The sequence below is a fragment of the Aeromonas sp. JL9 genome (assembly GCF_024436075.1).
GTDB classification, from domain to species: domain Bacteria; phylum Pseudomonadota; class Gammaproteobacteria; order Enterobacterales; family Aeromonadaceae; genus Aeromonas; species Aeromonas veronii.
In genome coordinates, this window is record NZ_JANFNV010000005.1 from 15,957 (window position 1) to 73,627 (window position 57,671).

51 protein-coding genes (1 of these 51 only partly in view) are annotated in these 57,671 nt (G+C 59.1%); 32 read left to right on the forward strand and 19 right to left on the reverse strand.

Annotation, left to right across the window (positions count from 1 at the left end; all coding sequences use genetic code 11):
* From NOM06_RS20880 to NOM06_RS05605, 3 genes are all read left to right on the forward strand, one after another.
* A partial coding sequence (locus NOM06_RS20880) for a type I secretion C-terminal target domain-containing protein (RefSeq protein WP_305120739.1) occupies nt 1-2,616 on the forward strand: 2,616 nt, incomplete at its 5' end.
* Between the two features lie 86 nt (nt 2,617-2,702).
* On the forward strand, nt 2,703-3,263 hold the full coding sequence (locus tag NOM06_RS05600) for a hypothetical protein (protein WP_255910363.1): 561 nt from the start codon (nt 2,703-2,705) through the stop codon (nt 3,261-3,263).
* Nucleotides 3,264-3,319: 56 nt separating this feature from the next.
* On the forward strand, nt 3,320-4,036 hold the full coding sequence (locus NOM06_RS05605) for an SIMPL domain-containing protein (RefSeq protein ID WP_255910365.1): 717 nt from the start codon (nt 3,320-3,322) through the stop codon (nt 4,034-4,036).
* Nucleotides 4,037-4,172: 136 nt separating this feature from the next.
* On the opposite strand, the gene ahpF is transcribed toward NOM06_RS05605, so the two are convergent.
* The 3 genes from ahpF to NOM06_RS05620 all read right to left on the reverse strand — a co-directional run bounded on the left by ahpF (nt 4,173) and on the right by NOM06_RS05620 (nt 7,580).
* On the reverse strand, nt 4,173-5,753 hold the full coding sequence (ahpF, locus tag NOM06_RS05610) for an alkyl hydroperoxide reductase subunit F (RefSeq protein ID WP_255910367.1): 1,581 nt from the start codon (nt 5,751-5,753) through the stop codon (nt 4,173-4,175).
* A 123-nt stretch (nt 5,754-5,876) separates the two neighbouring features.
* Nucleotides 5,877-6,443: an alkyl hydroperoxide reductase subunit C gene (gene ahpC, locus NOM06_RS05615; RefSeq protein WP_005337335.1), complete on the reverse strand. Its 567-nt coding sequence runs from the start codon at nt 6,441-6,443 to the stop codon at nt 5,877-5,879.
* 690 nt (nt 6,444-7,133) lie between these two features.
* Nucleotides 7,134-7,580: a CBS domain-containing protein gene (locus NOM06_RS05620; protein WP_005337333.1), complete on the reverse strand. Its 447-nt coding sequence runs from the start codon at nt 7,578-7,580 to the stop codon at nt 7,134-7,136.
* A 212-nt stretch (nt 7,581-7,792) separates the two neighbouring features.
* Between NOM06_RS05620 and queA the strand changes: the two genes are divergently transcribed.
* The 7 genes from queA (at nt 7,793) to nlpI (ending at nt 14,762) form a co-directional block, all read left to right on the forward strand.
* Complete coding sequence (queA, locus tag NOM06_RS05625) at nt 7,793-8,845, forward strand: tRNA preQ1(34) S-adenosylmethionine ribosyltransferase-isomerase QueA (protein ID WP_005344678.1); 1,053 nt, start codon at nt 7,793-7,795, stop codon at nt 8,843-8,845.
* A gap of 74 nt (nt 8,846-8,919) precedes the next feature.
* The gene (tgt, locus tag NOM06_RS05630) at nt 8,920-10,056 is read left to right on the forward strand and encodes a tRNA guanosine(34) transglycosylase Tgt (RefSeq protein WP_005337329.1); all 1,137 of its coding nucleotides are present in this window, start codon (nt 8,920-8,922) and stop codon (nt 10,054-10,056) included.
* Nucleotides 10,057-10,108: 52 nt separating this feature from the next.
* Nucleotides 10,109-10,444 carry a preprotein translocase subunit YajC gene (gene yajC / locus NOM06_RS05635; protein ID WP_005337327.1) on the forward strand — a complete coding sequence of 112 codons (336 nt, stop codon included), beginning with the start codon at nt 10,109-10,111 and terminating at the stop codon, nt 10,442-10,444.
* A gap of 18 nt (nt 10,445-10,462) precedes the next feature.
* A complete protein-coding gene (secD, locus tag NOM06_RS05640) occupies nt 10,463-12,316 on the forward strand; it encodes a protein translocase subunit SecD (RefSeq protein ID WP_255910369.1) in 1,854 nt (617 codons plus the stop codon).
* Between the two features lie 10 nt (nt 12,317-12,326).
* Nucleotides 12,327-13,274: a protein translocase subunit SecF gene (secF, locus tag NOM06_RS05645; RefSeq protein WP_005337322.1), complete on the forward strand. Its 948-nt coding sequence runs from the start codon at nt 12,327-12,329 to the stop codon at nt 13,272-13,274.
* An 84-nt stretch (nt 13,275-13,358) separates the two neighbouring features.
* Nucleotides 13,359-13,727, forward strand: coding sequence for a rhodanese-like domain-containing protein (locus NOM06_RS05650; protein WP_019446086.1), 369 nt, complete (start codon nt 13,359-13,361; stop codon nt 13,725-13,727).
* A gap of 90 nt (nt 13,728-13,817) precedes the next feature.
* Nucleotides 13,818-14,762 (forward strand): lipoprotein NlpI, encoded by a 945-nt coding sequence (gene nlpI / locus NOM06_RS05655; RefSeq protein ID WP_005351017.1) that lies wholly within the window; start codon nt 13,818-13,820, stop codon nt 14,760-14,762.
* A gap of 64 nt (nt 14,763-14,826) precedes the next feature.
* Here nlpI and NOM06_RS05660 read toward each other — a convergent pair whose 3' ends face one another.
* Together NOM06_RS05660 and NOM06_RS05665 are read right to left on the reverse strand one after the other, a co-directional pair.
* Nucleotides 14,827-15,699 carry a U32 family peptidase gene (locus NOM06_RS05660; RefSeq protein WP_149153155.1) on the reverse strand — a complete coding sequence of 291 codons (873 nt, stop codon included), beginning with the start codon at nt 15,697-15,699 and terminating at the stop codon, nt 14,827-14,829.
* A gap of 11 nt (nt 15,700-15,710) precedes the next feature.
* Entirely contained in the window at nt 15,711-16,706 is a 996-nt protein-coding gene (locus NOM06_RS05665) for a peptidase U32 family protein (RefSeq protein ID WP_042080116.1), read from the reverse strand.
* 189 nt (nt 16,707-16,895) lie between these two features.
* Between NOM06_RS05665 and NOM06_RS05670 the strand changes: the two genes are divergently transcribed.
* On the forward strand, nt 16,896-17,429 hold the full coding sequence (locus tag NOM06_RS05670; protein WP_005344837.1) for an SCP2 domain-containing protein: 534 nt from the start codon (nt 16,896-16,898) through the stop codon (nt 17,427-17,429).
* On the opposite strand, the gene NOM06_RS05675 is transcribed toward NOM06_RS05670, so the two are convergent.
* A complete protein-coding gene (locus NOM06_RS05675) occupies nt 17,382-17,798 on the reverse strand; it encodes a hypothetical protein (protein WP_005359788.1) in 417 nt (138 codons plus the stop codon). The genes NOM06_RS05670 and NOM06_RS05675 overlap by 48 nt on opposite strands.
* A gap of 187 nt (nt 17,799-17,985) precedes the next feature.
* Here NOM06_RS05675 and trmJ point away from each other — a divergent pair, with 187 nt between their 5' ends.
* The 20 genes from trmJ to NOM06_RS05775 all read left to right on the forward strand — a co-directional run bounded on the left by trmJ (nt 17,986) and on the right by NOM06_RS05775 (nt 36,967).
* Nucleotides 17,986-18,708, forward strand: a complete 723-nt coding sequence (gene trmJ, locus NOM06_RS05680; protein ID WP_255910371.1) for a tRNA (cytosine(32)/uridine(32)-2'-O)-methyltransferase TrmJ — start codon at nt 17,986-17,988, stop codon at nt 18,706-18,708.
* A 92-nt stretch (nt 18,709-18,800) separates the two neighbouring features.
* On the forward strand, nt 18,801-19,304 hold the full coding sequence (gene iscR / locus NOM06_RS05685) for a Fe-S cluster assembly transcriptional regulator IscR (protein WP_026035025.1): 504 nt from the start codon (nt 18,801-18,803) through the stop codon (nt 19,302-19,304).
* Between the two features lie 53 nt (nt 19,305-19,357).
* The gene (locus tag NOM06_RS05690) at nt 19,358-20,572 is read left to right on the forward strand and encodes an IscS subfamily cysteine desulfurase (RefSeq protein WP_255910373.1); all 1,215 of its coding nucleotides are present in this window, start codon (nt 19,358-19,360) and stop codon (nt 20,570-20,572) included.
* A 41-nt stretch (nt 20,573-20,613) separates the two neighbouring features.
* Nucleotides 20,614-20,997, forward strand: a complete 384-nt coding sequence (iscU, locus tag NOM06_RS05695) for a Fe-S cluster assembly scaffold IscU (protein WP_005333813.1) — start codon at nt 20,614-20,616, stop codon at nt 20,995-20,997.
* Nucleotides 20,998-21,012: 15 nt separating this feature from the next.
* A complete protein-coding gene (gene iscA, locus NOM06_RS05700; protein WP_043823953.1) occupies nt 21,013-21,336 on the forward strand; it encodes an iron-sulfur cluster assembly protein IscA in 324 nt (107 codons plus the stop codon).
* A 118-nt stretch (nt 21,337-21,454) separates the two neighbouring features.
* Complete coding sequence (gene hscB, locus NOM06_RS05705; RefSeq protein ID WP_042013204.1) at nt 21,455-21,973, forward strand: co-chaperone HscB; 519 nt, start codon at nt 21,455-21,457, stop codon at nt 21,971-21,973.
* Nucleotides 21,974-22,001: 28 nt separating this feature from the next.
* Entirely contained in the window at nt 22,002-23,849 is a 1,848-nt protein-coding gene (hscA, locus tag NOM06_RS05710; protein ID WP_005351033.1) for a Fe-S protein assembly chaperone HscA, read from the forward strand.
* A 1-nt stretch (nt 23,850) separates the two neighbouring features.
* Complete coding sequence (gene fdx, locus NOM06_RS05715; protein WP_005333808.1) at nt 23,851-24,189, forward strand: ISC system 2Fe-2S type ferredoxin; 339 nt, start codon at nt 23,851-23,853, stop codon at nt 24,187-24,189.
* 173 nt (nt 24,190-24,362) lie between these two features.
* Nucleotides 24,363-25,667: an aminopeptidase PepB gene (pepB, locus tag NOM06_RS05720; RefSeq protein WP_255910375.1), complete on the forward strand. Its 1,305-nt coding sequence runs from the start codon at nt 24,363-24,365 to the stop codon at nt 25,665-25,667.
* Nucleotides 25,664-26,947 carry an aminopeptidase PepB gene (pepB, locus tag NOM06_RS05725; RefSeq protein WP_005359802.1) on the forward strand — a complete coding sequence of 428 codons (1,284 nt, stop codon included), beginning with the start codon at nt 25,664-25,666 and terminating at the stop codon, nt 26,945-26,947. Before pepB (NOM06_RS05720) ends, pepB (NOM06_RS05725) begins: the two co-directional genes overlap by 4 nt.
* A 267-nt stretch (nt 26,948-27,214) precedes the next feature.
* Nucleotides 27,215-27,643, forward strand: a complete 429-nt coding sequence (ndk, locus tag NOM06_RS05730) for a nucleoside-diphosphate kinase (protein WP_005333805.1) — start codon at nt 27,215-27,217, stop codon at nt 27,641-27,643.
* Nucleotides 27,644-27,810: 167 nt separating this feature from the next.
* Entirely contained in the window at nt 27,811-28,914 is a 1,104-nt protein-coding gene (locus tag NOM06_RS05735; protein ID WP_005344856.1) for a bifunctional tRNA (adenosine(37)-C2)-methyltransferase TrmG/ribosomal RNA large subunit methyltransferase RlmN, read from the forward strand.
* An 11-nt stretch (nt 28,915-28,925) separates the two neighbouring features.
* On the forward strand, nt 28,926-29,717 hold the full coding sequence (gene tapF, locus NOM06_RS05740; RefSeq protein WP_085943024.1) for a PilW family type IVa pilus biogenesis/stability lipoprotein TapF: 792 nt from the start codon (nt 28,926-28,928) through the stop codon (nt 29,715-29,717).
* Nucleotides 29,707-30,675 (forward strand): cytoskeleton protein RodZ, encoded by a 969-nt coding sequence (rodZ, locus tag NOM06_RS05745; RefSeq protein WP_128815429.1) that lies wholly within the window; start codon nt 29,707-29,709, stop codon nt 30,673-30,675. The genes tapF and rodZ overlap by 11 nt, the downstream gene beginning before the upstream one ends.
* Before the next feature lie 10 nt (nt 30,676-30,685).
* Nucleotides 30,686-31,801 (forward strand): flavodoxin-dependent (E)-4-hydroxy-3-methylbut-2-enyl-diphosphate synthase, encoded by a 1,116-nt coding sequence (gene ispG, locus NOM06_RS05750; RefSeq protein WP_005333801.1) that lies wholly within the window; start codon nt 30,686-30,688, stop codon nt 31,799-31,801.
* Nucleotides 31,802-31,939: 138 nt separating this feature from the next.
* Nucleotides 31,940-33,217: a histidine--tRNA ligase gene (gene hisS, locus NOM06_RS05755; RefSeq protein ID WP_005351051.1), complete on the forward strand. Its 1,278-nt coding sequence runs from the start codon at nt 31,940-31,942 to the stop codon at nt 33,215-33,217.
* A gap of 3 nt (nt 33,218-33,220) precedes the next feature.
* Nucleotides 33,221-33,871: a tetratricopeptide repeat protein gene (locus NOM06_RS05760; RefSeq protein WP_021229680.1), complete on the forward strand. Its 651-nt coding sequence runs from the start codon at nt 33,221-33,223 to the stop codon at nt 33,869-33,871.
* Nucleotides 33,864-35,048 carry an outer membrane protein assembly factor BamB gene (gene bamB, locus NOM06_RS05765; RefSeq protein WP_005333796.1) on the forward strand — a complete coding sequence of 395 codons (1,185 nt, stop codon included), beginning with the start codon at nt 33,864-33,866 and terminating at the stop codon, nt 35,046-35,048. Before NOM06_RS05760 ends, bamB begins: the two co-directional genes overlap by 8 nt.
* Nucleotides 35,049-35,122: 74 nt before the next feature.
* Nucleotides 35,123-36,619: a ribosome biogenesis GTPase Der gene (gene der / locus NOM06_RS05770; RefSeq protein ID WP_005333794.1), complete on the forward strand. Its 1,497-nt coding sequence runs from the start codon at nt 35,123-35,125 to the stop codon at nt 36,617-36,619.
* A gap of 123 nt (nt 36,620-36,742) precedes the next feature.
* Nucleotides 36,743-36,967, forward strand: coding sequence for a zinc ribbon domain-containing protein (locus tag NOM06_RS05775; RefSeq protein WP_181497237.1), 225 nt, complete (start codon nt 36,743-36,745; stop codon nt 36,965-36,967).
* Nucleotides 36,968-37,340: 373 nt separating this feature from the next.
* Here NOM06_RS05775 and mltF read toward each other — a convergent pair whose 3' ends face one another.
* Nucleotides 37,341-38,825, reverse strand: coding sequence for a membrane-bound lytic murein transglycosylase MltF (mltF, locus tag NOM06_RS05780; protein ID WP_255910377.1), 1,485 nt, complete (start codon nt 38,823-38,825; stop codon nt 37,341-37,343).
* Between the two features lie 149 nt (nt 38,826-38,974).
* On the opposite strand from mltF, the gene purL reads away from it, so the two are divergent.
* Nucleotides 38,975-42,898: a phosphoribosylformylglycinamidine synthase gene (gene purL, locus NOM06_RS05785; protein ID WP_236316792.1), complete on the forward strand. Its 3,924-nt coding sequence runs from the start codon at nt 38,975-38,977 to the stop codon at nt 42,896-42,898.
* 64 nt (nt 42,899-42,962) lie between these two features.
* On the opposite strand, the gene NOM06_RS05790 is transcribed toward purL, so the two are convergent.
* The 12 genes from NOM06_RS05790 to nuoF all read right to left on the reverse strand — a co-directional run.
* Entirely contained in the window at nt 42,963-44,507 is a 1,545-nt protein-coding gene (locus tag NOM06_RS05790) for an HD domain-containing phosphohydrolase (protein WP_127006460.1), read from the reverse strand.
* Between the two features lies 1 nt (nt 44,508).
* Nucleotides 44,509-45,966 carry an HD-GYP domain-containing protein gene (locus NOM06_RS05795; RefSeq protein ID WP_127006461.1) on the reverse strand — a complete coding sequence of 486 codons (1,458 nt, stop codon included), beginning with the start codon at nt 45,964-45,966 and terminating at the stop codon, nt 44,509-44,511.
* Complete coding sequence (locus NOM06_RS05800; protein WP_110303233.1) at nt 45,963-47,099, reverse strand: FIST signal transduction protein; 1,137 nt, start codon at nt 47,097-47,099, stop codon at nt 45,963-45,965. Before NOM06_RS05800 ends, NOM06_RS05795 begins: the two co-directional genes overlap by 4 nt.
* Before the next feature lie 232 nt (nt 47,100-47,331).
* On the reverse strand, nt 47,332-48,795 hold the full coding sequence (gene nuoN, locus NOM06_RS05805) for an NADH-quinone oxidoreductase subunit NuoN (RefSeq protein ID WP_005351071.1): 1,464 nt from the start codon (nt 48,793-48,795) through the stop codon (nt 47,332-47,334).
* Nucleotides 48,792-50,336 (reverse strand): NADH-quinone oxidoreductase subunit M, encoded by a 1,545-nt coding sequence (gene nuoM, locus NOM06_RS05810; protein ID WP_005337249.1) that lies wholly within the window; start codon nt 50,334-50,336, stop codon nt 48,792-48,794. Before nuoM ends, nuoN begins: the two co-directional genes overlap by 4 nt.
* Nucleotides 50,337-50,434: 98 nt before the next feature.
* Nucleotides 50,435-52,282 carry an NADH-quinone oxidoreductase subunit L gene (gene nuoL / locus NOM06_RS05815; protein WP_139430140.1) on the reverse strand — a complete coding sequence of 616 codons (1,848 nt, stop codon included), beginning with the start codon at nt 52,280-52,282 and terminating at the stop codon, nt 50,435-50,437.
* Entirely contained in the window at nt 52,279-52,587 is a 309-nt protein-coding gene (gene nuoK, locus NOM06_RS05820; RefSeq protein WP_005337247.1) for an NADH-quinone oxidoreductase subunit NuoK, read from the reverse strand. The genes nuoL and nuoK overlap by 4 nt, the downstream gene beginning before the upstream one ends.
* Nucleotides 52,584-53,135 carry an NADH-quinone oxidoreductase subunit J gene (gene nuoJ / locus NOM06_RS05825; RefSeq protein WP_005359828.1) on the reverse strand — a complete coding sequence of 184 codons (552 nt, stop codon included), beginning with the start codon at nt 53,133-53,135 and terminating at the stop codon, nt 52,584-52,586. The genes nuoK and nuoJ overlap by 4 nt, the downstream gene beginning before the upstream one ends.
* 10 nt (nt 53,136-53,145) lie before the next feature.
* On the reverse strand, nt 53,146-53,688 hold the full coding sequence (gene nuoI, locus NOM06_RS05830) for an NADH-quinone oxidoreductase subunit NuoI (RefSeq protein WP_005337245.1): 543 nt from the start codon (nt 53,686-53,688) through the stop codon (nt 53,146-53,148).
* Nucleotides 53,689-53,698: 10 nt separating this feature from the next.
* Nucleotides 53,699-54,667: an NADH-quinone oxidoreductase subunit NuoH gene (gene nuoH / locus NOM06_RS05835; RefSeq protein ID WP_005337244.1), complete on the reverse strand. Its 969-nt coding sequence runs from the start codon at nt 54,665-54,667 to the stop codon at nt 53,699-53,701.
* Nucleotides 54,664-57,402, reverse strand: coding sequence for an NADH-quinone oxidoreductase subunit NuoG (nuoG, locus tag NOM06_RS05840; RefSeq protein ID WP_255910379.1), 2,739 nt, complete (start codon nt 57,400-57,402; stop codon nt 54,664-54,666). Before nuoG ends, nuoH begins: the two co-directional genes overlap by 4 nt.
* A 41-nt stretch (nt 57,403-57,443) precedes the next feature.
* On the reverse strand, nt 57,444-57,671 hold the 3' end of the coding sequence (gene nuoF / locus NOM06_RS05845; protein WP_255910381.1) for an NADH-quinone oxidoreductase subunit NuoF. 1,158 nt of this gene lie beyond the right edge of the window; 228 of the gene's 1,386 nt are visible here — the last part of the coding sequence; its start codon lies beyond the right edge, outside the window; the stop codon is at nt 57,444-57,446.

The window sequence follows — 57,671 nt, forward strand, 5'->3', positions numbered from 1 at the left end:
GACTTCGCGGTGAGCCTGGTGGACAGCGATGGGGACTCAGCGACGAACACCCTGAGCGTGCAGATAGTGGATGATGTGCCGGCACAGCCTGTTGACCTTAATACCCGTGTCGAGGAGTTTTCGAATCCAGGCACCAATCTTATGATCATCCTGGATACATCAGGCAGCATGGATTACGCCTCGGGAGTGGCTGGATTTGCTACCCGCATGGCGATTGCCAAAGCATCCATTTTGCAGCTCATTCGTGATTACGATGATGTAGGGGACGTAATGGTGCGTCTGGTTGGTTTTGCCAGCTCGGCAACCACTAACTTCTTGGGATCTGGCGATGTCTGGCTGACAGCCACTCAGGCTTTGAATGTCATTAATGGTGTTACCGACTATTTGGGTAATGGCGGGACTGATTATGACGATGCTCTGATCAAGGCTATGTCAGCTTACGACTCGGCAGGAAAAATCATCGGTGGTCAGAGTGTGCTGTATTTCCTCTCTGATGGGGAACCCACCGAAAGTACCAATTGGCCAGGTGTTAGCGGTACCGGAAGTACGGGCATTAACACAGCGGAACAAACCGCTTGGGAAGCTTTCCTTAACAGTAATGATATCAATGCTTATGCCCTGGGCATGGGTACCGGCGCAACCGCTGGCGCGCTGACGCCGATAGCTTACAACGGAAGCTCTGGTCAACAGCAACCTGCTATCATTGTCACGGATCTGAGTCAGCTGGCTTCGACCCTGTCCGGGACAGTACAGGTCCCAACCACAGGGAATTTGCTGACTGATGCTGGGGTTGTATTCGGTGCTGATGGTCCGGCGGACTTGCCCATCACCAGTATCTCTCATGATGCAGATGGCAACCCGGAAACCCCGGATGTGGTGTATACCACGACGTATTCCGGCTACAACGCAATAACGCATGTGCTAACTATTCCCACTCATGGTGGGGGAACTTTCTCGGTCAATTTGTTGACAGGGGCATATAGCTATAGCTTGTCGCTGGACGTGGCAAATGACTATACAGAGACCTTCCGCTACACCATCAGCGATGCGGATGGGGACGTGAAGACCGGCGTACTCAACATGATCACGACAGATTCCAGTGATGTTATCGCCTATGACAACGGTGATGAAGCGCTGGTAACCCAGATCATGATCCCGGGGGCCACGACCAGCACCACACTGGCAGACTTTGGGGATACGACCAATTCTGCGAACAGTGGTGCCGGGTACAATCCCTGGATCTATGACACTTCTGGCACTGGTCGGAGTGTGATGTACTTGAGCTCCAGTTCCATTGGCGATGCCGTGGCGAGCAATGGCAACAAGTGGATTGTCAGTACGCTAGATACTTCAACCCTGGACGGCCGTGTTAGTGGAGGCATATTACAACTCGTTGATAGAAATGATGATGGCGCAGGTGCTGCACAGCTTTTGACCCCAGAGTTCGTCACTGGGCTGGCAGATACAACCACACTTAGCTTCCAATACGATAGAGCTAACGTACATGCCAGCGATACAGTGACTTGGAATCTGTACAAATTCGATGGTTCAAGCTGGGTTCAACTCTCTGGCGTTGGCTTTAGCGGTAATCTATCCGGTGATCCGGGTTCGTTGTCGACTATCACAACGTCTACCCTGGATGCAGGGACACGCTACCGGGTTTATTTCTCGGTGAATGATGGTTCTGGTAACTCTGACTCCACTTTGCAGCTGGATAATATCAAACTCAACGTGACGGCTGCGATTGCCTTGACGGCTGCACATGGCAATCTGTTAACCGAGCCCAACCACGACATGATGAGTGGCGATCCTTGGGGAAGTGTTGATGCCATCGGAGCGGAGAGCACTGTGCTCAAGATCTGGAATGGCAGCAGCTATACCGCAGTTACCACGAGCCAAACAGTAGTTGGGCTTTATGGCTCACTCGAAGTCTACAGTGATGGTACCTACACCTATACACCGAACCCGGATCTCAACAATGTGGGCAAGGCGGATGTGTTCAACTATCAACTGGCACAAAGTGATGGAGATCAGGATACAGCTCAGCTGACCATCAATATTGCTTCCAGTGCCACGGTGGCACCGATAGTAATGGAAGGTACCAATGCCAATGATGCCCTCGTAGGCACCAGCGGAGATGACGTATTACTCGGCCATGCAGGTGCTGATGTGCTTAATGGCAATGATGGCAATGACCGTCTGGAAGGAGGGGCGGGCAATGACACTTTGATTGGTGGTCTGGGTGATGACATTTTGATCGGCGGTCTTGGTAGTGACACCTTCAAGTGGTTGGCGGGGGATGCTGATGGCAGTACCGACAGCATAACTGACTTCACTCTGGGTAAAACGGCCAGCGGTGGCGATGTGCTGGATCTGTCTGATCTGCTGGTTGGCGTACCAGCGCTGGGGGACAACGAAGACTTGGCAGCCGTGCTGATCAACTATCTGCAGTTCAACACGACCACCAAGACGTTGACTATCGATCCTGCAGGGGCTGGTGGGGAGGCGGAACTGACAATTCAGTTCCAGAATACACTCGATCTGGCTTCTCTGGGTTCTAACCAGGATATCATCAAGCAACTACTGGATGACGGTAACCTTAAGGTTGATATTTAACCCTTGAACGGGGCCAGGCTTGCCTGGCCCCTGTTTTTTCCTCAAGGGGATGGATAAGATAGCGGCAGTAGAAGAGAGGGGTAATCATGCAGTCATTCAACTGGGTCGACATTGATGGCGTCCGTTATAGCTGGGATGGGCAAGGGAACATTACCTGCGCAGGCCAGTTTGGCTATCAGGCCTCGATCGCGGGGGATCGGCTGGATGGGATGGAGATTGAGAATGAGGCCGGTGATGTAGCGGGCTCGCTCTATGTTGACTTCGCTACGGCCTCTATCACTTATGTGCCGGTCATGGATACCGAGTCTGCCCATAACATGATTCTGGTTGGCCATCTTCAGGGTCAGCAGGAGTATCCGCTGGCCAGTTTTCACTCTCCGTTGTTGCAAGATTTGCTAGGGCCATCTGATACCATCCCTTGGTCTGCGATGGAGGAGGATAGTGGTAGCACCAATATCGGACAGGCGGTGCAAGGACACGTTCTGTCGTGGGACTCGTTCCATTTCGATGATGAGGTGTTGGTCTGTGGAGCCGCTCCTGCGCTGGATATGGCAAACCAGAGCCAGGATCCCGGCAGCATGGTCACTATCAGTCTCGATCTGACCAATCAGATACTGGATCAGATCCCCCCCTTGCACGATATATGAATCCCTTAGCTGCACGGGCATAATGACCTCAATCTTTCCGATTGAGGTTTTTTTCTATGTGGCGTCCCCTTCTTACTCTTTCCGCTCTGGTTGTCAGTGCTCCGCTGCTGGCGATTGAAGTGCCGCAAGCGCCCCATCTGGTGGTGAGTGGTTATGCCGAGCAGAAGACCGAACCCGATATGCTCACCCTCAATGTGGCGGTGAGTGCATTGGATAAGCAGGGTCTCAAGGCCAAGCAGCAGGTCGATACCAAGGTCGCAGCCTTTTTCAGCCAACTGGAAGGGTTGGGGATCAAGCACAGCGATGTTGAGGCTGGCAACCTGATGGTCTCTCCGGAATATCAGTATGGCGAGAACAAGAAGCCGGTATTGCTGGGATACCGTGCCCAACGGCAATTGGCGGTCAAACTCTATCAGCTGGATAAATTGAGCCCCCTGATGGATACCGCCCTCAAAGCCGGGCTGGAGTCCGTATCCCAGATTGAGTACGGGTTGAAGTCGCCGCAGGTTATCAAGGAACAGGCCCGTCTGAATGCCGTTGAGGATGCCAAAACCAAGGCTGAATCTCTGGCCAAGGCGTTCGGGATGAAGCTTGGCAAGGTCTACAGTGTGGAGTACCGCAATGCTTCGCCCATTACCGCCTACAGCCGCAACCTGAAGGTAGTGCAGGCCATGGCGATGGCTGCTCCTGCGGCGGATATGGCGGACAACAGCTATCAACAACAGCAGATCACGGTAAGTGATAATATCGAGGCTGTTTTCTTGCTGGAGTGATGCCTGTCGTTTAAGTCCAGTCATGAACAACCCCGCCATTTGCTGCGGGGTTTTTATTGCGCATCGATGCAGATATAAAAAAGCCGACGCTCGTGTTTACTTTATCGGGCGTCGGCTTTTTGTTGCGCTGGGTTTATCAGGCGGTCACAGCATCAGCCTTGGTCGCTTCAGGAGCAGGGTTGCGGATGAGGTAATCAAACGCACCCAGTGCAGCGGTGGCGCCAGCACCCATGGAGATGATGATCTGCTTGAACGGTACCGTGGTGGCATCCCCTGCGGCGTAGACGCCGGGCAGGGAGGTCGCCCCTTTGGTATCGATCTCGATCTCGCCAAAGCGGGTCAGGGCTATCTCGCTCCCTTTCAGAAACTCGGTGTTCGGTACCAGACCGATCTGGACGAAGATACCCGCCACGCCTAAGTGTTTGATCTCACCTGTGGTGCGATCTTCGTAATCCATGCCCACCACCTTGCTGCCATCACCGATCACTTCGGTGGTGCGGGCGCTCATGATGATGTCGATGTTGCCCATGGAGCGGGCCTTCTTCTGCAGCACCTCGTCGGCACGCAGGGTGTCGGCAAACTCCACCACGGTGACGTGCTCGACGATGCCTGCCAAGTCGATGGCCGCCTCGATGCCGGAGTTGCCGCCCCCGATCACCGCAACCCGCTTGCCCTTGAAGAAGGGGCCGTCACAGTGCGGGCAGTAGGCCACGCCCTTGGTGCGGTACTCAAGCTCGCCCGGCACGTTCAGGTCGCGCCAGCGAGCACCGGTCGCCAGGATCACGGCGCGGCTCTTCAAGGTGGCGCCAGAGGCGAGATCCACGTTGACGTAGCCATCCTTGCTGATGGCGGCAGCGCGCTGCTCGGTGATCACTTCCACGCCGTACTCTTTGACGTGTTGCTCCAGGCTGGCGGCCAGCTTGGGGCCTTCGGTGTAGGGCACGGAGATGAAGTTCTCGATGCCGACGGTATCCATCACCTGGCCACCGAAACGCTCGGCGACGATGGCGGTGCGAATGCCTTTACGAGCGGCATAGATGGCGGCGGCGGCGCCAGCCGGGCCACCACCGACGACCAGCACGTCGTAGGGATCTTTCTCATTCAGCTCGGCAGCTTTGCGCTCTGCGGCGCCGGTGTCGAGTTTGGCGACAATCTCTTCCAGCGAGATCCGGCCCTGGCTGAACGGTTGGCCGTTCAGGTAAACATTCGGTACCGCCATGATTTGACGCTCGGCGACCTCTTCCTGGAACAGGGCGCCGTCGATCATGGTGTGGGTGATGCCGGGGTTCAGGGTCGCCATCAGGTTGAGGGCCTGTACTACGTCCGGGCAGTTGTGGCAGGAGAGGGAGATATAGGTCTCGAAGTGGAACTCACCCTTGAGATTGCGGATCTGCTCCTGCACCGCCGCATCGGCCTTGGAGGGGTGGCCGCCGCTTTGCAGCAGGGCGAGCACCAGAGAGGTAAATTCATGACCCATGGGGATGCCGGCAAAGTGAACGCGCGGGGCTTGGCCCTGCGGCGCGACACTCATGGAAGGCTTGCGAGCGGCAGTGCCAGAGGTCTGGGTGATCTTGGGGGACATCTCGGCGATCTCGCTGGCCAGTGCCAGCAGTTCTGCAGATTTGTCGCTGTCGTTGCCGGACACGCTGATCTCGATGGGATTGACGATGTACTGCAGATAGGTGTTCAGCTGTTGTTTGAGGTTGGTATCCAACATGGTCGAATTCCTTCTTGTAATGGCGAGTTGGCATTAAATGTGAGTCGGTCTGCTTTCAGGCCTATTTGGCAATGCCGGAAAGCAGACCGGCCCTTATGCGGGCCGGTCTTGGAAGCGGGAGGCTTAGATCTTGCCTACCAAGTCCAGGGACGGGGCCAAAGTGGCTTCGCCTTCTTTCCATTTAGCCGGGCACACTTCACCCGGGTGGGAGGCAACGTACTGGGCCGCTTTAACTTTGCGCAGCAGTTCCAGTGCGTCACGGCCGATGCCGCCAGCGTTGATCTCGACGATCTGGATGATGCCCTGCGGGTCAATTACGAAGGTACCGCGGTCAGCCAGACCAGCTTCTTCGATCATCACGCCGAAGTTGCGGGTGATGGTACCAGTCGGGTCACCAATCATCGGGTACTGGATCTTCTGAATGGTGTCAGAGGTGTCGTGCCATGCTTTGTGAGTGAAGTGGGTATCGGTAGAGACAGAGTAGATCTCGACGCCCAGTTTCTGGAATTCAGCGTAGTTGTCAGCCAGGTCGCCCAGCTCGGTCGGGCAAACGAAGGTGAAGTCAGCCGGGTAGAAGAAGACCACGGACCACTTGCCTTTCAGGTCAGCGTCAGACACCTGAACGAATTTGCCATTGTGGTAGGCGGTAGCATTGAACGGCTTGATTTCAGTGTTGATGTAGGTAGACATGTAATTGCTCCTTGGTGATGTACATATGCCGGTCTGGTGTTGAAGAGTCTTGCCAGACGAGGCGCTTAACTTTCGATGGATTCATCATAGGGGCTTCCGCTAATCGATAAAAGCCGCAATTTTGAATCGCTTAAATCTACTTATTAGATAGCCCACTATGGCTGTACCTAACATGAATATCTCTGGCCTACTGAGATAACTCCTTGTCGTGGTTCAATATCTGTGCGCTACATCGCCTTTTCAAGGCATAAGAAGGGGTGTGCAGAGCCACGATGACGCGATGAGATAAACGGTGGTGCAAACAGGTGGCGCAGGAGGTTGAGGCAGCTGCTCGCAGCGATGGGGATGTGCTGGCAAGGGGAGGGAGAAAGGCGCAGATAAAAAAATCCCGGCGCTATCGCAACGACAGGGCCGGGTCATCAAACAAGGAATGGCTATATAAACAAATGCTTTACAGCAAAGACTAACTACGGGGTGTGCAAACTTGCAGACATATGAGAGGAAGATAATGGGTGCACAATCCCTCGTCTCCCCCTCGGCAACTATTGCATGAGAGGGATGATAGTGTGACGCAGATCACAAGGCAAGTATTTGGTGTAATTTTTCAATCAAAATGAAAGTGTTTCATCATTTCAGCTTATTTAGACAACTGAAAACGCTTTTATTGTAATTTAATTACAGGATGGTCTATCAAAAGTCGGTAGGTGGTTCCTGCTCTTCCATCAATTCCAGCAGGTTGATGGCCACGGAAATAAAGTCTGACTCGGTGACAATGCCGATCAGCTTGCGTCCTTTGAGGACCGGCAGGCAGCCATATCTGTGGCGCTGTAGATAGAGCGCTGCCTCCTTGATGCCAGCGTGAGGATCTACGCTCGCCACTTGCCGTGTCATGATCTCGTCGAGTTGCACGCTGTCGGTAAATTCTGCTTCCCGCTCCGGGCTGATGAGCAGCAGTTTGGATTCCCGGGTAGCCAGGATATCGGTGAGGGTCACCAGCCCCAGCAGGTGGTGCTGCTCGTCGACGATGGGAATGTGGCGGATCCGCTCCTGCTGCATCAGATCCATCGCCTGTTTGACACTGTTTGACGGACCCAGAGTGAAGGGATGTTCGGTCATGATTTCGGATAGGGTCATCATGGTGGGCCTCCTTGTGTATCTGCTTTCACCCTAGCCCAGTGCCCATTGGCAAAACATGATCAGGGTCAATACAGAACATTAAAGAATCATTAACCGGAGGTGTGTCTCAATATTGCTCGCTACCCCTTGTCTCTCTTGGGTTTTTGGTCTTTTGGGTTGCCTTGGAACATGGGGATAATTAGACTAGCCGCCGATTCCCCCCGAGGTGAAAGATGCAAGTATCCGATTTTCATTTTGATCTGCCAGACGAACTGATTGCCCGTTATCCGATGGCTGAGCGTACTGCCAGCCGCCTGTTGCAGCTCGATGGCCAAACTGGCGCCCTGCGCCACGGTCAATTTGTGGATGTGCTGGATCAGCTCAATCCGGGTGACCTGCTGGTATTCAATAACACCCGTGTCATTCCGGCACGCATGTTTGGCCAGAAGGCCAGCGGCGGCAAGCTGGAGGTACTGGTCGAGCGCATTCTGGACGAGCACAGCGTGCTGGCCCATGTCCGGGCCTCCAAGGCGCCCAAGCCCGGCACCCGGATGATCATGGATGGTGGTGTGGAGGCAGAGATGCGTGCCCGCCACGACGCCCTGTTCGAGATCCACTTCCTCGACCCGCGTCCGGTGCTGGAGATTTTGGAGGCCATCGGCCACATGCCGCTGCCCCCCTATATCGATCGTCCCGACGAGGATGCCGACAAGGAGCGCTACCAGACCGTTTACAATCAAAAACCGGGGGCTGTCGCTGCGCCGACCGCCGGCCTGCACTTTGATGAGCCGCTGCTTGAGAAAATTCGGGCCAAAGGGGTTGAAACGGCCTTCGTCACCCTGCATGTAGGGGCGGGGACCTTCCAGCCGGTGCGGGTTGAGAAGATTGAAGATCACCACATGCACTCCGAGTATGCGGAAGTGCCGCAAGAGGTGGTAGATGCCATCGCGGCCACCCGTGCTCGTGGTGGTCGGGTGATTGCCGTTGGCACCACCTCGGTCCGTTCGCTGGAGAGCGCGGCCAAGGTCACCCTGGCGCAGGGCAAACCGCTGGCGCCCTTCTTTAGTGACACCGATATCTTCATCTTCCCTGGCTATCAGTTCCAGATTGTCGATGCCATGGTCACCAACTTCCATCTGCCGGAGTCGACCCTGATCATGCTGGTCAGCGCCTTCGCCGGTTATGACAACGTGATGGCGGCCTATCAGGCAGCCGTGGCCGGACAGTACCGTTTCTTCAGCTACGGGGACGCCATGTTCGTCACCCGTCGCCAGGTTGAAGCATAAGCTTCAGCTTATTTACCGGGCCGTGAGCGGCCCTCCTATTGTCAGACTGTTTATCTGACGCAGCCGAGGTAGCAATGAAATTTGAACTGAAAACCACCGACGGCCGTGCCCGTCGCGGTCAACTGGTCTTCGAACGTGGTGTGGTACAAACGCCGGCCTTTATGCCGGTCGGGACGTATGGCACCGTCAAGGGGATGACCCCGGAAGAAGTGCGTGAAACCGGCGCCCAGATCCTGCTGGGTAACACCTTCCACCTCTGGTTGCGTCCGGGACAGGAAGTGATGCGTGCCCACGGCGATCTGCATGACTTCATGAACTGGCAGGGCCCGATCCTGACCGACTCCGGTGGTTTCCAGGTGTTCAGCCTGGGCCATATTCGCAAGATCACCGAAGCGGGCGTCCACTTCCGTCACCCCATCAATGGCGAGAAGATCTTCCTCGACCCCGAGAAGTCCATGGAGATCCAGTACGATCTGGGCTCCGACATCGTGATGATCTTCGACGAGTGCACCCCGTACCCGGCCACTTATGAAGAAGCGCGCAAGTCCATGGAGATGTCCCTGCGCTGGGGCAAGCGTTCCCGCGACAAGTTTGATGCGCTGGGTAACAAGAACGCCCTGTTCGGCATCATTCAGGGCTCGGTGTACGAAGATCTGCGGGATGTCTCCCTCAAGGGGCTGCTGGAGATCGGTTTCGACGGTTATGCAGTCGGTGGTCTGGCCGTGGGTGAACCCAAAGAGGACATGCACCGTATCCTCGAGCACGTCTGCCCGAAAATTCCGGCTGACAAGCCGCGCTACCTGATGGGTGTCGGCAAGCCGGAAGATCTGGTGGAAGGGGTGCGCCGTGGTATCGACATGTTCGACTGCGTCATGCCGACTCGCAACGCCCGCAACGGCCACCTGTTCACCACCGATGGCGTAGTGAAAATCCGCAACGCCCAGCACCGCAACGACACCAGCACCCTGGATGCCGAATGCGATTGCTACACCTGCAAGAACTACAGCCGTAGCTACCTGCACCATCTGGACAAGTGCAACGAGATCCTCGGTGCCCGTCTGAATACGATTCATAACCTGCGTTATTACCAACGCGTGATGCAGGGTTTGCGGGACGCGATCGAGCAGGGTAAATTAGACGACTTTGTAACAGAGTTTTACCGTCGGCAAGGGAAGCCTGTGCCTCCGTTAGCTGAAAATGACGTTAAATAACAACAACATATAATTTTGTTTTTTTAAATCTACATCAATAAGAGGTTGTTAAATGAGCATTATCTCCAAGGCGTATGCAGAAGGCGCAGCACCGGGTGCACAGGGTGGTGGTATGGAAATGATCATCATGCTGGCCGTATTCGGCCTGATCTTCTACTTCATGATCTATCGTCCCCAGGCCAAGCGTGCCAAGGATCACCGCAATCTGATGAGCTCCTTGTCCAAGGGTGATGAAGTGCTCACTTCCGGTGGCCTGGTTGGCAAAATTGCCAAAGTGGCTGCAGACAGCGATTACCTGGTGATCGCCCTGAACGACCAGACTCAAGTCACCATCAAAAAGGACTTCGTCTCTGCCGTTCTGCCCAAGGGTTCTATCCAGTCCCTTTAATCTCCCAAGGAGCACAGCGTGTTGAATCGCTATCCGCTGTGGAAATACCTGATGGTGATCCTGGTGATCGCCATCGGTTTTCTATATGCAGCCCCCAATCTTTACGGCGAAGATCCGGCTTTGCAGGTTTCTGCCAGCCGTGGTGCCGAAGTCAAGCTAGATACTCTTGATCTGGTGAAAGAGACCCTTGAAGCGGCCAAGATCCCGGTCAAACATGCTGCATTCGAGCACGGTTTTATCCTGATCCGTTTCAAGAACACTGAAGACCAGCTGAAGGCGCGCGATATCGTTGCCAACAAGCTGGGCGACAACTTCATTACCGCACTCAACCTGGCACCTTCCACTCCCGCCTGGCTCGAAGCCATCGGTGCGGCGCCTCTGAAGCTGGGTCTTGATCTGCGCGGTGGTGTGCATTTCCTGATGGAAGTGGACATGGCCGAAGCACTAACCAAGCAGCAAGAGCAGATGGTGCAGGATTTCCGCTCCGAGCTGCGCACCCAGAAGATCCGTTACTCCGGCGTGCGCCGGGTCGGTGATCAGGTGCAGGTGATCTTCCGTGACGAAGCCGATCAGGAACGCGCCGTTTCTCATCTGCGTCGTCAGAACCCTGATTTGACCTTCACTACCGAGCAGAAAGGGGATGAGTTTATCCTGCTGGCTGGTCTGAGCGAAGCCAAGATCAAGGAAGTGAAGAAGTACGCCCTCGAGCAGAACATCACCATCATCCGTAACCGGGTCAACGAACTGGGCGTGGCCGAGCCGCTGGTACAACAGCAAGGCGCCGAGCGCATTGTCGTTGAACTGCCCGGTATTCAGGATACCGCTCGTGCCAAGGAGATCCTCGGTGCGACCGCGACCCTGGAGTTCCACATGGTCGATGAGGCGGCTGATATTCAGGCGGCTGCTGAAGGGCGAGTTCCCCCCAGCTCCAAGGTCTACAACGATCGCAACGGTCGTCCCGTGGTGCTGCAAAAGCGGGTGATCCTGACCGGTGACCACATCGTGGGTGCCCAGTCCGGTTTCGACGAGTACAGCCGTCCCCAGGTCAACATCAAGCTGGATGGCCAGGGTGGCAACAAGATGGCCAACTTTACCAAGGACAACGTCGGTAAAGGGATGGCGACCGTCTTCATCGAGTACAAGCCGGTCGGTCAACCGGGTCCGGATGGCAAGCGCAAGTTCCGCAAGCAGGAGGAGGTGATCAACGTCGCCACTATCCAGTCGCGTCTTGGCAGCCAGTTCCGTATCACTGGTATCGACAACGCCAACGAAGCCCACAACCTGGCGCTGCTGCTGCGTGCCGGTGCCCTGATCGCCCCGATCCAGATCGTGGAAGAGCGCACCATTGGCCCGAGCCTGGGTCAACAGAACATCGACAGCGGTATGGAAGCCATCGGCTGGGCCATGCTGGTGATCGTGCTGTTCATGGGGATCTACTACCGTGCGTTCGGCTGGGTTGCCAACCTGGCGCTCTGTATGAACCTGGTGTTGATTGTCGGCATCATGTCGATGATCCCGGGGGCCACCATGACACTGCCGGGGATCGCCGGTATCGTCCTGACGCTGGGTATGGCGGTGGATGCCAACGTGCTGATCTACGAGCGTATTCGTGAAGAGATCCGCAACGGTCGCGGTGTTCAGCAAGCCATCCATCTGGGCTTTGATCGGGCATTCTCCACCATCGCCGACTCCAACGTGACCTCGCTGATCACCTGCGTGATCCTGTTCGGAATCGGTACTGGCGCCATCAAGGGCTTTGCCCTGACGCTGGGCATTGGTCTGACCGCCTCCATGTTTACTGCCATCACAGTTTCCCGTGCCATTATCAACCTGGCTTGGGGTGGACGGCGTATCGACAAGCTGCCCATCTGAGGATAGAGAGATGTTTCAGATTCTACATTTTGAAAAACCGATCCCGTTTATGCGCTATGCCAAGCCGGGTGTGGTTTTCTCTTCCGTGCTGATGGTGGTAGCCCTGTTCTTCCTGTTTGATCGGGGTCTGAACTGGGGTCTGGACTTTACCGGTGGTACCACCATCGAGGTGGGGTTCCAGCAGTCGGTGAGCCTGGACAAGATCCACGACGCTCTGGAAGAGCAGAAGATTGAAGGGGCAACCCTGCAACACTTTGGCTCCAGCCGTGACGTGCTGTTCCGCCTGACCCCGAAAGAGGGGGTCAAGGTAGAACAACAGGGTAACGAAGTGCTGGCGGCGGCCAAGCAGCTCGACGAGGGCGCAGTGCTCAAACGCGTCGAGTTCGTCGGCCCTTCCGTGGGTGATGAGCTGGCGACAGACGGTGCGCTGGCCATGCTGGCCTCCATCCTCTGTATCCTGGCCTACGTGGCAGTGCGTTTCGAATGGCGTCTGGCGCTGGGGGGCATTCTCTCCCTGGTGCACGACGTGGTGATCACGCTGGGTGTCTTTGCCTACTTCCAGTATGAGTTCGACCTGACTGTACTGGCGGCACTGATGACCCTGGTGGGTTACTCCCTGAACGATACTATCGTGGTGTTCGACCGCTTGCGGGAGAACTTCCGCAAGGTGCGTAAAGGGGATACCGAGTACATTCTGGATCTCTCCATGACCGAGACCCTGAGTCGTACCATCATCACCTCCGGCCTTACCTTTATCGTGGTGCTGGCGCTGCTGCTCAAGGGCGGTGCACTGATCCACGGTTTTGCCGTGGCCATGGTGATCGGTGTGGCGTTCGGTACCTACTCCTCCATCTATGTGGCGAGTGCGTTTGCCATGTTCCTCGGCGTCAAGCGCGAGCACATGCTGCCCACCCAGGTAGAGAAAGAGGGGGCGGACCAACAGGAAATCCTGCCGTAACAGTGAAGAGCGCCTCATGGCGCTCTTTTCTTATCTCTGCGTGTCGTTTGCTGACGCACATGATTTAAACAACAGGAGTTTGTCATGCATCACAATCCCCGTTTTTTGGCGCTGGTTGACGGGATCCGCTCCCGCATCACCGAAACCGATGTTCACCAGATCAAGCGCTGGCAGGACGAAGGGCGCACGTTTCACCTGATCGACGTGCGGGAAGAGAGCGAGTGGGCCAAAGGCCATCTGCCCGGTGCCCGATATCTGGGTCGTGGCGTGATTGAGCGGGATATCGAGACCCAGTTCCCGGATCTCGAGACCGAGCTCTACCTCTATTGTGGTGGTGGTTTTCGCTCAATTCTGGCGGCGGACAACCTGCAACAGATGGGTTATCGCAAGGTGATCAGCGTCGACGGCGGGTTTCGCGGTTGGTGCGATGCCGGATACCCTGTCGAATCCTGATTTATTTGAGGTAGAGGGGCACAGCTACATGACAAAGAGGCAGTTGACCTTTACCATATGCGGGGTCAAGCGTAAGCGTCGGAGTGTTCATTGAACGTCAGGAAAGGGATTGGATACCTCCTCGGTATCCTGTTGTTGCTTCCCATGTGGGGTTGCAGCAGTAGCAGTCAGGTTAACACCCCCAAGGTTCCCAAGCCGCAGCCTGCTTCACTGGTGTTGGCGACCCCCCTGCAGGTCTCCTACCAGAGTGAGCTGGCGCTCGCCCGACTCGGGCAGATGCTCAGTGAAATGGAACTGACCACCGAGCAACGGGCAGAGTTGTTCTATGAGCGTGCCGTGGTGTTTGATCGGGTTGGTCTGCGTTCCCTCGCGCGGCTCGATTTCAACCGTGCCCTGCGGGAGAAACCGGATTTCGCCGAAGCCTACAACTTCATCGGCGTCTATCTGGTACAGCAGCAGAATTACGACGAAGCCTATGATGCCTTCGATTCCGCCCTCGAACTGGCGCCGGACTATGACTATGCCTATCTCAACCGTGGCATCGCCCTCTATTACGGTAACCGTCCCGAGCTGGCCGCGGCCGATATGAAGCGTTTCTACGAGGCGCAGCCGGAAGACCCCTATCGGGTGATCTGGCTCTATCTGGCCGAGCAGAAACTCGACCCGTCGGCCGCCATGAGCCGGATGCGCGAGCGTCTCAACAAGTACGATGACGATGCCTGGAACTGGGATCTGGTTCGCCTCTATACCGGCGAGATCAACGCTTCCCAGCTGATGGGCAACGTGGTGAAAGGGGTGAAGGATAACCGGGAGCTTGCCGAGCGCCTGTGTGAAACCTACTTCTATCTGGGCAAGTTCGAGTTGGGCAAAGGCAACCGCAAGGAAGCCATCAGCTACTTCAAGCTGGCCTTATCTAACAACGTCTATGACTTCATCGAGCACCGCTATGCGCTGCTGGAGCTGGAGTTGATGGCGCGCAAGCCCTTGCCGCCAGGTGCCCAGAGCGCTCGTAACAAGGGTGATCAGCCCTCCTGAACCACTGCCAGATAGTGGTAAAAAGGCCTCGCGATGAGGCCTTTTTGTTGGGCGAATGGCGGGTTTACTCCACCAGGCTCATGCCGGGGATCTGACGCCAGTAGCCGTTGCAATCGCTTCCTTGCTGCAAGGAGAGGGGAGCCTGGCCCTGCCGGTTGGCTTTGAAGCGGGCCAGCATCTCCAGCGTCTCCATCCCTTGCGGCGAAAGCCTGACCACATCTACCAGACCTTCCATACCAGCCAGCTCGTTACCCAGGTTGTAGCAGTAACCGGACTGGGTCTGGATCCCGTTGAGATTGAACACCCGTTGCCCTTCGCGGCTGTTGGCCAGTCGTCCGGTGGGGTAGTTGATGCAGGCGAGCTCGCAGTTGTCTTTCGGTTTGTCGAGGGAGCGGGCGGTGAAGCAGCGCGCCGAATAGGCGAGCGGCAGATGGCCGTAGGCAAACACCTCCACCTCAAATTGGTCGCGCAGGGTGCCCAGATCCTGATTGAGCTGGATCAGCCAGTCACGGGACAGTTCAACCGGCATGACCCAGCGTTTCATCCCCTGTTTGAGCAGCATGCGCAGCACATCGGCATTATAGGCGTTGATGGCGGGACCACAGACGAAGGGGATCCCTGCCTCCCAGGCGAGTTGCACCGTACCGAGATCGTTGGCTTCGACCATAAGATCGCCATTGTCGACCAGCCGCTTCACCTCCTTGAGCTCGGAAGGGGCGGAGATAAGGGCGAGGGTCGAGAGCACTACCTGCTTGCCGGAGTTAGCGACCTGACGGGCCAGCGCAATCCAGTCATCGACTTTGAGTTCGCGCCGCTTGCTGCAGACGGTCTCCCCCAGATAGATGATGTCGGCCTGACTGTCGGCAGCGGCATGGTAAAAGGATTCGGTATCGGCTTTGGGCCAGTAGAAGAGCAGAGGCCCGAGAGAAAATTGCATGGGTGGACTCCTTATTGCCACTGACGATGGTAGGCGCCGAGGGTAGTCTGGCTACCTTCGGAGACGCGGGCGAGCTGGGCATCCCACTCAGCTTTGACCTGATAGGCCTCGGGATTGGCCTGATAGGCATCGATGGCTGCACGCCACACCCGGGTCACCTGCTCCACATAGGCGGGGCTGCGCTGGCGCCCTTCAATCTTGACCGACTGGATCCCGGTCTTGAACAGCTCGGGCAGGAGACCCAGAGTGTTGAGACTGGTCGGCTCTTCCAGTGCGTGGTAGGTCTGGCCATCCACGTCGAAACGCCCTTTGCACAGGGTCGGATAGCCAGCATTTTCGCCCGGGCCATAGCGGTCGATCAGCACCTCGTTGAGCCGCGACTCAAGGCCGTTCGGGGTCTCTTCCCAACGGACGAACTTGGCCGGTGAGCAGGCGCCGACGGTGTTGGGACTCTCGCCAGTCATGTAGGAGGAGAGATAGCAGCGCCCCTCGGCCATAATGCAGAGGCTGCCAAAGGCGAATACCTCAAGGCCAACATCGGTCTCGCGGGCCAGCTGCTTGACTTGATGCATGGAGAGCACCCGGGGCAGCACCACCCGTGTGACATTGAATTGCTGCTGATAGAAGCGAATGGCGGCGGCATTGGTGGCGCTGGCCTGCACCGAGACATGGAGTTCCATCTCGGGGTAGTGGCGGCTGGCATATTCCAGCACTGCGAGATCGGCGATGATTAACGCATCGGCGCCGAGGGCCACCCCGCGATCAACCGCCTGTTTCCATCGAGTATCGGCCCCGGGATGGGCAAAGGTATTGATGGCAATATGCAGCTTGCGACCATGTTGATGCACATAATCCACCGCCTTCTCCAGTTTGCTGTCGGTAAAGTTGAGACCGGCAAAGTGGCGGGCATTGGTGTCATCCTTGAAACCGATATAAACGGCATCGGCCCCGTTATCCACGGCGGTTTTCAGTGCCGGCAAACTGCCTGCCGGACAGAGTAATTCCATTGGTACGCTCCGAGAGTGCATATGAAGGGCAAACGAGCCCTGATTGTATGCAGCCATGCACTCCCGCTTTTTGACCTGAGGCAGCTTTGTGTGGCTTTACCCTTCTTGAGGTAACCCTGCACAAGTTTGATTTCCAACAGGATCTTGCCACTCTCCCTGTGTTTGAATGCGCAAAAAAGGGAGTCTATCGTGTTTCAACAACTGCAACGCCGCCTGGTCGAACAGGCTCCGCGCTTCTTGCGCCACCCCCTCAAGCTGGTTCCGTTCAATCTGCAAAAGCAGCTGATGGAGAGTTTGCTGGCCCGGGTTTTCAAAGAGGCTATCGAAGATGGCGATTTCGAGTTTCTGGCAGACAAGTGGCTGAAAGTCGAAGTCTCTGATCTGGAGCTGTGCTGGTTTATCAGTGAGCAGAATGGCCAGCTGGTGGTAGCTCGCGAGTGTGACAAGGCCGATGTCTGCTTCAGCGGTACGGCCAACGACCTGATCCTCATCGCTGGTCGCAAAGAGGATCCAGACTCGCTCTTTTTCCAGCGCAAGCTGAAGATAGAAGGGGATACCGAACTGGGCCTTGAGGTGAAAAACCTGATGGACAGTCTGGATCTCGATGGCTTGCCAAGCCTGATGAAGTATCCCCTGATGGATCTGGCAACGTTTATCGAACGCGCCCGCACAGAGTCAGCGCAGGCTCCGGTGCAGACGGCGCCGGGCGGGATCCCGTCTTAAGTGGACAATCACCCCATGGGCATGGCGACGATAATGGTGCCGTGCCCAGAGGCAACGACAGGCCCACAGACAGGGCACCAAGGCGATGAGTGCCGCAGGGGCGGGCAGCTGTGACATGGCCAGCCCCGCAGCCAGCCAGATGAAGGGCTGCGCTTCATACAGCCACTCCGGCTGCAGCCAGCGTTTGCTCGGAAAGATAATCAGATCGGTGCGTCGGTAGCTGGAGCGCATCATCCAGGTCACCGCTCCGGCGATAAACAGCAAGGCGCCTGCAAACCAGAGCAGGGGCTGATCACTCAACGTAATAATGGCAATGGCTGCCAGCAGGTAGAGGCTGGGCAATCTCTCATAGATAAAGGGAGGAAGCATGGCGCGGTGTCTCCTGTGCCGTTTATCGGATATCCATGAAGTTTAGTCCCCCCCTCTCACTTCCCTCATGCTGGTTTGTTATACAAACGGGTAGTTTTGTTCTGAAATGGCTCGGCTTTTACGGTGCCAACATTGTGTTCTCTTATGTTACAATTGCGCGCCATTTTTGACTGAAGATTGACTGGGCATGTTGGATCAGATTCGTATCGTTTTGGTAAACACCTCTCATACCGGCAACATGGGGTCTGCGGCACGTGCCATGAAGACCATGGGTTTGACTCAGCTGGTATTGGTTGATCCGCAAGCCTTGCCGGATGACAATGCCTTCGCCCTGGCGGCTGGTGCCAGCGATGTGCTTGCCAATGCCCGTATCGTCCCGACTCTGGATGACGCGATCGCCGATTGTGGTCTGGTGATTGGCACCAGCGCCCGCTCTCGAACCCTGAGCTGGCCCATGCTCGATCCCCGTGAAGCCGGCGAAAAGTCGGTGGATGAGGGGATGCAGCACCCGGTCGCGCTGGTGTTTGGCCGTGAACGCACCGGTCTCACCAACGACGAATTGCAAAAGTGCCACTACCACGTGGCCATTCCGGCCAATCCTGATTACAGCTCCCTCAATCTGGCCATGGCGGTGCAGACCCTCTGTTACGAAGTGCGGATGCGCTGGCTGCAGGGGCAGGCCGCCGAGCCTGAAGAGGAGATGGCCTATCCGAGTGCCGCCCAGCTGGAAGGGTTTTATCAGCACCTGGAACAAACCCTGATGAAGACCGGTTTTATTGCCGATGATCATCCGGGTCATGTGATGAGCAAGCTGCGTCGCCTGTTCAATCGGGCTCGGCCGGAAGCGGCGGAGCTCAACATTCTGCGCGGTATTCTGACCTCGGTGCAGAAAGCGCGCGTACCGGATTAATCCGACTGATTTACTCAACCATATACTTGACTGATTTGGTCGGGTATGTGACCATGTGCCCCATTAAATTGCTTCGCAAGACGGTAAGGCACATGAGACTGACTTCAAAAGGACGTTACGCTGTAACCGCCATGCTCGACGTGGCGCTGCATGCAGAGCAGGGGCCCGTCCCCCTTGCCGATATTTCCGAGCGCCAGGGCATCTCGTTGTCCTATCTCGAGCAGCTCTTTGCCCGCCTGCGTAAACATGGTCTGGTGAGCAGCGTGCGTGGCCCGGGTGGTGGTTATCGCCTCGGGTTGGCCCCAGGCGAGATTTCGGTTGGTCAGGTGATCACCGCGGTCGATGAGTCGGTCGATGCAACCAAGTGCCTCGGCAAGGGCGGTTGCCACGGCGGTACCCAGTGCCTGACTCACTCCCTGTGGCGCGATCTGAGCGAGAGGATCTCCAGCTTCCTCGGGGATATCACGCTGGCCGAGCTGGTACGCCAGGCCGATGTGCGCCGCATTGCCGGCAAGCAAGATGAACAAATGAAGACCGTGTTGTCCCTGGTTGATCGGGCAGAACACGGCGATGTGAGCTTGAAAGTCCAACTATAAACGTGCTTTCCACAGCGGGACTCTGTATGACCCGGACTGTGACGGAGAAAAACATGAAACTGCCTATTTACCTTGATTATTCGGCAACCTGTCCGGTGGACCCGCGTGTCGCAGAAAAAATGATGCAGTGTCTCACCATGGATGGCCTGTTCGGCAATCCGGCTTCCCGTTCTCACCGCTTTGGCTGGCAAGCCGAAGAGGCGGTGGATCTGGCCCGTAATCAAGTGGCAGATCTGATCGGTGCCGATCCCCGCGAGATCGTCTTCACTTCCGGTGCGACCGAATCCAACAACCTAGCCATCAAGGGGGTTGCCCACTTCTATGCCAGCAAGGGCAAGCACATCATCACCTCCAAGACCGAACACAAGGCGGTGCTCGATACCTGTCGCCAGCTGGAGCGTGAAGGGTTCGAGGTGACCTATCTTGAGCCGATGCCAAACGGCCTGTTCACTATCGAGATGATCGAGAATGCCATGCGTGATGACACCATCCTGGTCAGCATCATGCATGTGAACAACGAAATCGGCGTGGTTCAGAACATTGTCGCCATCGGCGAGTTGTGCCGTTCCCGCAAGATCCTGCTGCACGTGGATGCCGTTCAGAGTGTGGGCAAGATCCCGGTAGATGTGGAAGCACTGAAAGTGGATCTGCTCTCCGTCTCTGCGCACAAGGTGTATGGTCCGAAAGGGATCGGTGCACTGTTTGTTCGCCGTAAACCCCGCGTTCGTCTGGAAGCCCAGATGCACGGTGGCGGCCACGAGCGCGGCATGCGTTCCGGTACTCTGCCGACCCACCAGATCGTCGGGATGGGCGAAGCTTTCCGCATCGCCAAAGAAGAGATGGTGAGTGAAGGCGAGCGCATCTTGGCTCTGCGCCAGCGTCTGTGGAATGGCATCAAGGATATTGAAGCCGTCTACATCAATGGCGATCTGGAGCAACGTGTTCCGGGTAACCTCAACGTCAGCTTTGCCTATGTGGAAGGGGAATCCCTCATCATGGCGCTGAAAGATTTGGCAGTCTCTTCCGGTTCGGCCTGTACCTCCGCCAGCCTGGAACCTTCCTATGTGCTGCGCGCACTGGGCCTGAACGACGAGCTGGCACACAGCTCCATCCGTTTCAGCATGGGTCGCTTCACCACCGAGGAAGAGATTGACTACGCGGTCAAGCTTATTCGTGACTCCATCGGTCGTCTGCGCGAGATGTCCCCTCTGTGGGAGATGTACAAAGACGGCGTCGATCTGAACACGGTCGAATGGGCTCATCACTGATCTATCTGGTCAGTGAGCAACAGAATTAGCAGGAGTGAGATATGGCTTACAGTGAAAAAGTAATCGACCACTACGAGAATCCTCGCAACGTCGGTGGTTTCGACAAGAATGATCCCAGCGTTGCAACCGGCATGGTCGGTGCGCCCGCCTGTGGCGACGTGATGAAGCTGCAATTGAAGATCAGCGACGAAGGCATCATCGAAGATGCCAAGTTCAAGACCTACGGCTGCGGTTCCGCCATCGCCTCCAGCTCCCTGGTGACCGAATGGGTCAAGGGCAAGACCCTGGACGAAGCGGCTGGCATCAAGAACACAGATATCGCTGAAGAGCTGGCCCTGCCACCGGTGAAGATCCACTGCTCCATTCTGGCTGAGGACGCCATCAAGGCCGCCATCGCCGATTACAAGCAGAAGAAAGGTCTCTAAGCGCCGGAGAGCAGTATGGCTATTACCATGACAGATGCCGCCGCGGCACGGGTTTCCTCTTTTCTGGCTAACCGGGGCAAGGGCATTGGCCTGCGCCTCGGCGTCAAAACCACCGGCTGCTCCGGTCTGGCCTACGTGCTTGAGTTCGTTGATGAACTGACCGATGAGGATAAGGTGTTCGAGCAGCAGGGCGTCAAGATCATTGTTGATGCCAAGAGTCTGATCCATCTGGATGGCACCGAGCTGGATTTCGTCAAGGAGGGCCTCAACGAGGGCTTCCAGTTCAACAATCCCAACGCCAAAGGCGAGTGTGGTTGCGGCGAAAGCTTCAGTGTCTGAGATGTTTGACGTCAATGATCCTTCGTCTGTGGTTGAGCGGGTTGTCCATGACCCGTTCAACCACATCTCATTTGCCAGGGGCGAGTGAGGTTGTGGCGAACGTTTCCAAGAGGTTTGCATGAATCATTTCGAGCTGTTTGGGCTGGTTGAAGGCTTCGAGCTCGATACCCGTCAGTTGGCTGATACCTACCGCCAGCTGCAAACCCAATTCCATCCTGATCGTTTTGCCACCGCCCCCGAACGGGAGCAGCTGGCTGCGGTGCAACGTGCCGCCCAGATCAACGAAGCATTCACCACCCTCAAGGCGCCGCTGCGCCGTGCCGAATATCTGCTCTCCCTGCGTGGCACCGATATCCGTGGTGAACAGCAGACCCTGCAAGATACCGCGTTTCTGATGCAGCAGCTGGAGTGGCGCGAGCGTCTGGCCGATCTGAAAGATGACGCTGACCCTGAGCGCGCCATCAAGGATTTTCGCAGCGAGATCAGGCATGATCACCAGATGTTGATGCAGCAGCTGACCGAGTCTCTTGCCGCCGGTAAAGATCTCGTTGCCGCTGATTGCGTTCGCAAACTCAAGTTTGTCGACAAGCTCCTCGAAGAGCTGGAACGATTCGAAGACTCGCTTCTCGAGTCTTGATCCTTTAACGCTGGAAGTTTCATTACCCATGGCATTACTGCAAATCGCCGAACCCGGTCAGAGCGCTGTTCCTCATCAGCACAAACGTGCCGTCGGCATCGATCTCGGCACCACCAACTCTCTCGTCGCTGCGGTTCGCAGCGGTCACGCTGATACCCTTTGCGATGAGCAAGGGCGCGACCTGCTCCCGTCAGTGGTGCACTATCAAAGCGACGCCATTCGAGTCGGGATTGATGCCAAGCGCGAAGCGGCACTCGATCCTCACAACACCATCGTCTCGGTCAAACGAATGATGGGCAAGGCGCTGGCCGATATCGATACCCGCCAGCAGCCTTACCAGTTTGTTGCCGCCGACAATGGCATGCCGCAACTGCAAACCCGTCAGGGGTTGGTCAATCCGGTGCAGGTCTCGGCCGAAATTCTCAAAAAGCTGGCCGAGCGTGGCGCCCAGACACTCGGGGGCGATCTCGATGGCGTGGTCATTACCGTGCCCGCCTATTTCGATGATGCCCAGCGTCAGGGGACCAAGGATGCGGCCCGTCTGGCTGGTCTGCACGTGCTGCGACTGCTCAACGAGCCGACTGCGGCCGCGATTGCCTATGGCCTTGACTCCGGTCAGGAAGGGGTGATCGCGGTTTACGATCTGGGGGGCGGCACCTTCGATATCTCCATCCTGCGTCTGCACCGCGGTGTGTTTGAAGTAATGGCGACCGGCGGCGATTCGGCCCTCGGCGGTGATGATTTTGATCACCTGCTGGCGGACTGGATCAAGGAGCAAGCGGGCCTCTCCGGCGAGCTGGATGCCCATCTGCAGCGCGAGCTGCTGGATGTGGCCGCTGCCGTCAAACACGGTCTGACCGATGCCGAGCAGGTGGCGTGCACTTTTGCTGGCTGGCAGGGTTCAGTGAGCCGTAGCCAGTTTGATGAACTCATCACCCCGCTGGTGAAACGGACCTTGCTGGCTTGTCGCCGCGCCCTGCGCGATGCCGGTCTCGAGCAGGTGGAAGTGCTGGAAGTGGTGATGGTCGGTGGCTCCACCCGGGTGCCGCTGGTGCGTGAACTGGTGGGCGAGTTCTTCCAGCGTACGCCGCTGACCAGCATCGATCCGGACAAAGTGGTCGCCATTGGCGCCGCCATCCAGGCCGATATTCTGGTGGGCAACAAGCCCGATGCCGAGATGCTGCTGCTGGACGTTATCCCCTTGTCGCTGGGTCTGGAGACCATGGGTGGCCTAGCCGAGAAAGTGATCCCGCGCAACACCACCATCCCGGTTGCCCGCGCCCAGGAGTTCACCACCTTCAAGGATGGTCAGACCGCCATGGCCATTCACGTGGTACAGGGTGAGCGCGAGTTGGTGGCCGATTGCCGCTCCCTGGCCCGCTTTACCCTGACTGGTATTCCGCCGATGGCAGCCGGCGCCGCCCATATTCGCGTCACCTTCCAGGTGGATGCGGATGGTCTGCTCTCGGTCAGCGCCATGGAGAAATCCTCCGGCGTGCAGGCCGAGATCCAGGTCAAGCCCTCTTACGGACTGGCGGAGCAGGATATCCTCAACATGCTGAGTGCCTCCATCGAGAATGCCCAGCAGGATATGGATGCCCGCATGCTGGCCGAGCAGCAGGTTGAAGCCGACCGGGTGGTCGAGAGTCTCAATGCGGCGCTGGCCGCCGATGGCGATGCCCTGCTTAATGCTGCCGAGCGTGCCGAGATTGATGCCGCCATCGCCCATCTGCTGACCATGCGCAACAGCGGTGCAACCCATCAAATCAAAGAAGCCATTGAGGCAGCCGATGCTGTCAGTGGCGAGTTTGCAGCCCGCCGGATGGATGCCTCCATCCGCAAGGTGCTGACCGGACAAAACGTCAACAAGGTGTAATATGCCAAAACTGATCATTCTTCCTCATCCCGTACTCTGTCCGGATGGCGCCGCCCTCGAGGGGCAAAGCGGCGAGACCATTCTGGATGTGGCGCTGCGCAACGGTATAGAAATCGAGCACGCCTGCGAGAAATCCTGTGCCTGCACTACCTGCCACTGCGTGGTGCGCGAGGGCTTTGACTCGCTTGAGCCAAGTGACGAGCTGGAAGACGACATGCTGGACAAGGCGTGGGGGCTGGAGCCGGAATCGCGCCTCAGCTGCCAGGCAAAATTGGCGGACGAGGATCTGGTGGTGGAACTGCCCAAGTACACCCTGAACCTTGCCTCTGAACGCCATTAATTACACATGAGTGAATTGCACGTGCAGCATCCTGTGGTGCTTCAGTGATATGGTGGAAGGCCGTGACCCTCGGGGGCACGGCCTTTTTTGTATTCGTTATTCTCTCTTTGCCAATAAGCTCTTTCCCATAAAGAGTGCTTATACATAGTGCCAGTAAAAAGGAAGCAAACACGATGGCTGATATGATGAAGGTAGCGTTATCCACCCAGGCTGCGGCCGCCTATTGGGGCGAGGGCGCCCAGCTCAGTTTCAATGGCGACGAGGCACGGATCCATCTTGGTGCCGCCGGTCAGCAGAAGGATGTTCTGCGCACCGTTCAGCGCGCCGCCCGTCGCCTCGAATCGAGCGGGATCAAGCGGGTAATGCTGGCCGGTGAGGGGTGGGATCTGGAGCGTCGCTACGCGTTCGCCCAGGGGTTCTACGCCGCCAAGGGTGCGCGTGAACTGGATCTCGGCCAGCAGAGCGACGCGGAAGCCCGTGAACTGGATGCGCTGCTCAAGGCGGCTCGCTGGGTACGTGACATCACCAATGGCTGTCCGGAAGAGATCTACCCCATGAGTTTGGCGGAATCGGCCCTGTTGCTCATTCGTGGTATCGCCGGGGATCAGGTCACTGCCCGCATCACCGCCGGTGAAGCGCTGCGCGAGTCCGGCCATATCGGGATCTGGTCGGTTGGCCGTGGCAGCGAGCGCGAGCCGGTGCTGCTGGAGCTCGACTACAACCCGACCGGTGATCGCAATGCGCCGGTGGTGGCGGCGCTGGTGGGCAAGGGGATCACTTTTGATTCTGGCGGCTACTCCATGAAGTCCTCTGACAACATGCTGCCGATGAAGTCCGACATGGGCGGCGCTGCCATGGTGACCGGTGCGCTGGCGCTGGCTATCAGCCGCGGTCTGAACCAGCGGGTGAAGCTCATTCTCTGCTGCGCCGAGAACCTGGTCTCTGGCCACGCCTTCAAGCTGGGCGACATCCTCACTTACAAGAATGGGATTTCGGTCGAGATCCAGAACACCGATGCGGAAGGTCGTCTGGTGCTGGCCGATGGTCTGATGGCCGCCTCCGACAGCGGTGCGGCTTATATCCTTGACGCAGCCACCCTGACCGGCGCCGCCAAGATGGCGCTGGGGCGCGACTACAATGCGGTGTTTGCCCTCGATGAGACCGAACAGCAGCGTGCGCTGGCCGCCGCCAAGGTGGAAAACGAGCAGGCGTGGGCGCTGCCGCTGGAGCCCTGGCATGCCAGCCAGCTCACTTCGGCCTTTGCCGATCTGGGCAACGTCGCCTCGGCAGAAGGCACGGCCGGTGCCACCACGGCTGCTGCGTTTCTCTCCCGCTTCGTGCGCGATGAGGGCAAGGGCTGGGTGCACCTGGATCTGGCAGCCTCCTATCAGAAATCGGGCAATGATCTCTGGGCAACCGGCGCCAAGGGCCACGGTCTGCGCACCATCGCACGCTGGCTGCAGGAGGTGACCGCATGAATGTCTGGTTAAGTCGTGAATTTGCACCGGCCGAGTGGGGGGAGGGGGCGCTGCTCTCTCACCGCGCCGACGGCATGGTGATCCATCTGGTGACGGCCAATCCGCTGCTCGATATCCAGCAGGCGGCCCGTCGCCTCTGCCAGCAGGGGATCCAGAAAGTGACCCTGGCTGGTCACTGGGAGCGTGAACAGCAGTGGGCTTTTGCCCAAGGGCTGCAAACCCCCAAGGCGGAGGTGCAACTGCAGTGGGCCATGTCCTCGGAAGAGGACAGAGAGGAGCTGGAAGCGCGTTGGCTCTGCGGCCGCTGGGTGCGCGAGATGACCAATGCCACCCCGGAGCAGTTGGGCCCGCTGGAGCTGGCGGTGGAAGCGGCCTCATTTATCACCGAGCTGGCGCCGGACAAGGTGAGTCATCGCATTTTGAAAGGCGAAGCGCTGCAACAGGCGGGCTGGGTCGGTCTCTATCAGGTGGGCCGCGGCAGTGCGCGCGAACCGGTATTGCTGGAGCTCGACTTCAACCCGGGGCGTGACCCCAAGGCGCCGGTAGCGGCAGCGCTGGTGGGCAAGGGGATCACCTTTGACTCCGGCGGCTACTCCATGAAAAGCTCCGAGGGGATGCTCACCATGAAGTGCGACATGGGGGGCGCGGCGATTGTCACCGGTGCGCTGGCGCTGGCCATGCTGCGTGGGCTCGACAAGCGGGTGAAGCTTATTCTCTGCTGCGCCGAGAACCTGGTCTCCGGCCACGCCTACAAGCTGGGCGACATCCTCACCTACAAGAACGGCACCACGGTCGAGATTGTGAATACCGATGCCGAGGGGCGGCTGGTGCTGGCCGACGGCCTGCAACTGGCGAGCGAGTCCGGCGCACCGCTGATCATCGATGCCGCGACCCTGACCGGCGCAGCCGTGATGGCGCTGGGTGGGCGCTACAATGCCCTGTTTGGCCTCGATAAAGGGCTGGTAAGCCGGGCCATGACCTATGCCGATGCCGAGCATGAGCCTGCCTGGCCGCTGCCGCTGGAGCCCTGGCACCGCCAGCAGTGCCCCTCCCATTACGCCGACACTGCCAACAGCCGTCCGGTGAAGGGGGGCGGGCCGGGTGGCGCCTCCAACGCGGCGGGTTTCCTCTCCCGTTTCGTTGCCAACGAAGGGATGGGCTGGTTGCATATCGATCTGGCAGCTTGCTTCAGTGACAACGGCGATGCCCTCTGGGCGCCGGGAGCTAATACCCTGGGGATGCGCACCATAGCGCGGGCCCTGCTGGCGGAAGCCAAATAGGCGAGACAAGGCACCTTCGGGTGCCTTTTTCATGCTGTTCGAATTGTGAACAAAAGATGGGGTTTTGGCGGCTTAAGGTAACTATCGTGCGCAAGCGCACATATTTTCCGGCTCTGCTCGGTCAAGATGAGTGTGGATGTTGATTGCAAGGGAGTGATGTTTAATAAAAAGTTGCTTGTTTGTGTGTTTTTCCGGTTTTTGTTTACGTATAATCGCCAGCGAACATGGATTCTAACAATAAAACTCTGTAGTTAAGGAAAGATATCAATGGCCATCGAACGTACCTTCTCTATCGTTAAACCGGATGCTGTCAGCAAGAACCTGATCGGTGCCATCTATAGCCGTTTCGAAAGCGCAGGCTTGAAAGTGGTGGCATCCAAAATGCTGCACATGAGCAGTGAACAGGCTGCCGGTTTCTATGCCGAGCATCAGGGCAAGCCTTTTTATGACAATCTGGTCAGCTTCATGACCTCTGGCCCTGTCATGGTGCAGGTGCTGGAAGGGGAAGACGCCATCCGTCGCAATCGCGAGATCATGGGTGCTACCAACCCGAAAGAGGCGCTGGCTGGTACCTTGCGTGCCTGTTATGCCGAGAGCATCGATCGCAACGCAGTGCATGGCTCCGATGCACCGGCATCCGCTGCCCGCGAAATTGCCTACTTCTTCTCTGACAACGAGATCTGCCCGCGCGGCTGATTTTTGTGGATGATGACCCAAGGGAGCCTCGGCTCCCTTTGTTGTTTTCGCCGTTTACGCAATATCCCTCTATTCTCCAGGTGGAAAGCCAGACCCATTATTTGTACAATGCCGCCCCCTGACGTCGTCAGCCAATAATTGATGAAGTGTTTGAACTGAGGCCATTGATGAGCGAAACAAAAATCAACCTGCTGGATCTTGATCGGGATGCCATGCGTGCCTTTTTCGTCGAACTGGGCGAGAAGCCATTCCGGGCAGATCAGGTCATGAAGTGGATCTATCACTTTGGGTGTGATGATTTCGATCAGATGACCAACGTCAACAAGGTGCTCAAAGAGCGCCTCAAGGCGATCGCCGAGATCAAGGCGCCCGAGATCAGCCGCGAGCAGCGCTCTGCCGATGGCACCATCAAGTGGGCCTTGCAGGTGGGCGATCAGGAGGTCGAGACCGTCTACATCCCGGAAGATGACCGCGCAACCCTCTGCGTCTCCTCTCAAGTTGGCTGTGCGCTGGAGTGCAAGTTCTGCTCCACGGCTCAACAAGGCTTCAACCGCAATCTGAAAGTCTCCGAGATCATCGGTCAGGTGTGGCGTGCGGCCCGCGTGGTCGGTGGCAAGCGTCCCATCACCAATGTGGTGATGATGGGGATGGGCGAGCCGCTGCTCAACCTCGCTAACGTGGTGCCTGCCATGCGTCTGATGATGGATGACTACGGCTTTGGCATCTCCAAGCGCCGGGTGACCATTTCCACCTCTGGCGTGGTACCTGCGCTGGACAAGCTGGGCGACCAGATCGACGTGGCGCTGGCTATCTCCCTGCACGCCCCGAACGACAAGTTGCGTTCAGAGATCATGCCGATCAACGACAAGTACAACATCGAGGAGTTCCTCGCCGGTGTCCGTCGTTACCTGGCCAAATCCAATGCCAACGGTGGCCGGGTGACCGTCGAGTATGTGCTGCTCGATCATATCAATGACGATATGCAGCATGCGCACGAGCTGGCCAAGGTGCTCAAGGACACTCCGAGCAAGATCAACCTGATCCCGTTCAACCCCTTCCCGGGCAACCCTTATGGCAAGCCGAGCAACAGCCGTATCGATCGCTTCTCCAAGGTGTTGATGGAGTACGGTTTCACCGTGATTGTCCGCAAGACCCGTGGTGATGACATCGATGCCGCCTGTGGTCAGCTGGTGGGTGACGTGATTGACCGTACCAAGCGAACTATCAAAAATCGGATGCAACAGGATGGGATTTCCGTCAAAATGGTTTAAATGCTAAGCCATTGTATAGACAGGGAATGGATACACGTACATTGATCGTAGTGGCAGCGCTCTGCGCGCTGCCAGGCTGTGTGACCGAGACCACTTACGCTGGCCAGAACTCGACCCAGCGTGAAGTGGGTCCTGACCTCAAGGCGGCTGCCCAAACCCGCCTCGACCTGGGTATCCAGTACCTGCGTCAGGGCAACGCCGAGCAGGCCAAGTTCAATCTTGACCGCGCCCTCCAGTATGACCCCTCCAACCCCCAGATCCAGATCGGTTTTGCCTACTTTTACCAGAAGGTAGGGGATTTCAAGGCAGCCGAGACCCATTACAAGAACGCCCTTGCCATGGATCCGTCCAATGCTGACGCAATGAACAACTATGGTGCCTTCCTCTGTGATCGCGGCAGGTATGCCGAGGCAGATCAGGCGTTCAACCAGGCTGTTATTCAGCCAGGCTACGTAAAAATTGCCGATACCTATGAAAATGCGGCACTTTGTGCGCTGCAAAATCGCAGAAATGATAAAGCAGGCGAGTACTATCGCCTGGCCTTGGGGTATAATCCCCGCAATCCAGGGTTATTGCTGGACTTGGCCGAGCTTTCCATGAAAGATGGCAAGCTGCCTGATGTGCAGTCCTACCTCGCCCGTTTTGCCGATGTGTCAGACGAGAACGAGGAGAGTCTCTGGTTGAGACTTCGGCTGGCGCAGGCGATGGACAAGCCGGCATTACTTCACCAATTCGGGACTGAGCTGGTAAGGCAATATCCCACTTCGCAACAAGCCAAGCGTTATTTAGCCAATGACTATTGAACAGCAACACGATTTCCAAGACGACTCCCAGGCAGTAGGCCCAGGCCAATTGCTGCGCAACGCCCGTGAACAGCTTGGCTGGACACGAGAACAGGTTGCGTCCCGCATTCACCTTCGTCTGACCCTGATCGCCGCTATCGAATCGGATACCTACGACAAGCACACCTCCCATACCTTTATTCGGGGCTATCTGCGTACCTATGCCAAGCTGGTCGGGATCCCCGACGAGACCATTCTGGCCGCTTACGACAAGCTGGGTCTGACTCCTCCCGACAATATCGACATGCAGAGCTTCTCCCGTCGCTCCCGCCAGCAAGCCAACGACAGTCGGCTCAAGGTGGTGACCTGGCTGGTGATCCTGGTGTTGATTGCGCTCTCGGTCGCCTGGTGGTGGCAGAGTACTTCACGCCGCTCCGCCGGTGATGAAGCGCTGGCAGCCACCGAGATGAGTGCAACCGGTTCGACTCCGGCTGAACCTGCTATCACGCCGCCCGATGCGATCAACACAGCTCCGGCCGAAGGTGCTGCCATCGCACCGGCCGCCACGGACGTGGCTGCCCCTGCGGTGGTCTCCGATGCGACTGCTACCCTGGCGCCTGCTTCTGCGGCTGTTGCCCCGACCGATGTCAGCGCGGCTGTCGGCACTGCGACCGATGCAGCGGTATCCGGCGCCAATGGCACCGAATCTGAAGAGGCTGTCGTTGATCCGGCGACTGCGCCGCAACTGAAGATGAGCTTCACCGCCGATTGCTGGCTGGATGTGAAGGATGCCAACGGCAAGACCCTGTTCAGTGGTCTGAAGAAGGCCAACGACGAGCTGGTGCTGGAAGGCGCCGAGCCCCTGAAGTTCATCATTGGCGCGCCCATGGCCGTCAAGCTTGACTACAAGGGGCAGTCGTTTGATATGAGCCGTTACAACAACGGTCGTACAGCCCGCTTCTCACTGCCGCAGGAGTAATCTGTTTCCCATGTCTTCTCACGAATCCCCCATCATTCGTCGTAAATCCAGACAGATCATGGTTGGTAATGTACCGGTTGGGGGCGATGCCCCCATTACCGTGCAGACCATGACCAACACCAAGACCACAGATGTCGCCGCCACCATCGAGCAGATCCAGCGGATCGAGCGGGTCGGTGCCGATATTGTCCGTGTCTCCGTGCCCACCATGGAAGCGGCGGAAGCTTTCCGGCTGATCAAACAGCAGACCCGCATCCCCATCGTTGCCGATATCCACTTCGACTATCGCATCGCCCTGAAAGTGGCCGAGTACGGTGCCGATTGCCTGCGTATCAACCCGGGCAACATCGGCAATGAGCAGCGGGTGCGATCTGTGGTCGATTGCGCGCGCGACCTCAATATCCCGATCCGTATCGGGGTCAATGGCGGGTCGCTGGAGAAAGATATCCAGGAGAAGTACGGCGAGCCGACCCCAGAGGCGCTGGTAGAGTCCGCCATGCGTCACGTGGACTATCTCGATCGTCTCGATTTCCAGGACTTCAAGGTGAGCGTCAAGGCCTCCGATGTGTTCCTGGCAGTCGGTGCCTATCGCCTGCTCGCCAAGCAGATTGAACAGCCGCTGCACCTTGGCATCACCGAAGCGGGCGGTTTCCGTGCCGGCGCGGTGAAGTCTGCCATTGGTCTGGGCATGCTGCTTACCGACGGCATCGGCGATACCCTGCGTATCTCGCTGGCGGCGGATCCGGTGGAGGAGGTGAAGGTCGGTTTCGATATCCTCAAATCCCTGCGTATTCGCTCCCGTGGCATCAACTTTATCGCTTGCCCATCCTGCTCACGGCAGGAGTTCGATGTGATCGCCACCGTCAATGCTCTGGAAGAGCGGCTCGAAGACATCATCACCCCAATGGATGTTTCCATCATCGGCTGTGTGGTGAATGGGCCGGGCGAAGCACTGGTCTCCGACCTTGGTCTGGCGGGGGCCGCCAACAAGAGTGCCTTCTATGAAGGGGGCCAGCGGGTCGATCGGCTCGACAACAAGGATCTCATTCCAACTCTGGAGCGCCGCATTCGCGCCCGCGCCGCCATGCTGGATCCCGCTAACCGGATCCCGATGGACAAGGAGTGAGCGAAACAGGGCCACATTGGGTGGCCCTTTTTCCTGGTGACTGATTTTAAATCCCGCATCCGGATTCCCTGATTTTACCTTGGGGGGGAAAATCCCTATAATGCGGCCAAATTTTACCTCTTTTTCTCGAGTATCAACGTGGCAAAACAGATCCAAGCTATTCGCGGTATGAATGATTGCCTGCCGGAGCAGAGCCCGGTATGGCAGAAGGTTGAACAGATCCTGCGCCAGGTCGTTGCCAGCTATGGCTACAGCGAAGTGCGCATGCCGATTGTCGAGCAGACTCATCTGTTCAAGCGCGCCATCGGTGAAGTGACCGACGTGGTCGAAAAAGAGATGTACACCTTTGAAGATCGCAACGGCGACAGCCTGAGCCTGCGTCCGGAAGGGACCGCCAGCTGCGTCCGTGCCGGTATCGAACACGGTCTGCTCTACAACCAGGAACGCCGGATGTGGTACATGGGCCCCATGTTCCGTCACGAGCGTCCCCAGAAGGGCCGTTATCGCCAGTTCCACCAGTTCGGTGTCGAGCTGTTTGGCATCAACGGGCCGGACATTGACGCTGAGCTGATCATGCTGACCCACCGTCTGTGGCGTCTGTTTGGCATCAGCGAGCATGTCACCCTGCAGCTCAACACCCTGGGTCAGAGCGCCGAGCGTGCCGCTTACCGCGATGCGCTGGTGGCCTATCTGGAGCAGTACAAGGAGCAGCTGGACGAAGAGAGCCAGCGCCGCATGTACAGCAACCCGCTGCGGGTGCTCGACTCCAAGGATGAAAAGGTGCAGGCCATTTTGGCGGGTGCCCCGCGTCTGTTCGACCATCTGGGCGAAGAGAGCCTGGCCCACTTCGAGGGGCTCAAGCGCCTGCTCGAGTCTGCCGGTATCAAATACGAAGTGAACGAGCGTCTGGTACGTGGTCTTGACTACTACAACCTGACCGTGTTCGAGTGGGTCACCAGCAGTCTGGGTGCCCAGGGCACCGTCTGTGCCGGTGGCCGCTACGATGGTCTGGTAGAGCAGCTGGGCGGTCAACCGACCCCGGCCGTGGGCTTTGCCATGGGCATGGAGCGTCTGGTGCTGATGCTGGAGACTCTCGAGCTCAACGCCGATATCCGCCCGGCGGTGGATGTCTATCTGGCGATGGTGGGCGAGGGGACCGAGCAGGCTGGCTTCCAGCTGGCCGAGCGTCTGCGCGATGCCCTGCCGGACCTGCGCCTCATGAGCCACTGCGGTGGTGGCAACTTCAAGAAACAACTCAAACGTGCCGACAAGAGCGGCGCGGCAATCGCCCTGATCCTTGGTGAGACCGAGGTGCAAAACGGGGAGATCACTATCAAATATCTGCGTGGTCAGGCCGAGCAACAGACCGTCAAGGTTGACGCCGCCATTGCCCTGCTGGCAGCCAAAGGAGAGTAAGCTGTGGAAGTCTATACCACCGAAGAACAACAGGTTGAGGTTATCAAGGAGTGGTGGAAAGAGAACGGAACCTCGGTGATTGCCGGGACCGTGATCGGTCTGGTCGGTCTGTTCGGCTGGCGCTATTACAACCAGCACCAGCAAGAGACCATGGAGGCCTCCTCCCACTCTTACAACCAGGTGATTGAGCAGCTGGCCAAGGGCGATGCCGCCGGTTTCGAGCAGGCACAGCAGTTTGTCACCGCCAACAAGGGTGACTCCTACGGTGAACTGGCCGCGTTGCAACTGGCTGCCGCTGCCGTCAAGGCGGGCAAGCTGGATCTGGCTGCCGAGCAGCTGGAGCTGGTGGCGACCACGGGTGACGAGAGCATTCGTCCCATCGCGGCGCTGCGTCTGGCCCGTGTGCTGAATGATCAGGGCAAGGCAGATGAAGCGCTGGCCAAGCTGGCAACCATCCAGAATGAGGCCTTCAAGGCGCAGGTAGCCGAAGCCCGTGGTGATGTGCTGCAAAAGCAGGGCAAGACCGAAGAGGCTCGTGATGCCTATCAGGCGGCGGCGGATGCCGGCGGCCTGCAGGGTAGCGCCGAGCTCAAGCTGAAAATGGACGATCTGGCCCTGCCGGCCGTTGCGACTGGTGAGGCACCGGATGCGTAATCTATTCAAGATGGTGGCGCTGGGGGCTGCGGTCTCCTTCGCTCTGCAGGGTTGCTCCCTGTTCAGTTCCGAAGAGGATCTCAACCCGATGGCGCCGCTGCCCAAGGTTGAATCTGCCTTCACTGCCGACACCGCATGGTCATCTACTGTGGGTGATGGCATCGGTGACTTCTACTCCCAGCTCAAGCCGGTGGTGGAAGAGGATCGTATCTACGCGGCGGCCCGCGACGGCGATGTCAGCGCTTTTGACCGTGCCAGTGGCGATCGCCTCTGGACCGTCGATCTGGCCGACCTGCCGGTCAACGCCGACAAGCGCAGCGCCCGCCTCTCCGGTGGTCTGGTCTCCCGTTACGGCAAGCTGTTCCTCGGCTCCGAGAACGGGGTGGTCTACGCCCTGAACGAAGAGAATGGCGAAGTGCTGTGGCAGACCAATGTGCCCGGCGAAGTGGTGGCAAGCCCCGCGGTGGAAGATGGCCGCGTGGTGGTGTTGACCACCTCCGGTCGCCTGATCGCCCTCGACACTGATGAAGGCAAGATGCAGTGGTCGCTCTCCGAAGAGCAGCCGCCGCTGACCCTGCGCAGTGCCGGAGCACCGGTGATCACCAACGGCGCCGTGATTTACGGTCGTGCCGATGGCAAGGTGGGCATCGCCCTGCTGAGCAACGGCCAGCCTGTGCGTCAGTCCAAGGTGGCTGATCCGCGCGGTGCCACCGAGCTGGACCGCATGGTTGACGTCGATGCCAGCCCGCTGATCGCCGGTGATGAGCTCTACGCCATCGCCTACAACGGTCAGTTGATGGCGCGCAAACTGATGACCGGCGATGAAGTGTGGAAGCGCAAGTATTCCGGCTATCGCGATCTGGCGATGACCGGTAATGCCATCGTGCTGACCGACAGTCGCAGCCACCTGTTTGCCATCGACCGTCGCAACGGTCTGGAGCTGTGGTCCAACACCCAGCTGGAAAATCGTACCGTCACTGCACCTGTCATCTTCGGTGACTATGTGGTGGTGGGTGATGTGGAAGGATACTTGTATTGGCTTGATCGTACCGACGGTACCATCAAGGCGATGCAGCAGCTCGATAGCAGTGGTCTCTACGCCGCCCCGCTGGTGGATGGCGAGACCCTGTATGTGCAGAGCCGTGACGGCAAGTTGTACGCCCTCAAGCGTCCTTGATCGTCCGATAATGTGAATATCCGGCTCCTGGTCTTCGGACCCGGAGCCTTTGTCGTCTTGAGAATGAGGCTTTTATGACTCCTGTAGTAGCCCTGGTGGGCCGCCCCAACGTGGGGAAATCCACCCTGTTTAACCGCTTGACCCGTACTCGGGATGCCCTGGTTGCCGATTTTCCCGGTCTGACCCGGGACCGTAAATACGGTCAGGCGAAGTTGGGCGAGCTGGAATTTATCGTGGTCGATACCGGCGGTATCGATGGCACCGAAGAGGGGATCGAGCTGAAGATGGCCGAGCAATCTCTGCTGGCCATCGAAGAAGCGGACGTCGTGCTGTTCATGGTGGATGCCCGTGCCGGTCTGACCGCGGCGGATCAAGCCATCGCCGAGCACCTGCGCAAGGCCCACAAGAAGGTATTTCTGGTGGCCAACAAGACCGATGGTATCGACGGTGATTCCGCGGTCTCCGAGTTCTACGGTCTGGCGCTGGGCGAGGTTTACCAGATCGCGGCCGCCCACGGTCGTGGCGTGCTGAGCCTGCTGGAACTGGCCCTGGCTCCTCATCTGGAGACCCTGGTCGACTCTGCTACCGATGAAGATGCGCAGGATGAGGAAGAGGAGGACTTCGACGAAGAAGCCCTGCTGCGCATGGTGGCTGCCGGTGAACTCGATACCAAAGAGGACACCAAGGAGACCCCGTTCGCCGACCTGCCCATCAAGTTCGCCATCGTTGGTCGTCCCAACGTCGGCAAATCGACCCTGACCAACCGCATGCTGGGTGAAGATCGGGTCATTGTCTATGACATGCCCGGCACCACCCGTGACTCCGTTTACATTCCGATGGAGCGTGACGAGCAGAAGTATGTGGTTATCGACACCGCCGGTGTGCGTCGTCGTGGCAAGGTGCACGAGACGGTGGAGAAGTTCTCCGTTATCAAGACCCTGAAAGCCATCGAAGATGCCAACGTCTGCCTGCTGGTGATCGACGCCCAAGAGACCATCACCGATCAGGACTTGAGCATCCTTGGCTATGTGCTCCACGCCGGTCGCTCCGTGGTGCTGGTGGTGAACAAGTGGGATGGTCTGGATCAGAAGGTGAAAGAGGATGTGAAGAACGAGCTGGATCGTCGCTTGGGCTTCATCGACTTCGCTCGTGTCCACTTCATCTCCGCCCTGCACGGCAGCGGCGTCGGCCATCTGTTTGAATCCATTCAGGAGGCTTACCAGTCCGCCACCCGTCGTACCAGCACGGCCATGCTGACCCGCATCATGCAGATGGCGCAGGAAGATCACCAGCCGCCGATGGTCAACGGTCGCCGCGTCAAGCTCAAGTATGCTCACGCTGGTGGCTACAACCCGCCGCGCATCGTGATCCACGGCAACCAGCTGAACGACTTGCCGGACTCCTACAAGCGGTATTTGATCAACTACTTCCGCAAGTCCCTCAAGATTATGGGCTCGCCGATCCGGGTCGAGTTCCAGGAGTCGGTCAACCCGTTTGAAGGGAAGAAGAACACCATGACCCTGAGTCAGGAACGTCAGCGCAAACGCCTGCTGAAAATGAAGAAGAAATAAGTCCTTGCGGCTGCCCTCACCGGCAGCCGCTTTGTTATCCTCGCCATGTTAAGGTGAGGAATAAGGGGAGGGGGATCTGCCATGGAACAAGACCATGGCAGATCCACTTTCGAGGAGTTGATTATGGAAGCCCTGCTTTGTCCATCATGCCAGGCTGAACTGGATACCCGCAGCAAGGAGCAAACCTGTGGCCAGTGCCAGGCCCCTGTTTGCGTTACGGCCATCTGCCCCACCTGCCAGCAGGAGCTGGAGCGTCTCAAGGCGTGCGGCGCGGTGGATTACTTCTGCAACCACTGCAACTCGCTGATCTCCAAGCGGACTGTACAGTTCAAGGCGGCGCTGGTGTAAGACGATATTCAGGTGAGAAAGAAGATAAAAAAACCCGGCGAATGCCGGGTTTATGCTGTGTGCTCTGCAATAAGCAGGGTATAGGATCGATTTCTGCGCCACAGATTGCGCTTGATGTCATTAAGCTTGAGTTTGCGTCTGGGGCTCCAGCTGCACTTCGCTTTTCTGACCAGACTGATTTTTCTACGTTTTTGCATCTTGGTCTCCTCCCAACTCAGGTGGCCATCCAGGCCTTGGGTCATTGATGGAGCCCATCCGAAATTGCTGTTATTTAATCTCTCAACATAATGAAAACAATGCGATTTCGGATAGGCTCCGATGTGAATCGATGGTAACAGAGAAGTTTGCGTGAAAACAGCCGAATAATGGCTGGTTAGCGCATGGTGATCTGATTGACCACTTCGGCGATGGCGGTGGGGCGCTCGGCCAGCTCGGGCTCGCTGTCGTTGTCGAGACTCTCCCGCTGATGTGCCTTCTGTTGCTCGTTGTCGAGCCAGAGCAGACTCTGGTAATACTGGCGCACGTTGTTGACATAGTTGCGCGCCTCGCTGCCACGGGCATAGCCGTAACGTACCTTGCGGTGCCAGCGCGCCTGTTGCAGCAGCGGCAGCACCTCTTTCACGTCGCTCCAGGCGTCGGGATTCTTGCCGAGCTCTTTGGTCAGGCGGCGGGCATCCATCATGTGGCCGTAACCGATGTTGTAGGCGGTGAGGGCAAACCACACCTTCTCGTCATCGGGCACCGAATCCGGCACCTTCTCCATCATCTGTTGCAGATAGAGGGAGCCACCCTTGATGCTCTCTTCCGGATGAAGCCGGTCGTTGACTCCCATCGCCTTGGCGGTGGGCTCGGTCAGCATCATCATGCCGCGCACGCCGGTGTAGGAGCGGGCCTGCGGGTCCCAGTGGGACTCCTGATAGCTGATGGCGGCGAGCAGACGCCAGTCGATATTCTTGGCGTGAGTCTGGAACAGCGGCTGGTACTTGGGCAGCAGGCTCTTGGCGCGCTTGAGGAAGGTGCGGGTATCGACAAAGTCGAAGTTCTGCACATGGCCGAAGTACTTCTCGTCCAGCTTGGCGATGGCACCATCCATAAAGCGCTGACCGAAGAAGTCGATCACGCTGGCATAGAGGCTGTCATCGGGCAGCTTGCTCATGGCCCAGGCAACGGTCTGCTTCTGGGCCAGGGTCAGCCCCTCGGTGAGCTCCGGGTAGTAGCGCTGGGTACGTGCCAGCACGGTATCCTGCACCACCGTGTAGTCAATCTTGCCATCCACCACCTGCTTGAGCAGCTCCTCCACATCGGCGTTGTCGCTGGTGCTCCAGGCTAGTTTCGGATTCTCTTTGCTCATCTCTTTGAGCAGATCTTCCCCGGTGGATCCGGCGGCAACGACCAGCTTGCCCTTGATATCGTTTAACGAGGCCGGCTTGGGTTTGCCGTTGCGGTAGACCAATTTGGGAGAGACCTGGTAGAAGCCCGGGCCGAAGCGAAACAGCTCGCGCCGTTCGGGGGTTACCATGATGGCGGCAGCCGCCAGATCGAGTTTGCCCTTTTTCAGCAGGGTGACCAGCTGGTCAGTGGTGTCGACCGGGATGATGGTGAGTTTCACCCCCAACCAGTCGGCATAATTTTGCGCCAGCTCGTAATCGAACCCCTGGGCGAGGTCGTCACGCTGGTAATAGGAGGTGGGACCATAGATGGTGCCAACCCGGATCTCGCCTCGCTGGCGGATCTGCTCCAGCTGGCTGGAGGGGGTATAGAAGTCGCAGCCAACCAGCGTCAGCGTCAACAACAGCCCGATAAACAGTCGAAAAATGCAGCGCAAGTAGGTGAGTACCTTTGTTGAAAAAATCGGCATTTGTCAAAAAAGAGGCACCTTTATACCAGAGAGTGTGCGCAGAGTCACACTGCACGAAGTGAGAAAAACGTTTGTCCGCTGTGAGCCAGATCCCTATAATACGCGCGTCTCAATTCCCCCCCACTTTAAAACTTGGTGAGAAAGGTCATATGGATATCTTGCGTGGTGCCCCAGCACTGTCTGATTTTCGTGTCCAAAAACTGCTGCAACGCTTCGCACAGATGAGAAACGAGAGTGGAGTAGAGAGCGGAGTAGAGATAGAGGATGTCTATGCCGAATACGTGCACTTTGCCGAGCTGACAAGCCCCCTCTCTCCCCCCGAGCGAGCGACCTTGGGCCAGCTCTTGCGCTACGGCCCGACCATCCCCGAACACACCCCCAGCGGTCAGCTGTTTCTTGTTACCCCCCGCCCCGGCACTATCTCCCCCTGGTCTTCCAAAGCAACCGACATCGCCCACAACTGCGGCCTGAAACAGGTCAAGCGGCTGGAGCGGGGTATTGCCTATTACCTGACCATCAAGGGGCAGGGTGAGCTGAGTGCCGCCCAGTGCAGCGCCATTGCCGCCGTGCTCCATGATCGAATGATGGAAGTGGTGTTTGCCGAGATGAGCGAAGCTGCCGCCCTGTTTGCTCACCACGAGCCGCGCCCCTTCACCCAAGTGGATGTGCTGGGCGGTGGTCGCGCAGCCCTGGCCGAAGCCAACGTGGCGCTGGGTCTGGCGCTGGCCGACGACGAAATCGACTATCTGGTGGAGAACTTCACCAAGTTGGGTCGCAACCCCAACGACATCGAGCTCTACATGTTCGCCCAGGCGAACTCCGAACACTGCCGTCACAAGATCTTCAATGCCGACTGGACCATCGATGGTGAGCAGCAGCCCAAGTCGCTGTTCAAGATGATCAAGAACACCTTCGAGCAGACGCCGGATCATGTCCTCTCTGCCTATAAAGACAACGCCGCCGTGATGGAAGGGAGCCAGGGTGGCCGCTTCTTCCCGAGCCCGGCCAACGGCGAATACCAGTATCACCAGGAACAGGTCGACATCCTGATGAAGGTGGAGACCCACAACCACCCGACCGCGATCTCCCCGTTCCCGGGCGCAGCCACCGGCTCCGGCGGCGAAATCCGCGACGAGGGAGCCACCGGTCGCGGTGCCAAGCCCAAGGCGGGTCTGGTCGGTTTCTCCGTCTCCAACCTGCGCATTCCCGGCTTCGAGCAGCCCTGGGAGCAGGATTTCGGCAAGCCGAGCCGTATCGTCAGTGCCTTCGACATCATGCAGGAGGGGCCGCTCGGCGGCGCCGCGTTTAACAACGAGTTCGGCCGTCCGGCCATTCTCGGCTACTTCCGTACCTTCGAAGAGGAGGTGCCGAGCCACAACGGCGTCGAGGTGCGTGGCTACCACAAGCCCATCATGCTGGCGGGCGGCATCGGCAACATCCGCACCGAGCATGTCCAGAAAGGGGATATCCCGGTTGGCGCGGCGCTGATCGTGCTGGGCGGCCCGGCGATGAACATCGGTCTGGGCGGTGGTGCCGCATCCTCCATGGCCTCCGGCCAGTCAGCCGAAGATCTCGACTTTGCCTCGGTGCAGCGTGATAACCCCGAGATGGAGCGCCGTTGCCAGGAGGTGATCGATCGCTGCTGGCAGCTGGGTGACGACAACCCTATCGTCTTTATCCACGACGTGGGGGCGGGTGGTCTCTCCAACGCCATGCCGGAGCTGGTCAACGACGGTGAGCGTGGCGGTCGTTTCGATCTGCGCGCCATCCAGAGCGACGAGCCGGGCATGAGCCCGCTGGAGATCTGGTGCAACGAATCCCAGGAGCGTTACGTGCTGGCGGTAGCGCAGGACAAGCTGCCGCTGTTCAAGGCGCTGTGCGAGCGCGAGCGCGCACCCTATGCCGTCATCGGCACCGCGACCGAAGAGAAGCATCTGACCCTCTCTGACAGCCACTTTGACAATCAGCCCATCGATCTGCCGCTGGATGTGCTGCTGGGTAAGGCGCCCAAGATGCACCGCGACGTGGTGACCCTGCCTGCCCAAGGCAAAGCGCTCCAGCTCGATGGCATCACTTTGAGTGATGCGGCCGAGCGGGTTCTGCGTCTGCCGACCGTGGCGGAGAAGTCCTTCCTTATCACCATCGGCGATCGCAGCGTGACCGGTCTGGTCAATCGCGACCAGATGGTTGGTCCCTGGCAGATCCCGGTGGCCGATTGCGCCGTCACCGCGGCCACCTACGACAGCTATCACGGCGAAGCCATGTCGATGGGCGAGCGTACTCCGGTGGCGCTGCTCTCCCACGCTGCCTCTGCCCGCATGGCGGTAGCGGAAGCGCTCACCAACCTGGCGCCAACCCACATCGGGTCGCTGAAGCGGGTCAAGCTTTCCGCCAACTGGATGGCCGCTGCCGGTCACCCGGGGGAAGATGCCGGTCTCTATGAGGCGGTCAAGGCGGTGGGCGAGGAGCTCTGCCCGGCCTTGGGCATCACCATTCCGGTGGGCAAGGACTCCATGTCCATGAAGACCCGCTGGCAGCAGGATGGCAAGGAGCACAGCGTCACCTCGCCGCTCTCCCTGCTCATCTCCGCTTTTGCCCGGGTCGAGGATGTGCGCAACACGGTTACTCCGCAACTGCGTACCGATCTCGGTGAAACCGACCTTATCCTCGTCGACCTTGGCAATGGCAAGCAGCGCCTCGGCGCCTCGGCGCTGGCGCAGGTCTATCGCCAGCTGGGTGACAAGGCGCCGGATCTCGACAATCCGGTCCAGCTCAAGGGCTTCTTCAACGCCATTCAGGCGCTGGTGGCTGATCGCAAACTGATCGCCTACCACGACCGCTCCGACGGTGGCCTGTTCGTCACACTGACCGAGATGGCGTTTGCCGGCCACTGCGGCCTCGACATCCAGCTCGATCGCATCGGCGGCGAGCTGCTGCCGGCTCTGTTCAACGAAGAGCTGGGCGCCGTCATTCAGGTGCGTCGTGAAGATAAAGAGGCGGTGATGACCCTGCTGGCCGGTCACGGTCTTGCAGCCTGCTCCCATGTGCTCGGTACCGTGCGCGAAGGGGATCTCATCACCTTGCAGCGGGGCGGTCAGGAGGTCTATCGTGCCAGCCGTACCGCTCTTCGCACCATCTGGGGCGAGACCAGCTGGCAGATGCAGCGGCTGCGCGACAACCCGGCGTGCGCCGACAGTGAGCACGCGGCCCGTCAGGACGCCACTGATCCGGGTCTGCATGCCAAGCTGACTTACAACCCGTCCGAGGATGTGGCTGCTCCCTATATCGCCCGTGGGGTCTCCCCCCGTCTGGCGGTGCTGCGCGAGCAGGGAGTCAACTCCCATGTGGAGATGGCGGCGGCGTTCGATCGTGCCGGTTTCGCGGCAGTGGATGTCCACATGAGCGATATTCTCTCCGGTCGCATCAAGCTGGAGGAGTTCCAGACCCTGGTGGCCTGTGGCGGCTTCTCCTACGGTGACGTGCTGGGTGCCGGTGAAGGCTGGGCCAAGTCCATCCTGTTCAATGACAACGCCCGCGAGCAGTTCCAGCGCTTCTTCGAGCGTGGCGATACCCTCTCTTTGGGTGTCTGCAACGGTTGCCAGATGATGTCCAACCTGCGAGAACTCATCCCGGGTGCTGATCTCTGGCCGCGCTTTGTGCGCAACCGCTCCGAGCGCTTCGAGGCCCGCTTCAGTCAGGTGCAGGTGCAGGAGTCCCCGTCGGCCTTCTTCGCCGGCATGGCAGGCTCGGTGATGCCGATTGCCGTTTCCCACGGGGAAGGGCGTGTCGAGGTGCGCGATGCCGCTCACCTGAGCGCACTGCAGCAGAGCGGTCTGGTAGGGCTGCGTTTTGTCGATAACCGCGGCAGCGTGACCGAGCAGTACCCGGCCAACCCCAACGGCTCGCCGGATGGTATCACCGCCGTGACCACCACCGACGGTCGCGCCACCATCATGATGCCGCACCCGGAGCGGGTGTTCCGCACCGTGGCCAACTCTTGGCACCCCGACAACTGGGGCGAGGACGGCGCCTGGATGCGGATGTTCCGCAACGCCCGGGTTCGTCTGGGTTAATAGAGACAGCACCAGCGCATAAAAACAGAAACCGGCCAATTGGCCGGTTTTTTTATCCGTGTCGTTACGGCTTGCCGAGCGGTTGGGGGATAAAGTCTCCCCGATCGAGGATCCGCAGACAGGCATCCACCACATCCGCATCGAGCTGATGGCCACGCATCTGGATGATCTGCTCACGGGCCTGGGGAATGCCGAGGGCGGCGCGATAGGGGCGATCCGAGGACATGGATTCGACGATATCGGCGACGGTGAGGATGCGGGCCTCCAGCAGGATCTCATCCCCCTTGAGTCCCAGCGGATAGCCGGAGCCATCAAGATACTCGTGGTGCTGGTGGATCATCCGGGCGATGGGCCAGGGGAAGTCGATATCCTTGAGCACCAGATAGCCGATGGCGGGGTGCTCCTTGACCAGCTCGAACTCCAGCGGCGTGAGGCGCTCCGGTTTGGTGAGAATTTCGGCCGGTACCTGGATCTTGCCGATATCGTGCACCATGGCGCCCAGATAGATCCCCCGCAGCCGCTTCTCTTCCAGCCTGAGCTCCCGGCCGATGGCTTGGGCCAGCTTGGCCACATGTTTCTGATGGCCAGCGGTATAGGGATCGCGCTGCTCCAGCACGGCGGCGATGGCTCCCAGCGCATCTTCCAATGCCAGCTCCAGCTGGCGGGCATGGAAGATCTTCTCCTGTTGCGAGCGCAGATAAGCCTGCTGGGTATGGCGCGCCTGCAGGCCATAGGTGAGGTAGTCGGTCAGCTGGATGAAGAGCTGCTCCTCCTCCTGGCTGAACAACCGTGGTTGGTCGCTGTGAATGATCAGCGCATCGGCCAGATCCTCCTGCAGTGGCAAGGGGATCAGCAGACGGGATCGCAACGGATGGTGGCCGGTATGGGGCCGCTCGTGGAAGATCACCTGATTGAGACGCCGCTGGTGGAGGATGGCCTGGGTGAGGGCCTCATCGTTCAACCACAGCGTTTGTTCCGAGGCATCGGCACTGCCTGCCTGCGCCACGATCCTCGGCGGTTGGGCGAGTTCGGGCTGGCCTTGCAGCACTGCCACTAGCGGAAAACGGTCATCGACGGCAATGGCATCGCAGATATCCTGCAGCAGTTGCGGCTCATCGCCCGGTTTGAGCAGGGCGTGGTGGGCGCGGCTGATCGCCTGCTGGGTCCAGCTGTACTGTTGCAGTTTCTCCTGCTGCCACTTCTGCTCGGTAATGTCTTCGAAGAAGACGCCGACCCCCACGATACTCCCCGCCTCATCACGCAGGGGAAACTTGGTGGTGCTGAGCCAGCGGGCTTCTCCCCCCTTCAGATAGGGCTCTTCGATGTGCTGGTGTATCCCCTCGCGCATGACTCGGGCGTCATCCTCCCGATAGCGTTGTACCAGTTCGGGGGGAAAGAAGTCGCAGTCATTCTTGCCCACCAGTGCCTCTGTTGAGAGGGCGAGATCCGCCGCCAGCAGGCGGTTGCCCGCGATGTAGCTGAATCGGGTGTCTTTGAGCAGCACCCGATAGGGAAGCTGATCCATCACCTGGGTCAGCAACAGCGCCGAGGAGGGGAGCGCATCGGTCAGTGGGTGGGGGAGTGCACAGGAGGTGAGGAGTTCGGACATCTTATCCCGCCTTGTCTGCAAGTTGACTGATGGGAGGGCCGAAGTGGTAGCCGGTCTGCCAGAGCACGATACAGCTGTTGACCACTTTTTCATCGTAACGGATCCCGGCATAGCGGGTCAGTTCGGCAAAGGCGTCACTCAGGGGCATGGCCCGGCGGAACGGGCGATGGGAGGTCATGGCGATCAGCGAATCGGCCACCCGGATAATGCGCGCCTCCAGGGTAATGGCGTTGCCCGCCAGTCCCTGAGGATAGCCGCTGCCATCGAGGTTTTCGTGGTGCTGCAGCACTATGGTGGCGATGGGCCAGGGGAAGTCGATCTGTTTGAGAATATCGTGGCCGGCCTGGGGGTGCTGCTTGATCAGTTCGAACTCCACCGGCCGCAATTCACGTGGGCGGGTGATGATCTCGGTGGGGATCTGCAGCAGGCCGATATTGTGCACCATGGCCGCCAGTCCCAGCGCATCCAGCCGCTCTTGCCGCAGTTGCATGGCCTGCCCGATGGCCAGTGCCAAATCGCGCACCCTCAGCTCATGGCCCACACTGTTGCGATCCTTGTGGCTGATGGCGCTGGCGAGGGCACTGATGGTCTGGAACAGCAGCTCACGCTGGTGGCGCTCGCTCTCCTTGAGGCGGGTGATGTCGACCAGGGTGCCGATGATGCCGGCAACCATCCCCTGATGGTCATAGAAGAGATCCTTGAAACAGATGACCTGATAGCGCATGCCATTGCGGTCATGCAACTGCTGTTCGATGCACTGGGGCTGGCGACTTCGCAGCAACTCGGCTTCTCGCATGCTGTAGGCCTCGGCAAGCCCGACTGGCAGCAGCTCCTCGACCCGTCGACCCAGCAGCGCCTCCTTGCCGATGCCGATCACCTGATTGAAGGCCTGGTTGCAGCCCAGAAATCGCCCTTCGATATCTTTGTAGAACACCGGGATCGGGATGGCCTTGAGCAGGGATTCGTTGAAGTGTTTCAGATCCTTCAGTTCGGCCTGCTGACGCAGGGCGAGTAGCTCGCTGTCCTTGCAGAGGGAAATGGCGCGGGCCAGGTTGCCGAGCACCGGGCTGAACAGATGGCAGACCGGTACGATCTGCTGATGTGGCTGGGGGGCGAGCAGCAAGATGAGATAACCCCCTTCAACCTTGAGCCGATAGGCAAACTGGTAGGGGCGGCTGCCCGGCAGGGGGAGCATCTGTTGCAGCAGGCAGTGCTCCTCCTCGCTGACCCACCCGGGCAGGGTCAGGGTGGTGCCGGTGTGCTGGCGCAGCTGCTCGTCGCCGATCACCTTGAGCAGCTTGTATCCCTCCCGTTGTTGCTGCAATACCGCGCCAACCGGCGTGGCGCAGTGATGCATGAAGCGTTGCAGTACCTTGGTGAGCAGCGCATCCAGCGTGACTTCACGCCCGATGCAGAGCGCCAGATCGCAGACGATGGCCATGGCGTGGTCGTTGTTCATATCAATGCCCCGTTACAGAGAATGGCGCCGTTATGAAATTGGGGGTAATCCCCATGGCGCACGCTGCCAATTTCGCCAAGGGAGAGGGCTCCTGCCAGATCGCCGGCCCCCGAGTGGGTCAGCAGGGTGCGCAGCTCGGTCACCGTCTGCTGGTCGAAGTGCAGCTGGCGTCCTGCGCAGTAGTAGACCTCCAGCAAGTGTGCCCGGGTGAGGGTTTGTTGCTGGTTGAGGCGCCAGGCCAGTGAGCAGGTATGTTCGGTGGCACTCTCTGGCGCCTTCAGCAGGGTGAGGATGCTGTGCTCCGCGACCTCGCCGGCGCAGAGCAGGGCGCCGTCATCGTTTGCCTCGACGGGTATCCTGACAATCACATCCCCGTTGGCCCGCAGCAGGCCCAGTGGCATGTGCACCACGAAACGGTAGAGCTCCTCGCGCACCATAGTGTGCTGGAATTGCTGGCGGATCAGCCCCTGATATTTTTGAAAGGCCGGTTGCCAATCGATGTAGGCAATCTTGTTCGCTTCACTGCTGGTGGCCAGCATTGGTTGGGCCGAGAGTTGGTAACCATGTTCCAGAAAGGGAAAGCTGTTGCTGGGCAGCAGCGTGCAGGTGACCCCGTAGGCAAGTTGCCGTTGATTGTCGAACAGGCAGGCACGGGGGGTGAAGCTGCCGCTGCCTGCGTTGGCGCCGGCATAGTTGACGCGATTGGCCAGTTGCAGATAAAGCGCATCCAGAATGGAGGCGATATTGGGAATGAGGTTGTCGAAGGTCAGAAACAGGGTTGGTGGCGGCGAAGGGGTTGGCCAGGTGGCCAGCATGCTTTCCACCTGTTCCGCAATCAGTTGGGCAAGGGATGCTGCGCTGGCCTGCGGTGTCAGGGGCAGCAGTGTGGCGTGATAGGGGTTGGCTCTGGGCAGTAGCCAGGCCCCTTGCGGCAACAATCCTTGCGCACTGATCAATTGGGGGAAGATGGCGCCATCCAGGGCGATGTTGAAGTCGCGGCACAACTGCTGCAACAGGGGAACCTGCGCGCAATCCTGTTCGGCCAGCAGTATGGTCAGCTTGCCTCCTTGCAAGGGTGCCAGCGTGGCGGCCAGTTCTGTCGGGTTAAATTGGCAAACGTAGTGTTGCTTCATCAATCTGAACTCCATTCCAGAATATAACCAATATATCAATAAGGAATTCAAGAGGGTATGAGGATCTCGCCCGGTTCTGGTTGTATGGCAAAAACCATGATGGGCATCACCCTCGCTGATTGATCTGTCATTTGCTGGCTCGCGGAGTGCGCGATGCTGTCGGGCCGGAAAGAGAAAACCGGCAGCCAAGGCTGCCGGTTTTGCGGGTAATGAGGGGTAGTGACGGTAAAGGTTACTGCAATACCACGTGCTGGAACCCTTGTACCAGGCTGATGACCGGCTGGGGATAGAGCCCCAGCAACACCACCAGCGCTGCAGAGAGCAGCACTACCACACCACCGGAGGAGAGAGCCCAGTCGGCGCTGGCATCGCGCTGCTGCATACCCGGTTCGCGCAGATAGAGGGTTACCATCACCTTGAGGTAGTAGTAGAGACCCAGTGCGCTGCCGAGCACGATGGCACCGGAGAGCCACCAGAGCTGCGCCTCGACGGTGACGCCGATGAGGTAGAACTTGCCGATAAAGCCGAGGGTCATCGGGATGCCCGCGAGTGACAACATCATCACCGTCAGTACGGCAGTCAGATAGGGGCGCTTCCAGAACAGACCACGATAGCTGTGCAGGGAGTCGGCATCCTTGCCGCGATAGGGGCTCGACATCATGCTCACCACCCCAAAGGCACCCAGGCTGGTGAACAGATACATCAGCAGGTAGACCCCGGCTGCTTCCACCGGCATCTGGCCGAATCGGCTCGCCACGATCACCGCCAGCAGGTAACCGAAGTGGGAGATGGAGGAGTAACCCAGCATCCGTTTGACGTTGGTCTGCACCAGGGCCAGCAGGTTGCCGACCAGGATGGAGATGACCGCCATGGCTGCCAGCAGCCAGTGGATCATGGGATCGCTCGCCGCCGGTACCGCCAGATAGAAACGCAGCAGCACGGCAAAGACCGCTACCTTGCTGACGGTGGCGAGGAAGGTGGCGACCGGTGCCGGGGCACCTTCGTAGACATCCGGGGTCCAGAGGTGGAAGGGGGCCAGGGAGAGTTTAAAGGCAAAGCCGACCAGCATTAACCCCAAACCGCCCATCAGCAGCGGGTGGTGAGCAGGGCTCTCGGCCAGGGTCTGCCCCAGGGCGGCAAAGCTCAGGCTGCCTGCCTGCGCGTAGAGCAGCGCCATACCAAACAACAGGAAAGCGGTAGCCGCAGCGGAGAGCACCATGTACTTCACTGCCGCTTCCAGCGAGTGGCGCTCGCGGTAGGCGTAACCCACCAGACCGAACATCGGCAGGGTCAGCATCTCGATCCCGATAAAGAGAGAGGCGAGGTGACGGGAGCAGGCCAGCACCAGACCACCAGCGGTGGCGATCAGCAGCAGCAGGAAAAACTCCTCCCGGTTATCCGGGTAGGCTTTCAGCCAGGACTGACCGAAGGTGCAGGTGGCTAGAGCGCCGATCAGTACCAGTCCCATGTAGAAGACGGCGTAACTGTCCACTTGCAGCAGCGGGGTGACCCCCTGATCCCCTTGCGCCATCACGATGGGCAGCGAGAACAGAGCAAGGTTGAGGCCAACAATGGTCACGGTAAAGGCGGTGGTGACACAGCGGCGCCAGGCGATGGCCAGCATCAGGGCCGCCATGGCCCCGGTGGTCAACAGCAGGGGAAGCAGTGCCAGCAGTTGGGAAGCGGAGAAAGTCATTGCAGGGCTCCAGCAGTCGGCAGCAGATACCAGTGCAGCACGTTGATAAGGCTGCTGCTGGCGGTGTCAATCACGGGTTGGGGATAGAGGCCAAGCAGAACCAGCAGGCCCGCGATCACCATCATCATGGTCAGCTCGCGGCGATCCAGTCCCTTGAGCATGCTCTCATCCTTGGCGGGGCCAAAGCAGGCGCGCTGCAACATGATGAGGGAGTAGACCGAGGCCAGTACCAGACCGAAGGTGGCGACCGCCGTGATGACAGGGGCAACCTGGAAGCTGCCGACCAGGATCAGGAACTCGCCGACAAAGTTGCCGGTGCCCGGCATGCCGAGCGACGCTACCGAGAAGAAGAGCATCACGCCGGGCAGATAGCGCAGGCGTCCCCACAGGCCGCCCATCTGGCGCAGATCCCGGGTGTGCAACCGCTCGTAGAGCTGACCGCAGAGGATAAAGAGGCCGGCAGCCGAGAGACCGTGGGCGATCATCTGCACCACGGCGCCCTGCAGGGCCAGCTCGCTACCCGAGTAGATGGCGATCATCACAAAACCCATGTGGGAGATGCTGGTGTAGGCTACCAGCCGTTTGATGTCGGTCTGGGCAAAGGCCACGATGGCACCGTAGACGATCCCGATCAGGCCAAGCACCATGGCGTAGGGAGCAAACTCGGCGGACGCCTCGGGGAAGAGCGGCAAGGCAAAGCGCAGCAGACCGTAGGCGGCGGTTTTGAGCAAAATACCGGCTAGATCCACCGAACCTGCGGTCGGCGCCTGACTGTGGGCATCCGGCAGCCAGCCGTGCAGCGGTACCAGCGGCATCTTGACCGCGAAGGCGATAAAGAATCCCAGCATCAGCAGCCACTGAACGCCCTTGCTCATCGGTGTATTGAGCAGCTCCAGATAGTTGAAGGTGAAGACTCCGGTGGCATGCTGGTGGGTCAGCACCAGCCCGATGATGGCCACCAGCATGATAAGGCCGCTCACCTGGGTGTAGATGAAGAACTTGGTTGCGGCGTTGATCCGTGATTTGCCGTCAGTGACCGAATGGCCCCAGAGCGCAATCAGGAAGTACATGGGGACCAGCATCATCTCCCAGAAAAAGAAGAAGAGGAACAGGTCCAGCGCCATAAAGACCCCGAGCACGCCGCCCAGGATCCAGAGCAGGTTGAGGTGGAAAAAGCCAATGCGCTGCACGATCTCTTTCCACGAACAGAGGATGGCCAGCACCCCGATAAAGCAGGTGAGGATCACCATCAAGAGCGACAGGCCATCCACCGCCAGATGCAAAGAGATGCCGAAGCGGGGGATCCACGGCAGGCGCCACTCGGCGGCCCAGGCGGAGGCAGCACCGGAGACGCCCGCGCTGTCGAGGCCCGTGGTGGCAAGGGAGAAGTCTCCACTTAGCCAGATGGCACAGGAGAGCAGCAGGCTGGCGCTCATGGAGAGCAGGGCTACCCAGCGGACAAACTGCCCGCCGAGACGCTCCATCTGCCAGCAGAGCAAGCCGCCGATAAAAGGAATTAGCAAGATCCAGAGTAAGGTCACGGTATCAGCTCTCGTTCAAGTTCATATGAGATTGCGCTCCCTGTTCCATCAGGGAGAGCAAACAGCCCGGCTGTACGATCTTCGTGTTGTTCATCGCGTTATCCCAGCAGCAACAGCGCCAGCACCAGCACGGCGCCGATCCCCATGGAGGCGGCATACCAGCGCAACTTGCCGGTCACGGTCCAGGACAGCAGCTGGTTGCCACGCAGAGCAAGCCAGGCGGGCAGGCCCATCATCCAGTCCAGCGGATCCTGCCCGACCAGACGGGTCGCCAGCAGATAGGGTTTGACCCACAGCTGGTCGTAGAGCCAGTCAAAGCCCCAGGCGTTGAACCAGAGGGTGCTGAGCAGACGGCCCGGAGCGCTGTTGGCAATGGAGGTGGCCAGACGGCGCTCACCAAGGAACAGAAACGCGGCCAGCGCGATGCCAGCAATGGCTATGATGCCGGAGGCTACCTCCAGCCCATGGCGACCCTCTTCGATATGGTCCCCCGGGCCTGCGGGGAGTACACCTGCCAGTGGCGGGGTGATCAGCGCGCCTATGCCGGTAGAAAGCACCAGCAGCACCAGCAGCGGCAGATGGTGAGCCAGACCGTGGCCCGCATGGGCTTTGGTCTGCTCTTTGCCATGGAAGGCGATAAAGATCAGCCGGAAGGTGTAGAGCGAGGTGAGGAATGCCCCCGCCAGACCTGCCCACAGCAGCGCGCTTTGGCCAGAGGCTTCTACTTGCCACAGGATGGCGTCCTTACTGTAGAAACCGGAAGTGACCAGCGGCAACGCCGCCAGCGCCGAGCCCCCCACCAGGAAGCAGGCGTAGACCAGCGGCAAACTCTTGCGCAGGCCACCCATCTTGAAGATGTTCTGCTCATGGTGGCAGGCAACGATAACGGCACCGGCGGAGAGGAACAGCAGCGCCTTGAAGAAGGCGTGGGTCATCAGGTGGAAGATGGCCCCTTCCCATGCGCCGACACCCAGTGCCAGAAACATGTAGCCAATCTGGCTCATGGTGGAGTAGGCGAGGATCCGCTTGATATCGGTCTGAACCAGCGCGGCAAAGCCTGCCAGCACTAGGGTGATGGCGCCAACCAGCCCGACCAGATGGAGGATCTCTGGCGCCAGCAGGAACAGGCCGTGGGTACGGGCAATCAGGTAGACACCAGCGGTCACCATGGTGGCAGCGTGGATCAACGCGGAGACCGGCGTAGGGCCAGCCATCGCATCCGCCAGCCAGGTTTGCAGCGGCAGCTGGGCTGATTTGCCGACCGCGCCGCCCAGGAGCATCAGGCAGGCCAGCGACAGGGCAGGGGAGCCCTCGGCAAACAGGGTCGGGGCACGAACCAGCAGCTCGTGGATATTGAGGGTGCCCAGTTCCCGATAGAGGATAAACAGACCGATGGCGAGGAAGACATCACCCACCCGGGTCACGACAAATGCCTTGAGGGCCGCCGCTCCGTTCTTGCGATCCTTGTAGTAGAAGCCGATCAGCAGATAGCTGCACAGCCCCACCCCTTCCCAGCCGAGGTAGACAAACAGCAGGTCATCGGCCAGCACCAGAAACAGCATGCTGGCGATAAAGAGGTTGGTGTAGGTGAAGAAGCGGGAGTAACCCTCTTCTCCGCGCATATACCAGGAGGCAAACAGGTGAATGAAGAAACCCACCCCAGTCACCACCCCCAGCATGGTCAGCGACAGGCCATCCAGTGCCAGCGAGAAGCTCGGGGTAAAGTTGCCCACCGCCATCCATTGCCACAGGCGCTGGACATAGACGCCCCCCTCGGGCGGGTTGCCCAGAAAGTCGATGCCCACCCACAGGGTAGTGAGGGCCGACAGGCCAATGGAGCCTACCCCGATCAGCGCCGAGGTACGCTCACCAAACCGGCCGAGGGAGAAGGCCAGCACCAGCCATCCCAGCAGCGGAAATAGAAAAGTCAGATATAAGAGGCTCATCCGCGCATCTCGCTCACAGTGTCCACGTTCAGGGTGTGGTAACGACGATAGAGCAGCAGTAACAGGGCAAGGCCGATACTGGCCTCCGCTGCCGCCAGAGAAATCACCAAGATATACATGATCTGGCCATCGGCCTGGGCCCAGCGGCTACCCGCCACCACAAACGCCAGTGCCGAGGCATTCATCATGATTTCGATACTCATCAGGATATAGAGCAGATTGCGGCGGATCAGCAGACCGCACAAGCCGATGCAGAAGAGCACCGCGGCCAGCAGGAGGCCGTGCTCCATAGGGATTCCATTCATTGCTGACCTCCTTCTTGTGCAGAGCGGGATGCTGTGCGCGGGACGGAGAGCACTTCACCGCTCTTCTCTTCCCGACCCAGGTGATAGGCGGTTACCAGACCCGCCAGCAGCAGGATGGAGGCAAGCTCCACCGCCAGCACATAGGGGCCAAAGAGCTCGACACCCACCTGCTTGGCGGTCACCTCGGTCACTCCGATCAGGCCCCCGGTCACCCCGAGAATGCCGTGGGCCAGAAAGCCCAGCAGGATCAGCGAGAGCAGGGCAGGGCCCCCCCAGGTCATGGGGGTGAGCCACTTTTTCTCCTGTGCCTGGGCACTCCCCAGGTTCAGCATCATCACCACGAACACGAACAGCACCATGATGGCGCCGGCGTAGACGATCACCTGCAGGGCGCCCGCAAAGGCGGCACCCAGGCAGAAGAAGATCATGGCCACGGCGATGAGGGAGATGATGAGATTGAGCAGCGCATGCATGGGATTGCTGGTGCTGATCACCCGCAGCGTGCTGTAAATGGCCACCAGGGCCGAGGCATAAAATGCCAGTTCCATGATTGACTCCTCAGGGCAGCAGGCTCTTGACATCGATGGGCTTGGCTTCGTTTTCGGCATCCCCTTTCGGCTTGCCGTCGATGGCCATCCCGCTCATGCGATAGAAGTTGTAGTCCGGGTATTTGCCGGGCCCGCTGATCAGCAGATCCTCCTTCTCGTACACCAGATCCTGGCGGCGATACTCACCCATCTCGAAATCCGGTGTCAGCTGGATGGCGGTGGTGGGGCAAGCCTCTTCACACAGGCCGCAGAAGATGCAGCGAGAGAAGTTGATGCGAAAGAACTCCGGATACCAGCGACCATCTTCCCGCTCGGATTTTTGCAGCGAGATGCAGCCGACCGGGCAGGCAACTGCGCAGAGGTTGCAGGCCACGCAGCGCTCGTCCCCGTCGGGGTCGCGGGTCAGCACGATGCGACCGCGGTAGCGGGGGGCCGCATAGACTGCCTGTTCCGGATAGTTGAGGGTTTCACGGGGCCGCCAGGCATGGGAGAAGACCATGGCCAGACTGCGTAACTGGGTGCCGACACCCTGAATAATGCTAACAATTTTCATATTGAGTGCCTCACTGCGTACTTATCAGTACAACTGCCGCGGTGACCAGCATATTGATCAGGGTCAGCGGCAAGCAGACTTTCCAGCCAAACGACATCACCTGGTCAAAGCGCGGGCGAGGCAGGGAGGCCCGCAGCAGGATGAAGAACACCATGAAACAGGCGGTCTTCAGGGCAAACCAGATGAAGGGGGGCAGCCAGGGGCCGTGCCAGCCACCGAAGAAGAGGGTCACGATGAGCGAGGAGATCAGCACGATGCCGATATATTCGCCCACGAAGAAGAGACCCCACTTCATCCCCGCATACTCGATGTGATAGCCGTCGGCGAGCTCCTGCTCGGCTTCTGGTTGATCGAACGGGTGACGGTGGGTGACGGCGACACCGGCAAACAAGAAGGTGACAAAGCCCAGGATCTGGGGCACCACGTTCCACAAGTCTGCCTGTGCCTCGACGATATCCCGTAGGTTGAAGCTGCCGGTCTGGATGACGATGCCCATCAGCGACAAGCCCAGGAATACCTCGTAGGAGAGGGTCTGGGCCGAGGCGCGCAAGCTGCCGAGCAATGAGTATTTGTTGTTGCTCGACCAGCCGGCGAACAGCACCGCATAGACCGCCAACCCCGCGATGGCCAAGATGTAGAGCAGCCCCACATTGAGATCCGCCACGCCCCAGGTGGGGGTGATGGGCACCACCGCAAACGCCAGAATAAAGGCAGTGAAGGCGATGATGGGGGCCAGGATAAAGATCCGCCGATCAGCGAACGGCGGGATCCAGTCCTCCTTGAAGAACATCTTGATCATGTCGGCGGCCAGCTGGAGCAGACCAAATGGCCCGACCCGGTTGGGGCCATAGCGATCCTGCCACAGAGCCAGCAGGCGACGCTCGATGAAGCTCATGAAGGCGCCTGCCCCCACGATCCCCACCAGCACGATCAGTGCCTTGCCCACCTCCAGCAACAGATCGATCAGCGACTCGCTCATGCGATGACCTCCTGCAGGTTAGTGATTGAGGCTTGTTGCAGGGCCGTCGGCAGGCCGTTCACCCCAAGGGGGAGCCCCACCAGACCGGCGCTCAGCTGCTCGCTAAGCCGCAGACGCAGTTGCCAGTGGCTACCGCCCCAGGAGAAGGAAACCTGACTGCCCCCGTGGAGGGCCAGACGCTGCGCATCAAGGGGATTGAGCACCAGCTCGGGTTCGTTCATCCGGGCCTGAATGACCGGGCTGCGAGCGGAGAGCTCCTCACCGCCAAACAGCTGGGCATAATTGACCACTTGCAGCGCATCCTCTGCCTTGAAGGGGGAGGGGATGGTAGTAAACCAGCCAAGGGTATCTTCGCTTGCTTCCAGCAGACGGCGACCCGGATCGCCAGCACGTAGTTTGCCACCCACTTCATCCTGGAACTTGTTCCAGGCGGAGGGGGAGTTCCAGCCGGGCGCCCAGGCAAAGGGCACTTGCGGCAGCGGCTGACGGGCTCCGGCATACCCTTCCATGGAGAAGTTGAAGGGGGAGTCGGGATCTTGCGCTACCCGCGGTTCGCTGACGTTCTGATCCGCCAGCATGGAGGTGCGACCGCTGTAGCGGTGTGGCTCACGTGCCAGCCGCATGCCACGGATCCGCAAGCCTGCGTTGGGCGCCGCTTCCAGCATGGTAGCGAGCAGCGGATTGCTGGTGGCGCAGTCATGATTGACCTGGTCGAAGTTCTGCCAGCGCAGCGGCTTGCGTTCTATCGCCCCTTGCAGCGCCGCCAGCCAGCGCCACCCTTCACGCACCTGAATATCGGCGTTGTAGAAGGCGGGCGCATAGACCTGGAAGAAGCGCTGGGCGCGCCCTTCCATGTTCACCAGAGTGCCATCGGCCTCGGCAAAACTGGCCGCTGGCAGTACCAGATCTGCCTTGTTGGCGGTCGGGGTCGCCTGATGGTCGATGACCAGCAGGTGCTGCAGCCGTGCCAGCGCAGCATCCACCCGGTTGCGCGGCGCGCGGCGGTAGAGATCGTTCTCCAGGGTGACCAGCGCCAACCCCTCTTCTGACTCGATACGCGCAAGGGCGGCTTCGAGTGGCTTGTCTGACAAGGTTTGAGCGCCCAGCATGGCCAGACCCAGCGAGTTGGCCTCCTGGCCAACCAGCGCGATGTTGGCTTCCAGACCTCGGCCTTTCAGGGCGCGGGCAATGTTGCTGGCCGCCTCAAGCAGCGCCACATCGCGGGCACTGGAGCCTGCAATGATGAGCGGCTTCCTGGCGTTGCCGAGCAGCTCGGCCCAGCGAGTCGCTTGTGCCTGCAGCTCGGGGCAGAGGTCGGCCACGGCCGGTGCACTCGGGTCGAGCAGGTTGGCGATGGCAAAGCCAAGGCGCGCCTGATCGGCATAGGGGGCGTGCAGCTTGTCGGCCGCCACATCGTCAAGACGGGTGGTGTCGAGGCTGGTGATGAGCAGCGGGTAGCGCTCATTCTGACCCAGGGTCTGTACGGCGGCGACTTGCCACAGATCCACCTTCATCTTGCGGGCCAGCTCGCGAGCCTTGCCCTTGACGGCTTGACGCAGCGCCAACGCGATACGGGCGGCGCTCATGGTGACATCTTCGCCGAGCAGCAGAATGGCGTCAGCCTCTTCCATGTCCCGCAGGCTCGGAGTCGGCACGCCGCCCTGTTGCAGGATCTGCAGCATCTTCAGCTGACAGGCCCACTCGGCCTGCTCGACGCCAGCGTAGAAGTTGGCTTCACCCACCAGCTCGCGCAGGGCAAAGTTGCTCTCCAGCGAGGCGCGGGGCGAGCCGATGCCGATGAGGCCACGGGCCGTGCGCAGGGCATCGGCGGCTCGGTTGAGGGCGCCATCGACTGTGATGGTCAGCTGGTCGTTGCCATCTTTGAGCAGCGGTTGGCGCGGGCGGTCCGCCAGATTGACGTAGCCATAGCCAAAGCGGCCACGGTCACAGAGGAAGTAGTGGTTGACGCTGCCGTGGAAGCGGTTTTCGATGCGGCGCAGCTCGCCATAACGCTCGCCCGGACTGATGTTGCAGCCCACGGAGCATTGCTGGCAGATGCTGGGGGCAAATTGCATGTCCCACTTGCGGTTGTAGCGCTCGGAGTGGGTCTTGTCGGTGAAGACGCCGGTGGGGCAGACCTCCACCAGGTTGCCGGAAAATTCACTCTCCAGGGTGCCATCCTCGACCCGCCCGAAATAGACGTTGTCGTGGGCACCATAGACCCCGAGATCCTCGCCACCGGCATAATCCTTGTAGTAGCGGACGCAGCGGTAGCAGGCGATGCAGCGGTTCATCTCGTGGCTGATGAAGGGGCCGAGATCCTGATTCTGGTGGGTGCGTTTGGTGAAGCGGTAGCGACGGCTGTTGTGGCCTGTCATCACCGTCATGTCCTGCAGGTGGCAGGCGCCGCCCTCTTCACACACCGGGCAGTCGTGGGGGTGGTTGGTCATCAGCCACTCCACCACGCTCTTGCGAAATTCTTTAGCCTCTTCATCCTCGATGGCGATGTAGCTGCCATCGGTGGCCGGGGTCATGCAGGACATGACCAGACGACCGCGTTTGTCATCGGCATTCTGATACTGTTTGACCGCACACTGGCGGCAGGCGCCAACGCTACCCAGCGCCGGATGCCAGCAGAAATAGGGGACGTCCAGACCCAGCGACAGACAGGCTTGCAGCAGGTTATCTGCTCCGTCTACCTCGTACTCTTTGCCGTCTACATAAATGGTTGCCATACAACTTCCCTGAAACCTGTTTTGTGAAATCTGTGGTGTCGTTACCAGCGCTCGCCCAGCAGATTGGGCTGGATCCCTTTGACCGGCTTGCGGTTATCACCGCTGCCTTTGATCCCGGCCTCGAATTCGGAGCGGAAATATTTGATGGCGCTGGCCAGCGGCTCGACGGCGCCCGGTGCGTGGGCGCAGAATGTCTTGCCCGGGCCAAGGAAACCGCAGAGTTGCTCCAGGGTCGCCAGATCGCCGGATTGCCCTTCGCCACGTTCCAG

Excerpts from the sequence above, each read along its gene's own strand:
- NOM06_RS05600 (WP_255910363.1), top strand. The coding sequence starts at position 2,703 with ATGCAGTCATTCAACTGGGTCGACATTGATGGCGTCCGTTATAGCTGG.
- NOM06_RS05605 (WP_255910365.1), top strand. The coding sequence starts at position 3,320 with ATGTGGCGTCCCCTTCTTACTCTTTCCGCTCTGGTTGTCAGTGCTCCG.
- ahpF (WP_255910367.1), bottom strand. The coding sequence starts at position 5,753 with ATGTTGGATACCAACCTCAAACAACAGCTGAACACCTATCTGCAGTAC.
- ahpC (WP_005337335.1), bottom strand. The coding sequence starts at position 6,443 with ATGTCTACCTACATCAACACTGAAATCAAGCCGTTCAATGCTACCGCC.
- NOM06_RS05620 (WP_005337333.1), bottom strand. The coding sequence starts at position 7,580 with ATGATGACCCTATCCGAAATCATGACCGAACATCCCTTCACTCTGGGT.
- queA (WP_005344678.1), top strand. The coding sequence starts at position 7,793 with ATGCAAGTATCCGATTTTCATTTTGATCTGCCAGACGAACTGATTGCC.
- tgt (WP_005337329.1), top strand. The coding sequence starts at position 8,920 with ATGAAATTTGAACTGAAAACCACCGACGGCCGTGCCCGTCGCGGTCAA.
- yajC (WP_005337327.1), top strand. The coding sequence starts at position 10,109 with ATGAGCATTATCTCCAAGGCGTATGCAGAAGGCGCAGCACCGGGTGCA.
- secF (WP_005337322.1), top strand. The coding sequence starts at position 12,327 with ATGTTTCAGATTCTACATTTTGAAAAACCGATCCCGTTTATGCGCTAT.
- NOM06_RS05650 (WP_019446086.1), top strand. The coding sequence starts at position 13,359 with ATGCATCACAATCCCCGTTTTTTGGCGCTGGTTGACGGGATCCGCTCC.
- NOM06_RS05660 (WP_149153155.1), bottom strand. The coding sequence starts at position 15,699 with ATGCAATTTTCTCTCGGGCCTCTGCTCTTCTACTGGCCCAAAGCCGAT.
- NOM06_RS05665 (WP_042080116.1), bottom strand. The coding sequence starts at position 16,706 with ATGGAATTACTCTGTCCGGCAGGCAGTTTGCCGGCACTGAAAACCGCC.
- NOM06_RS05675 (WP_005359788.1), bottom strand. The coding sequence starts at position 17,798 with ATGCTTCCTCCCTTTATCTATGAGAGATTGCCCAGCCTCTACCTGCTG.
- trmJ (WP_255910371.1), top strand. The coding sequence starts at position 17,986 with ATGTTGGATCAGATTCGTATCGTTTTGGTAAACACCTCTCATACCGGC.
- iscR (WP_026035025.1), top strand. The coding sequence starts at position 18,801 with ATGAGACTGACTTCAAAAGGACGTTACGCTGTAACCGCCATGCTCGAC.
- NOM06_RS05690 (WP_255910373.1), top strand. The coding sequence starts at position 19,358 with ATGAAACTGCCTATTTACCTTGATTATTCGGCAACCTGTCCGGTGGAC.
- iscU (WP_005333813.1), top strand. The coding sequence starts at position 20,614 with ATGGCTTACAGTGAAAAAGTAATCGACCACTACGAGAATCCTCGCAAC.
- iscA (WP_043823953.1), top strand. The coding sequence starts at position 21,013 with ATGGCTATTACCATGACAGATGCCGCCGCGGCACGGGTTTCCTCTTTT.
- hscB (WP_042013204.1), top strand. The coding sequence starts at position 21,455 with ATGAATCATTTCGAGCTGTTTGGGCTGGTTGAAGGCTTCGAGCTCGAT.
- hscA (WP_005351033.1), top strand. The coding sequence starts at position 22,002 with ATGGCATTACTGCAAATCGCCGAACCCGGTCAGAGCGCTGTTCCTCAT.
- fdx (WP_005333808.1), top strand. The coding sequence starts at position 23,851 with ATGCCAAAACTGATCATTCTTCCTCATCCCGTACTCTGTCCGGATGGC.
- pepB (WP_255910375.1), top strand. The coding sequence starts at position 24,363 with ATGGCTGATATGATGAAGGTAGCGTTATCCACCCAGGCTGCGGCCGCC.
- pepB (WP_005359802.1), top strand. The coding sequence starts at position 25,664 with ATGAATGTCTGGTTAAGTCGTGAATTTGCACCGGCCGAGTGGGGGGAG.
- ndk (WP_005333805.1), top strand. The coding sequence starts at position 27,215 with ATGGCCATCGAACGTACCTTCTCTATCGTTAAACCGGATGCTGTCAGC.
- NOM06_RS05735 (WP_005344856.1), top strand. The coding sequence starts at position 27,811 with ATGAGCGAAACAAAAATCAACCTGCTGGATCTTGATCGGGATGCCATG.
- rodZ (WP_128815429.1), top strand. The coding sequence starts at position 29,707 with ATGACTATTGAACAGCAACACGATTTCCAAGACGACTCCCAGGCAGTA.
- ispG (WP_005333801.1), top strand. The coding sequence starts at position 30,686 with ATGTCTTCTCACGAATCCCCCATCATTCGTCGTAAATCCAGACAGATC.
- bamB (WP_005333796.1), top strand. The coding sequence starts at position 33,864 with ATGCGTAATCTATTCAAGATGGTGGCGCTGGGGGCTGCGGTCTCCTTC.
- der (WP_005333794.1), top strand. The coding sequence starts at position 35,123 with ATGACTCCTGTAGTAGCCCTGGTGGGCCGCCCCAACGTGGGGAAATCC.
- NOM06_RS05775 (WP_181497237.1), top strand. The coding sequence starts at position 36,743 with ATGGAAGCCCTGCTTTGTCCATCATGCCAGGCTGAACTGGATACCCGC.
- mltF (WP_255910377.1), bottom strand. The coding sequence starts at position 38,825 with ATGCCGATTTTTTCAACAAAGGTACTCACCTACTTGCGCTGCATTTTT.
- purL (WP_236316792.1), top strand. The coding sequence starts at position 38,975 with ATGGATATCTTGCGTGGTGCCCCAGCACTGTCTGATTTTCGTGTCCAA.
- NOM06_RS05790 (WP_127006460.1), bottom strand. The coding sequence starts at position 44,507 with ATGTCCGAACTCCTCACCTCCTGTGCACTCCCCCACCCACTGACCGAT.
- NOM06_RS05795 (WP_127006461.1), bottom strand. The coding sequence starts at position 45,966 with ATGAACAACGACCACGCCATGGCCATCGTCTGCGATCTGGCGCTCTGC.
- NOM06_RS05800 (WP_110303233.1), bottom strand. The coding sequence starts at position 47,099 with ATGAAGCAACACTACGTTTGCCAATTTAACCCGACAGAACTGGCCGCC.
- nuoN (WP_005351071.1), bottom strand. The coding sequence starts at position 48,795 with ATGACTTTCTCCGCTTCCCAACTGCTGGCACTGCTTCCCCTGCTGTTG.
- nuoL (WP_139430140.1), bottom strand. The coding sequence starts at position 52,282 with ATGAGCCTCTTATATCTGACTTTTCTATTTCCGCTGCTGGGATGGCTG.
- nuoK (WP_005337247.1), bottom strand. The coding sequence starts at position 52,587 with ATGAATGGAATCCCTATGGAGCACGGCCTCCTGCTGGCCGCGGTGCTC.
- nuoJ (WP_005359828.1), bottom strand. The coding sequence starts at position 53,135 with ATGGAACTGGCATTTTATGCCTCGGCCCTGGTGGCCATTTACAGCACG.
- nuoI (WP_005337245.1), bottom strand. The coding sequence starts at position 53,688 with ATGAAAATTGTTAGCATTATTCAGGGTGTCGGCACCCAGTTACGCAGT.
- nuoH (WP_005337244.1), bottom strand. The coding sequence starts at position 54,667 with ATGAGCGAGTCGCTGATCGATCTGTTGCTGGAGGTGGGCAAGGCACTG.
- nuoG (WP_255910379.1), bottom strand. The coding sequence starts at position 57,402 with ATGGCAACCATTTATGTAGACGGCAAAGAGTACGAGGTAGACGGAGCA.